Source organism: Alkalibacillus almallahensis, assembly GCF_011761495.1.
GTDB lineage: Bacteria > Bacillota > Bacilli > Bacillales > Alkalibacillaceae > Alkalibacillus > Alkalibacillus almallahensis.
Genome location: NZ_JAASRU010000002.1, coordinates 57,672 through 115,342 on the forward strand (window position 1 = coordinate 57,672; position 57,671 = coordinate 115,342).

Here is a 57,671-nt window from a genome sequence, read left to right on the forward strand (position 1 = left end):
ATATATGGGTGATACACGTATGGTTGATGTTCATATCAGCCACCTACGCGAAAAGTTAGAAGATAATCCCAAGAAACCGAGCTTAATTAAAACGGTTCGGGGTGTTGGGTATAAAATTGAGGGATGAATGTGAAAACGATCATCGAAAAAAGAACCATTTTTCTCTATATTATTTTCAGTATCGTTATGATTGTCGTGATTGGTTTATTATTTGATCAAATCGCTCGTTTCTACGTAAATGCTGCATATGAAGATCAGCTGATCAATGAGGGGCAATATATAGCAGAACAGCTCGAAGAAACTTCAACTGATCAAATACAAAGCACAATAGATGAATACAGTGAACAGTTTAATTTAGATTTATTTTATAACAATCAAAATGAAGGTCGTATTTTACATACTTTTAGTAATCGCGACTTAAGCGTGCTTCAAACGGTTCGATCCAATACTGGAAATACAGGAGAATTTGTTTTAATTGAAAATCGCTTATTAACCAACTACTCACTTGGCGAAAATGAGTCATTATCCGTTATGACGGAATCATTACCACTTTCTGCATTGACGAGAACAGTGTGGTGGACTGTGTTATTTGTCTCATTATTTACAATTATTTTGTTATGGCGCTTTGGTGCACGTATTCATGATAGTTATGTGAAACCTGTCATTCGCGCAACAGAAACATCAAAAGAATTAGCAAATGGGAATTATGATGCGCGAGTTGAAGAATTACCGTATGGGGTCGCCTCACAATTAGGACAATTGGTGAACCGTTTAGGACGTCATTTGCAGTATATAACTAATAAATATGAGAACCAAAACAGTCGTCTCAAAACAGTTGTTAATAATATGGAAAGTGGCGTGTTGTTAATTAACGAAAAAGGAATGACACGATTAGTTAACGAGGCGTTTCTAAGTCAATTCACGACGCATGATATTCCAGTGATTGGCGAGGTCTATTATGATGTTATAAACCAAGAAGAGATTAATCAATTAATTCAACGGGCTATTTTTATGGAATCAAGATGGCAGGAGACTATAGAGCTAGCAGATGGTCGTTTTTTTGAAATTTATATAGCTCCTATTAAAAGCCAAGAAGACGAATGGCGTGGCGTTGTTATAGTGACGCATGAAATAACGGAATTAAAACGATTAGAACGAGTTCGTAAAGACTTCGTCGCGAACGTATCACATGAATTAAAAACACCTGTTACATCTATTCATGGTTTCGCGGAAACATTGTTGGACAATTCGCAAATGGACCGGGCCAAGCAGGAACAATTCTTAACGATTATAAAGAAAGAAAGTAACCGATTAAATATACTTGTCCAAGATTTATTGGATTTATCAGTGTTAGAAAAGGATAGCTATACATTAACGATTTCACAGTTTCCTGTTCACGATATAGTTGAAGATGTTCATGCGGTGGTCAAAGAATCCATTCAAAGCAATGAATTAAAATTCAATAGTCATTATGATCGTCAATTAATGGTTAAAGCTGATTATTATCGACTCTATCAGTTGTTGCTCAATTTAATTCATAATTCTATTCAATATACGTCTGAAGGTGGGGCAATTGACCTTCGTTTATTTGAAGAAGAGGAACAGGTTGTAATCGAAGTTGAAGATACGGGGATTGGCATTCCAGAATCTGCACATGATCGTATTTTTGAACGCTTTTACCGTGTTGATAAGGCACGGAGTCGTCATTCTGGCGGTACAGGGTTAGGCTTGTCTATTGTTAAACATATCGTTGAAGTACATGAAGGATCAATCGAAATTGACAGTGAAGAAGATGAAGGAACGACCATCAGAATTAAGATTCCGCAATAAATGGATGAAGTTTGTTATAATTTAAGTACGAATGATTAAACGGAATGTAATAGAAGTAAGAGGTGTTTTCATGGCAAAAGAATTAGTGTTAATCGATGGTAATAGTATTCTGTATCGCTCATTTTTTGCATTACCTTTATTAAGTAATGACCAAGGTGTTCATACGAATGCAGTATTTGGCTTTACAAAGATGTTGCTGAAAGTATTTGAAGATCATGATCCTTCCCATCTATTAGTGGCATTTGATGCGGGGAAGACGACATTTAGACACGAAACGTATCAAGATTATAAAGGTGGACGACAGAAGACGCCACCTGAACTTTCGGAACAATTTCCTATCGTTCGTGAAATTCTTGATGCATTTGGTGTGAAATATTATGAACTGGATCAATATGAAGCAGATGACATCATTGGAACGATCGTCAAGGAAGCTGACCAAGCAGAACAAGAAACCATTGTTTATTCAGGTGATAAAGATTTATTACAGTTGGCATCTAATCATACAACAGTTTCTCTGACGCGTAAGGGAATTAGTGAAATTGAAGCATTCTCACCTGAAACAATTCAGGAGAAGATGGGGATCACAAAAGAACAAATTATCGATTTAAAAGCTTTGATGGGTGACGCATCGGATAACATCCCTGGTGTTCCAGGTGTCGGTGAAAAGACAGCTGTAAAGTTACTACAACAATTTGATACCGTAGAAGAGCTTTATGACCATTTAGATGACGTTTCTGGGAAAAAATTAAAAGAAAAATTAGAAGCTAATAAAGATGAAGCTTTAATGAGTAAACAACTGGTAACGATTAAACAAGATTCACCGATTGAGATTTCGTTAACAGATTTACAGTATGACGGTTATGATACACGTGATGTCATGCAAGTATTTAAAACATATGGTTTTCAATCATTAATCGGTGATGTTGAGGGCGAAAGTGATGAGACATATGAAGCGATTGATTATCATGTGATTGAAGATTTTTCAGCAGTTGATACAGATGGTGAAATGAACGTCCTTTATATGGAAATGTTAGATGATAATTACCACGAAGGTGACATTATTGGATTTGGTCTTGTTAATCAGCATGGCCATTTCTTACTGAAGTCTTCTATTTTGGATGACACTAATTTTCAAGCGTTTTTAGAGGATCCTAAGCAACCTAAAACTGTATTTAATCAAAAAGCATTGCTAGTCGCACTAAATTGGCGTGATATAGAATTGCAAGGTGTGACATTTGATTTACAATTAGCTGCTTATATTGCCAATCCTTCAAGCCATGACGGAGACATTACATCGATTGCTCATCATTATCAAGTGAATGATGTCTCTTATGATGAAGAAATCTACGGTAAAGGAGCTAAGCAACACCTGCCAGACACAGAGACCTACTATGGCCATATCGTTAGAAAAGCAGATGCAGGCTATCGATTACACCAACGTTTAAACGAAGAGTTAGTTCAAAACGAACAAGAAGCCCTTTATTACCAGTTAGAAATGCCTCTATCTAGAATTTTAGGCAATATGGAATATACAGGGGTTAAAATTGATGTTGAACGTCTAAAGGATATGAACGAGAATCTAACAACGCGTTTAGATGAAATAGAAAGTCGGATTCACGAGCTGGCTGGGTCTGAATTTAATATAAACTCGCCGAAACAGTTAGGTAAGGTTTTATTTGAGGACTTAGAATTACCTGTGATTAAAAAGACTAAAACAGGTTACTCAACATCTGCTGATGTCTTAGAGAAACTTCAGCATGAGCATGAAATTGTTGATCAAATTTTACATTACCGTCAATTATCGAAGCTTCAATCAACTTTTATAGAAGGTTTAATTAAAGTTGTTCATGAAGATAATCACAAGATCCATACACGATTTAATCAAGTATTAACTCAGACAGGGCGCTTAAGCTCAGTGGAACCTAACTTGCAAAACATTCCGATTCGATTGGAAGAGGGACGTAAAATTAGACAAGCTTTTATTCCATCACAACAAGACTCTGTACTGTTTGCAGCTGATTACTCCCAAATTGAATTACGAGTGTTAGCTCATATCGCTGGAGATGAGAAATTAATCGAAGCTTTCAATAATGGTAAGGATATTCATACTCAAACAGCTATGGATGTATTTGATGTTAAAGAGGATGACATAGATGACTTAATGCGTCGTCAAGCGAAGGCAGTTAATTTTGGAATTGTTTATGGGATTAGTGATTATGGCTTAAGTCAGAACTTAGGAATTTCACGTAAAGAAGCGGGACAGTTCATCCAGAAGTATTTCGAAAGTTATCCAGGTGTAAAAGAATACATGGATGATATCGTGACCAAAGCGAAACGGGATGGTTATGTTGAAACCATCATGAAGCGTCGACGTTATTTACCAGATATTAATAGTCGTAATTTTAATAAGCGGAGTTTTGCAGAACGTACCGCAATGAATTCACCGATCCAGGGAAGTGCAGCAGATATTATCAAACAAGCAATGATTGACGTTACGAATCAGTTAAATGAATCAGATATTGAAGCTACCATGTTATTACAAGTTCATGATGAGTTAATTTTTGAAGTTAAAAAAGATGATATTGAACAATTACAATCAATCGTGAAAGAAGCGATGGAACAGACGATTGATTTATCTGTGCCATTAACTGTAGATTATGCTTATGGCGAAACATGGTATGATGCGAAGTAGAAAAGGGGAAGAAGCATGCCAGAACTACCTGAAGTAGAAACCATTCGACGAACATTAGAACAATTAGTTGTGGGTAGAACGATTACAGATTTAACAGTTTATTATCCAGGAATTATTAAAGAGCCAGATGATCAAAATCAATTCAAGACCGTTTTAACGGGTCAAAAAATCGAATCAATCGACCGTTTAGGCAAGTTTTTATTATTTCAACTAACGGATGATGCATTAGTCTCACATTTAAGAATGGAAGGTAAATATGGTGTTTATCATAAGAATGATCCGCTAGAACCCCATACCCATATTGCCTTTCATTTGGACGGCGACAAGGAATTACGCTATAAGGATGTTCGTAAGTTTGGCACCATGCATGTGAAGCCCAAAGGAACGGAACTAACGACACCGCCTATTAGTAAATTAGGAGTTGAACCTTTTAGCGAAGCATTTACAGTGGAATATCTATACGACCGATTACAAAAAACCACACGTTTGATAAAACCAACTTTATTAGATCAATCAATTGTGACAGGTCTAGGTAATATTTATGTTGATGAGGTATTGTTTTATAGCCGATTGCATCCAGAACGAGTAGCCCATACTATCACGTATCAAGAATGCGAAGCGTTACATCAAGCTATTGTAACGGTTTTAACACGTGCCATTGAAAAAGGAGGCACATCGATAAGAACTTATTTAAATTCGATTGGAGAAATTGGGCTGTTTCAGTTAGAGTTAGCTGTCTATGACCAGACGGATCAGCCTTGTGTTTCCTGTCATCAACCTATTGTTAAAACAAAAATTGGTGGTCGTGGTACACACTTCTGCCCGAACTGTCAGCCGATGACTGAATAACAGGCGATAAGCTCTTTTCATAAGATATGGTGACGCCCTATTATGAAAGGAGCTTTTTCAGTTGGTTGATTGGATCGTATTGGTGATATTAATAAGCTTCGCTGTTAGTTTTGATAGCTTTTTTTTCGGGTTAACTTATCAATTGCGCCGTATTAAGCTACCAGTTACGAGCATTGTTATGATTGGATTAGTAACAGCGATTAGCTTTCTAATTGGTCACATATTAGGTCAAGGTGTATTTGTTACGATACCGAGTTTATCAGAAGTACTAGGTGGTATCATTTTTGTTGCGATTGGAACATGGGTAATCTGGCAATGGGTAAGAGAACAAAAGGAAAAAGTAGCTAATCATACGCATTCATTTCAATCATTTAATTGGAAGACGATTTGGGAGATTATGAAACAACCGCAAATAGCAGACCGTGACCAATCTGGTGCGATAACAGGGTTAGAAGCTATTATGGTAGCCGTTGCCTTATCATTGGATTCATTCGCAAGTGGAATAGGATCGGCTTTTGTTTCCATTCCAATCATTTTGGCAGCTATCATGATCGGTCTATTTTCAGTCTTGTTTTTGCTTAGCGGGTTAATATGTGGTAGGTGGTTTCAAAAGTTCGACTGGATCCATGCTCTCTCATTTTTACCTGGCCTGATTTTAATTAGCTTAGGATTTTGGAATTTTTTAAGATAGGAGTTTTACGATGAGTTTAGTAGTAGGATTAACTGGTAGTATTGCAACAGGGAAGTCGACAATTTCTAATATGTTTGAAGATTGGCATATCCCCGTTATTGACGCAGACTTAATTTCCAGACAAGTAGTAGAAATCGGGGAGCCAGCCTATCAACAAATCGTTGAAACATTTGGTGAGGATATATTACATGAAGACCGAACATTAAATCGCCAAGCGCTAGGGGCTATTGTGTTTAAAGATGAGGCAGAACGAAAGAAATTAAATCAAATTATTCATCCACAGATAAGGAAAACAATGCTTGAACAACGTGATCAATTGAAAGAAGCGGGCTATGAGTTGATTGTAATGGATATACCACTTCTATTTGAAAGTGAGCTTTTCGATTATGTTGATAAAGTCCTTGTTGTCTATATTGATCCTGAAATTCAATTAAATCGTCTAACTGAACGTGACCAAATTTCAGCTGAACAAGCTCTTGAGAAGATTAATGCTCAAATACCAATCACAGAAAAACGAAAACGAGCCGACGCGATCATCAATAACGGAGGCAATGTCGAAGAAAGTAAACAACAGTTAATTAACGTATTAGACCAATGGGGCATTTCAATTCATTAATAGTATGACTATGTTAAGGTTAAATTTTGACTTAATAATTACACGTTCTAAACTTATAGTTGTTGAATTGAGAGAAGCGAAGGTGGCGACTCCTGGTCGACTAAGTTCGGTCACGTCCTGCGCCTGCGAGTACTCGGCGCAGAATAGTCGAAGAAGCTTATGAAATTAGCTTTTGTGACCAACGTCGACATTAGGCCGTCCGGGCCGTCACGGGAATAGCACGTGTCTCGAGACCCCCAGAGGCCCACAGGGTGTGGGTCACTTCGGCGTTTGTGATTGACGTCCGGCACTTAGCCGAAGTTCCTTTAGTTGCCGAGGGATGCACCTGCGTCTTCTCGTAACGCTTCGAAGTAGGCTTCCTCGGTGCAAGTTGCAAGGTAGCTTATTCGATGATGTAGCCTGGCTCGAGCCGTGCCCGTGGAAAGCGTCCACCGAAAGCGGATCGCAATTCAACAACTTACTTTAACAAAATGAATGACAGAAAAATTTTTCGTGAATTTTAAAATATTCTCTCACAACATAGTCATGAATGTGTTATACTTTTGTTGTTAAAACGTTATACAGTATATCATGATATGCTTGGCGAGGAGGACTTTAAATGAGTGCAACAAAAGTAGCAATTAATGGATTTGGACGAATTGGACGAATGGTATTTCGTCGCGCAATGAAAGATGAACACTTAGATGTCGTAGCAATTAATGCAAGTTATCCAGTTGAGACACTTGCTCATTTGATTAAATATGATTCGGTGCACGGTCAATATGACGGTACTGTAGAAGCTAAAGATGAACAACTAGTTGTTGATGGTGATGTTATTCAGACAGTGGGACATCGTGATCCTGCACAACTTCCTTGGGATTCTTTAGATATTGATATAGTAATTGAGGCAACAGGGAAATTTAATTCTACTGATAAAGCACAGCCTCATATTGATGCGGGTGCTAAAAAAGTGGTTTTAACAGCCCCTGGGAAACCAGCAGATCATACGATTGTTATGGGCGTTAACGAATCCGATTACAATCCAGATGAACATCATATTATTTCAAACGCTTCTTGTACAACGAACTGTTTAGCGCCAGTTGCGAAAGTTTTACATGAAAACTTCGGAATTGAAAGCGGTTTAATGACAACGGTGCATGCGTTCACAAATGATCAACAAAATTTAGATAATCCACATAAGGATTTAAGAAGAGCACGTGGATGTACGCAATCAATTATCCCGACTTCAACAGGAGCTGCCAAAGCAATTAATGACGTTTTACCTGACTTGAAAGGTAAATTACATGGGATGGCATTACGCGTACCGACGCCGAATGTCTCATTAGTTGATTTAGTCGTTGATCTTGAGAAGGATGTTACTGAAGAACAAGTCAATGAAGCATTTGTGGAGGCAATGAACGGTGAATTAGCGGATTATTTAGCCATTAATCAGGATCCGCTCGTTTCAGTTGATTATACGACGTCACCTTATTCATCAATTATAGATGGCCTATCGACTATGGTAATGGATGACCGCAAAGTTAAAGTGCTTGCTTGGTATGATAACGAATGGGGTTATTCATGTCGTGTTGTTGATCTAGTTCGATATGTCGGTGACAAATTATACGTACACCAATAATAGCTCGTTACGATCTCAGAGAAATCTGGGATCGTTTTTTTATTGTAATGGAAGTATTTCTTCATACGGTTGTTTTCTTGATTATGATAAACTAGTGTTAGGAAATAATGAGAAGGTGACTAGATATGAGTCGAGCCATGTTATTGTTTACAAGTTTATTCGTGCTAATAGGTGCAGTAGTTTACTTTATGACAAATGAAGAGATTGAATATGTTTCTGGAGATGTTTTATTAGAAGACGTTGATTTTGATTCGTTAGAAAACGTGCGTATAGAACGTCACAATATCGATACTGATTATCGAACTGAAACAGCTGAGATTGAAAATGAAGAATTGACGAAGACATTATTTCAATCGATTAATGAGTCAACTCTCCAACCGCTTAAAGGGGATATCTACGGTCTGAGTTATGTTCTTAATTTTGAAGTTAATCATCGACAGATGTCGATACGTTTCTCAGAGAATTATATTGCGTCCACCTCAAATCAACAGGCTTATCAATTCAAAGAAAACCATGCATTGATTGATACGCTTGAATCATTTGATTTAACATGGGAGTCACCGCAAGATACACAGAATTAGATGATGATTTTATGAATGATTTAAGATTTTGTTATACTTAATATAATAGATTTTAATAAAGGTATGAGGTGCAAATCATGAGATGCCCAAATTGTGATGCGAAAACGACAAGAGTTCTTGATTCTCGTCCGATCGATGAAGGGAAATCGATTCGTAGACGGCGTGAATGTGATGGTTGTCAGTATCGTTTTACGACATTTGAACGTGTAGAAGAAATTCCACTCATTGTGGTTAAAAAAGAAGGTACGCGTGAAGAATTTAATCGCGAGAAATTAAAGCGAGGCTTAATTAAGGCGTGTGAAAAGCGTCCTGTTTCACTTGAACAAATAGAACAAGTGGCCTTTGAAGTTGAGAAAGATTTGCGAGATGCTGGTCATTCTGAAATTATGAGCCACGATATCGGTGAACTTATTATGGACCGACTCGCCTTAGTAGACGAGGTGGCATATGTTCGGTTTGCGTCTGTTTATCGACAATTTAAAGATATTAACGTTTTCATGAATGAATTAAATGATATGATCAAGAAAACGAAGAATGAATCATAAAACAGAGGGGAGTGAAGAATGTGAACCAACGAATGAAACATCTCTTGCCGAATGACCAGTGTATCATTATGAAACGCACAGCTTTTTTTGAAGATGCCAACACGGTTTTAACATTGTTGTATCAGCCGTTGATTGGGATGAAAAGTGTTGCATTATATCAGGCACTTTGGCGTGAACATGGCGCACGTTCTTCACAAACCGCATTTTCACATCACCATTTGATGGGTATATTAAATATGTCATTAGATGAAATTTATGAAGCTAGGCAAAAACTCGAAGGAATTGGTTTGCTGAAAACTTTTAAGCAAGATGAGACTTATCGCACTTATTATTATGTATTGCGTAAGCCTTTATCGTCTTATCAGTTTTTTGATAATCCAACCCTTACAATCCTGCTCGAACATCATATAGGGAAGGAAGCTCATCAGGCATTAAAGCAACAGCTTGCCCCTTCCCAGCAATTAGATCAAGCAATTGATGAGGTCACAGCTCATTTTGATGATGTCTTTACCACAGTGAAACATCTGCGACAGCCTGCAAAGAAAACAACTGAAGAGTCTATCGTGATGACTTCCGATCTTCCATTAGAATGGTTATATAAAATGTTGACCCAGCAACAAATCGAACCTAAACAGATCTTAACGAAATCGAATCTGAATTACATGGAAAGAGTAAGTAAAATTTACGATGTTGACTATTTAGAGCTAGAAAAAGCTTTGTTATGGGCCATCAATGAAGAAATGGCATTTGATCGACAAGAATTTCTAGATATGTGCAAAGACATTTATTACAATAAACACGGTTCGGTTCCGCCAAGATTGTATGCCAAACAAGATGTTGAAACAGATCATAATGAAGCGCAACAAGATACAGATCAACAGTCTGAACAACCATCTGACGCTGAATCAAAGCAAGCTAAACTGATCCAGCATTTTAATACGATTACGCATCGTGAGTTATTAGAAGATCATGCTTCTTCTGGTCTGGCTTCGATGAAAGAAGTTGACATGCTAACAAGTGTGATGGAAGAACACGGCTTAAATCAACCTGTTATGAATGTCCTTGTTCATTATGTTTTGAATAAGAATGGTAATAAATTAAATCGTAATTATATTGAAACGATTGCGGCTCACTGGAGTCGTGAAGGCATCGAAACAGCTCAACAAGCGATTGAACTTGCGAAACAAGAACACAAATTATATCAAACATGGCAACAGAAGAAACAACGCCAAGGGTCCAAGCAGTCTAATTCGAAGAAATCGAGTGAAGTTATTCCGAAATGGTTCAAAGAACAAAAGCAAAAGAAACAATCTGAGGATCAATCTAATGATCAACAAGAAGCTGAAACTCAAGATGAAGATTTAGCTGCGTTTTTCAAAAGCTTTTCCCAGCCGAAACAATAAGTTGAAGGATGATGAAAAATGGAACCGATCCAATCGGCCTTAAATAATTGGCTAAAAAACAACGAAAACTTTCAATCATCAATGAATGACATGCGCGAAAAAATACTTAAATCAGATCGTGTACAAGCCTTGTTAGCTGATCATCCTGAATTAACCCAACAGCAAATCGACCAGCAATTAATGAAGTTGTACGAATATGATTATCAGTCGCTTAATTGTGAGAAGTGCTCATCACTAGAATCATGTATTAATGTGATTCCAGGTTATGTGCCAGAAGCTCAAGTTCAAAATGGACGAATCAAATTAATCTACCATGAGTGCCAACGTAAGCAAAAAGAGATTCAAATGGAAAAACAACGTTCATTTGTACAAAGCTTGCATATGCCGAAAGACATCCATGAAGCGAGTTTTTCACAAATCAAATTGGATGTGAATGGACGGTCAGAAGCACTTAAACAGATACAGCAATTTTTTAAGGAAAGCCAAACACAATTACCGCAAAAAGGCCTTTATTTACATGGTAGTTTCGGTGTAGGCAAGACCTATTTATTAGGGGCTCTTGCGCAAGAATTAGCAACGGAACAAATCGATACGATGTTTATTTATATGCCTGAATTTGTACGCGAAATGAAAGCGTCGATTAGTGATTCAACGATTAATGAAAAGATTGAACGTTTTAAACGCGCATCAGTATTGGTGTTCGACGATATTGGTGCAGAGTATTCATCAGCGTGGTTCCGAGATGAAGTGCTAGGAGCTATTTTGCAATTTCGAATGATGGAGCGACTGCCTGTCTTCTTCACATCGAACTATGATTTAAAAGAATTGGAATTAATGTTTTCCAAAGTAGGCAAGTCTGATCTTGAAGAAGTTAAGGCAGCACGTATTATGGAGCGAATCCGTCAAGTCAGTGAACCTGTAGAAGTAACAGGAGATAATCATCGCGACCTATAAACAATTAGGTCGCTTTTTCATGTTTTGCCCTTTCATTTCATAAGCTTTAATATCGAATTGTTTATGAAAGAGGGATGTGTAATGAAAGAATGGACATTAATGTTTAACTCTTCATCAGATGTTAATGCTTGGCTCGAACGATCTGAGAAGCGGTCGGAATTTTTTAGTCATGAGACCCATCAACCATTTCTTGTTCGGGTGATTGCCACAGAAAGTGTGAATTGGACAAGCTGGCTCGAATTCATCTTCACTTTTGTGCAAGAGGTTTATGTTCCGAGGTATTCAAAACGCGTATTAGAAGATGTGTATTGTTTATCAGAAGAAGAAGCTGAGCAAGTGTTACCCTTTGTAGGCCCATTAGCTGAAAATGTTAAAGGCCTTCATAGTCAACTATCAGAATCTCTTTATGAACGTCTCGTACGCTATGTTGGTTGTCATTCACCACGGAATCTCGATATGGCTTTGTTATATGAGCATTTATTTATCGATTTTTCAGATTGGGATGAAGTGGTTGGTTATGCGATTGATGAATGGCAATATGAGTTGTTTTTCCAAGAAAGAATGCATCAGCTCAGACAGTTTATACAATTTAAAGAGCCACAAATTAAGCGAGTGGATGTTTATGATGGAAAAGAATTAATGTTTTATGATCAGGCTGGACATTCGTTAACACCACCTACTCAACCTAAAATGATGGATGGAATGATGGTGTCACCACTTACTCAAGCTTTATTAAATTTAGTTCCCGAAAAGGCGAACATTTACACAGACAGTGGTGGAACGCACGAACTTTTTCAAGTTATGAACGTATTTGAAGAACGCGTTGAGTTATGTCCTTTGGATGATTTTCCTCACAAAATGAATTTAACGAGTTAAGTTGTGTTAGCTAAGTATTGATTTTTGTCCTAATCATCGTTATAATACGTACATAATAATAAACGTTATGCTTAGATGAGGATCATAATAATTTAACACAGCTTTACAGAGAAGAAAGTCGAGGCTGAAAACTTTCCAGTATGCTAAATTATTTACCACCTCGGAGCATTCGTTGTGAACAGATTCGTATTCTTATTAGCAATGAACGTCTCACCAGCGATAATGGTGTCTTGAGCGCTGTTAAAGCAGAATCAGGGTGGAACCACGGGTATACACACTCGTCCCTTTTATGGTATAGGGACGAGTGTTTTTTTATGGATTCAAACATGCTAGATATTATGGTGAAAGGTGGATGATGACATGAGTGACATGATTCAGATTACATTCCCAGATGGTAATACAAAGGAATTTCCGAAAGGCACAACAACTGAAGACATAGCAGGATCAATTAGTTCAGGACTGAAAAAACAAGCATTAGCAGGCAAGTTCAACGGTACAATGGTTGATTTACGTCAGCCATTAGAAGAAGACGGCGAGCTTCAAATTGCGACTTACCGTGATGAAGATGGCTTGGAGGTATTGCGTCATTCGACTGCCCACTTAATGGCACAAGCGATCAAACGTCTATATGGCAATGTGAAATTAGGTGTTGGACCTGTAATAGAAGGTGGCTTCTATTACGATATCGATATGGATGAAACAATCTCACCAGAGGATCTTCCTAAGATTGAAAAAGAAATGAAGAAAATCGTTGATGAAGCTTTAGAAATTCGTCGTGTTGATTTATCGCGTGAAGAAGCTAAGCAACGTTATCGCGATTTAGGTGATGACTTAAAACTAGAATTAATTGATGATATTCCAGAAGGTGAACAAGTATCTGTTTATGAACAAGGTGATTTCTTTGACCTTTGTCGTGGTGTTCACGTACCGCATACGGGCAAAATCAAAGTATTTAAACTATTATCTATTTCAGGTGCTTATTGGCGTGGTGACAGTGATAATAAAATGTTACAACGTATTTATGGTACAGCGTTTGAAAAACAAGGTGAATTAGATGAACATTTACGTTTACTAGAAGAAGCAAAAGAACGTGATCACCGTAAATTAGGTAAGGAATTGGACCTTTTCACTGTCTCTCAAAAAGTTGGACAAGGCTTACCATTATGGTTACCAAAAGGTGCAACGATTCGTCGTACTATTGAACGTTATATTGTTGATTTAGAAGAACGTTTAGGTTATGACCATGTGTATACACCCGTGTTAGGAAGTGTAGACTTATATAAAACAAGTGGTCATTGGGATCACTATCAGGATGACATGTTCCCAACGATGGAAATGGACAATGAAGACCTAGTCCTTAGACCAATGAACTGTCCGCACCATATGATGGTTTATAAGAATCAACTTTATAGTTACCGTCATTTACCTGTTCGGATAGCTGAACTTGGAACGATGCACCGTCATGAAATGTCAGGCGCTTTAGCTGGCCTACAACGCGTTCGTGCGATGACATTGAATGATGCGCATATTTTTGCACGTCCAGACCAACTAAAAGAAGAATTTATACGGGTCGTTCATATGATTCAAAATGTTTATCAAGATTTTGGTTTAAATGATTATTACTTCCGTTTGTCTTATCGTGACCCAGAAGATAAAGAAAAATATGTCGATAATGATGAAATGTGGAATAGTGCAGAAGCATTATTAAAAGAAACAATGGAAGAAATGGATGTTGAGTATGTAGAAGCTATTGGTGAAGCGGCATTCTACGGACCGAAATTAGACGTCCAAGTTAAAACAGCACTTGGTAAAGATGAAACGTTATCTACAGTACAACTCGACTTCCATTTACCGAACCGTTTTGATTTAACGTACATTGGTGAAGATGGTAAAGAACATCGCCCAGTGGTGATCCACCGTGGTGTGGTATCAACAATGGAACGTTTTGTTGCTTTCTTAATTGAAGAGTATAAAGGTGCATTCCCTACTTGGTTGGCGCCAGAACAAGTTCGATTAATTCCAGTATCACTTGATGCCCATGAGGATTATGTAAAGAAGGTAGAAGAGAAGCTACAGTATGCTGGTATTCGCGTTGATAAGGACCTTCGGGATGAAAAATTAGGCTATAAGATTCGCGAATCACAGACACAAAAGATTCCGTATTCACTTGTCTTAGGTGATCAAGAAATGAATGATGAAGCGGTTAATATTCGTAAATACGGTGAACAAGATAGTGAAACACTTCCATTAGATGAATTCATTAATCGCATTGTTGACGAAGTTCAAAACCGCAAACTATAATAAGCTAGGTAGTCTCTTTAAAAGGGACTACCTTTTATTTGAGGTTCTATTAAAGTTTAGTGCTGATTTTAATTAAACCTTTAAAAAACAGTTGACAGTTTCTATTCAACTCGTTATACTTGATAAAGTAATTGAATAAGGCGAACGAATGACAAGTAGAAGCACCCGCTTCTCACCTGATCGACGCAATAAAGCAGTTGGCAGGTAACTAATTTTCGCATTTAATACGTCCAAAGCGTATCAAACGACGAAATATGGTAGTGTGGGTGCAGTATGTGTACCGACACTTTTTTTATGTGCAAAAGCAAACTTTGATACCCATCACTTGTCGATTGACGCCTTAATTTTTTTCAGAATTATTTGGAGGTGGCTCACTATTAGCAAAGATATGAATGTTAATGAGGGAATCCGTGCCAAGGAGGTACGTCTCATTGATGTCAATGGTGAACAATTAGGAGTTAAATCACGTCAAGAAGCATTAGACATTGCGGAAAACGCAAACTTAGACCTCGTCTTAGTTGCGCCAACTGCGAAACCACCTGTTGCTCGTATTATGGACTACGGAAAATACCGTTTTGAACAGCAAAAGAAAGAAAAAGAGCAACGTAAGAATCAAAAAACAGTTCAAGTTAAAGAAGTCCGTCTAACACCACAAATCGAAGAGCATGACTTTAATACAAAAGCGCGTAATGCGCAGAAGTTCTTAAATAAAGGCGATAAAGTTAAAGTTAGTGTTCGATTCCGTGGCCGTGCGATTACGCACAAAGAGTTAGGACAACAAGTACTTGAACGTTTCGCAGAGGCTTGTAACGAATACAGCACAATTGAGACGAAGCCTAAGATGGAAGGCCGTAATATGTTCTTAATGCTCGCTCCGATTAACGAAAAATAAAGTGAGCAAACAAGACAATATTGATTCAAGGAGGATTTTATTATGCCAAAAATGAAAACGCATAAAAGTTCACAAAAGCGTTTCAAGAAAACAGGTACTGGTAAATTCAAACGCTCTCACGCGTTTACAAGTCACTTATTCCGTAACAAATCTAAAGACCAAAAGCGTCGTTTAGCGAAGCAAACAACGGTAGATAAGAGTGACGAAGCACGTTTAAACAAATTAATGCCTTATAAATAATATAAGGATCGTGTAAATAGAAAGATTTTATAGGAGGGATTTCTTATGCCACGCGTAAAAGGTGGAAACGTAACACGCCAACGTCGTAAGCGTACGTTGAAATTAGCTAAAGGTTACTATGGTTCGAAACGAACGTTATTTAAAACAGCAAAACAACAAGTCATGAAGTCAGGTCAGTATGCATACCGTGACCGTCGTCAGAAAAAACGTGATTTCCGTAAATTATGGATTGCACGTATTAATGCTGCGGCTCGTATGAATGATCTTTCATATAGTCGTCTTATGCATGGACTAAAACTTGCTGGTATTGAAGTTAACCGTAAGATGCTAGCAGAATTAGCTGTTAATGATGAGCAAGGTTTTTCTGAATTAGCTGAACAAGCAAAAGCAGCCTTAAAATAATAGGTTCATAAGAGTTGTCCTAATAAGGGCAGCTCTTTTTGTATATGAAAGAGGCGATTGATCGTGGTTATATTTTTAATAATTTTAGTTGTATTAGCAAGTATCATCGGTTTTATCATGATGGGACTCGATAAATATTATGCTAAGCAAAATCACTGGCGAATTTCGGAACGTGCCTTATGGATAGTAGCGTTAATTGGTGGTGCTCCTGGTTCATGGTTCGGTATGATTACATTTCGTCATAAAACCCAGCACACCTTATTCCAATACGGCATGCCTGTGTTAACGATTATATGGATGGTTCTATTGTTAGTTGTATAGCATGTCATAACAGCTCGTCTTATGTCATAGACTGAAATAAAGGTGTGTGACAAGGAGCGGGTTGGAGATGGAACAACTTTTATCGTGGTTTAATCATTTGGAAGAAAATATTCCATACGTAACACCCGTTTTGTTCATTCTATTCCATATTATCCGACCGATTTTATTTATTCCAGTTACGGTCATTTGCATTACTGGTGGTTTATTGTTTGGTTTAACACATGGCGTGTTATATTCATGGGTTGGGATTACTTTATCAAGTGTGATGTTTTATGCCATGATGCACCATTCGCAGAAAGACCAACACTATTTAAATCGTTTAAGAGAATTGATGCAATATAAATTACAAGCCTTATCGACGTCTCAAATCGTATTATTACGATTAACGCCATTTGTTCATTTTCATTTAATTTCATTGATCATGATTGAGTTAACTCGGAATTTTAAAGAGTATGTTAAATTGTCGGTTTTTACCAATATGCCATTAGCGCTTATTTATACGACTTTGGGTCAGTGGTTACATTCTTTACAATGGACTTATTTGATTGGGTTTATACTGTTTTTAGGCTTGATGTTTTTTCTATTAAGACGGCGAGAATTGATTTGGTCATGGGATGAGTACTTTGCTTTTAAAAACTAACTTTGTTGAAGACCGTTGTTGACATTGTGATCCGCTATCGGTGGACGCTTTCCGCAGGCACGGCTCAAGCCTCCTCGGCCGAAAAGCTTGCCCTGCGGGGTCTCGAGGCACGTGCTGTTCCCGTGACGGCCCGGACGGCCTAATGTCGACGTTGGTCACAGGACGTGACCGCTTTTAGTCGACCAGGAGTCGCCACCTTCGCTACTCACAATTCAACAACTATGAGCTAAACTTGTATACCAAATCAAACTTTAATAATGACTAAAACTAAACAAATAATCGACTTATTTAGGAGGAGAAATAATGGATTGGAAACGATTATACCAATTACAAGCAGAGTTAGATCAGCATATAATGGATTCCATACCGCAAACGCGTGAGGAAGTTTATCATGATAAATTGTTAGCTTTAGTAGTTGAAGTAAGCGAATTAGCTAATGAAACGCGATGTTTTAAATATTGGAGTCAAAAAGGCCCAAGTGATCAAGAGGTTATTTTAGAAGAATATGTTGATGGAGTTCATTTCATACTGTCATTAGGTTTGGATTTAGGAATTGAATTTGATCAAAATGCATTTCAATCGGTTGAAGTTGATTCGTTAACTGATAGTTTCCATACCATTTATAGTCAGGTTGAACGATTAAAAACTGAACCCACACAGACGAATTATAACCAGTTAATGAATGAGTATCTTGCGTTGGGTCGCGCATTGTCTTTCTCGACTCAAGATGTTGTACAAGCATATTTAGCCAAAAATGAAAAAAATCACGAACGACAAGATCTCGGATATTAATTTTTTTGAGAAATATTACGAATTCCGTTATAATGAAAAAGGTGTCAAAAAATTTTAAAAAAAGAGGAGGGCTCACATTGACCCAATTAGATGATCAACTTAAAATGTTAAAAGATTTAACGGACGCAAAAGGGGTTCCCGGAAATGAACGGGAAGCGCGTGAAGTCATGCAAAAGTACATATCACCTTATAGTGATGAGGTTTCGACTGACCATCTAGGTAGCTTGATTGCGAAAAAGGTAGGCCAAGCTGGTGGACCGAAAGTTATGGTAGCAGGTCACTTAGATGAAGTCGGGTTTATGGTGACGCGCATTGATGATAATGGTTTCTTATATTTTCAAACGCTAGGTGGCTGGTGGAACCAAGTCATGCTCGCACAACGTGTAAGCGTTGTCACTCGCCATGGTGATGTAACAGGTGTCATTGGATCAAAACCACCGCATATCTTAACGGCTGAACAGCGTAAGAAACCGGTTGAGATCAAAGATATGTTTATTGACATTGGAGCGTCTAGTAAAGAAGAAGCCGAGGAATTTGGCGTACGACCAGGAGACTCAATCGTACCTTATTTCGATTTTACAGTGATGAATAATGAAAAGATGCTCCTGGCTAAAGCTTGGGATAACCGAATTGGCTGTGCGATCGCCATTGATGTATTGAAAGAATTAAAAGGTGAAGATCATCCGAACGAAGTTTATGGTGTCGGTACAGTGCAAGAAGAGACAGGTCTTCGAGGTGCACGTACATCAGCTCATGCCATTAAACCAGACATTGGCTTTGGTGTGGATGTTGGTATTGCCGGTGATATGCCAGGTGTTTCTGATAAAGAAGCTGCTGCGCAATTAGGCGATGGCCCACAAATCATTTTGTATGATGCATCGATGATTTCTCATAAAGGTGTTCGTGATCTAGTTGTTGATACAGCTGAATCACTAGATATTCCATTCCAATATGATTCTCTAGCTGGTGGAGGAACAGATTCAGGCTCTATTCACCTAACGGCTGACGGGGTACCTTCATTATCAATCACAGTGCCAACACGCTACATTCATTCACATGCTGCTATGTTACACCGTGATGATTATGAGAATGCGGTTAAATTAATCGTAGAGGTTATTAAGAAACTTGACCAAGATACTGTTGAAAAAATTACTTTTGGCCAATAAATATTAAGATCAGTTACTATACTCCTGATTGAGCAGTAGACATTCTGCTTAATCAGGAGTATTTTTATGAAATTCTTTAAACATTTTCACACTTTATTGACACATTTATGTTCCCCCTTATATAATATATTATTGTAAGCTAAATTCCGATTAAGTTTATAGGGATTATAAGAAATAGGTGATAAATGTGTTTTTAGAGCTTAAGGATGTTGCAAAGACATTCACAGGAGAAAAACAAGGAGCGTTTGAAGTATTTTCTGATATTGACTTATCTATTGAAGAAAATCAGTTTGTTTCAATATTAGGGCCTTCTGGCTGTGGTAAGTCAACGTTATTGGCGATGGTTGCTGGGTTAGAAAGTTTGACTGAAGGCGAGATGAAATTAGAGGGAGAACAGATTAATGCACCTGGTCCTGACCGGGGTATGGTTTTCCAAGAGCCTTCCTTATTTCCATGGCTGAATGTTCAAGAAAATGTGACTTTTCCTTTGAAACATATGTATTCCAAGGCTGATGCTCAGAAGAGAGCTAATGATTTTTTGAAAATGGTTCATCTTAGTCGTTTTAAGGAGCACTATACTTATGAATTGTCAGGCGGTATGCAACAGCGTGTGGCGATTGCCCGTGCTTTAGCGATGGATCCTAAAGTGTTATTGATGGATGAACCATTTGGTGCATTAGATGAACAAACACGTCACATTTTACATGATGAGTTGATGGCCATATGGCGCGAGACTCGGAAAACGATTCTCTTTGTCACACATAGCATTCAGGAAGCTGTGAAATTGTCTGATCGGGTTGTGGTTATGGGAACACGTCCAGGCAAAATAATTGCGGATTATTCGATCGACATCCCGAGACCAAGACATCGCGATCATCCAGACGTGATCCAATATGAAAAACAAATCATGAGTCTGCTTGAGGTGGAAATCAATAAAGTATTAAAGGAAGAGTTAAGCTATGAAAATCGCGATTAAACGTTTATTATTTATCATTGTCATGTTAGGTCTTTGGGAAGGGATTCATTTAGCGAACTTTTATCCTGATTATATTGTTCCTTCTCCAATTACAGTATTTGATACCTTAATAACTGGCTTTTTACAAGGTGATTTATTAACAGCCCTAGGCGCTAGTTTTAAGCATCTAATCATCGGTTTATCCTTATCCATATTAATTGGGACATTATTGGGCGTGATTCTAGGGAAGTCGAAGCAAGCTGATGAAACGGCTGGTATGTATTTGATTGCTCTTCAAAGTATCCCGAGTATTGTATGGGTTCCTCTAGCAATCCTATTATTCGGTTTTGGTGAGCTTGCTGTTATTTTCGTTGTCGTTGTTGGCGGAACATTTGTTATGGCACTTAACGTTCGTTCAGCGATTCATAGTGTTCCACCTCAATTTTTACGAGCGGCTAAAACAATGGATGCCCGAGGGTTTGAACTTTTTTACCGCGTTGAAATACCAGCTAGTATTCCTTATTTCATCCAAGGCATTCGTCTGGCATGGGCTTTTAGCTGGCGTGCTCTAATGGCGGGGGAATTTTTGAGTAATGGTCCAGGGTTAGGTTACTCACTCAGTTTCGCCCAAGACTACGCTCGTATGGACCAAGTCATTGGCATTATCATTATTATTGGCGTAATTGGGGCTGTCGTAGACCAGCTCGTCTTTTCGAAATTAGAACGAAATGTTATGAAACGATGGGGCTTATTAAATTCATAAGAAAGGTTGATTGAACGATGAAAAAAATTGTGTTTTATTCACTCATTTTATTAGTAGGGGCATTATTAACGGCATGTGGTGGTTCTTCTGCAGAAGGCAGTGAGTCAGAAGAAATAACAATTGGATATTTTCCAAATATTAACCATGTAGCTGGAATGGTTGCCGAAGAACAAGAGTTATATTCAGAGACTTTACCTGATGGTACAGAAGTTAATTATAAATATTTTCCAGATGGATCTGCTTTTATGACGGCAGTTGAAACAGGCGAAATTGAAGGTGGTTTAGTCGGACCAGGTCCAGCGATGAATCACTTTGCAAGTGGTGCTGACATCAATATTGTTGGTGCAGGATCTAAAGGTGGTACGGTTATTATGGCGAGAAATGATGCAGGTATTGAATCACCTGAAGATCTAGCTGGTAAGTCATTTATCTCGCCGAGAGTGGGTTGTACACATGACGTCCAATTCGAAACGATGATGAAAGAAGAGTACGGCTTAACATCAGATCGTGTAGGTGGCGAGATGAAGCATGTAACGGGTAAACCCGCTACTTATGCGAGCATGTTCGAAACAGAAAAAGTTGATGTCGGAACAGTCCCTGAACCATGGGCTTCTGTGATTGAAGAAGAAGGAACTGGAAAAGTGTTAGTTGATACGCCTGAGGTAGCTTATGGGGAAACATTGCCTGCAGCTGTTTTTGTGACGTCACAAGATTTAGTTGACAATGAACCGGAGAAAGTCCAGAACATTGTTGATGCACACAAACAAGCAACAGAATTTATTCAAGACAATCCTGAAGAAGCGAAGTCGATCGCGATCAAGAAGATAAAAGATATTACGGATCAAGAGTTATCGCAATCTGTCATTGATAATGCTTGGGATCGTATTGAATTCTCATACGAATTTGACCAACAAGTATTACAAGATTTCATCGATTCATCTTATGACCTAGGCTTTTTAGAGGAGCAACAAGACTTAGAAGGTTTGGTTAATAAGGAGTTTATTAATTAAATTTTATAAAAGTCGGTGTTTATTTGTTGTACAGTTATAAGCACTAAGTTGTTGAATTGTGAGGAGCGAAGGTGGCGACTCCTGCGGAAAAAGCACGAGTCTCGAGACCCCGCAGGAAGCGCTTTTCTTCCGAGGAGGCTCGAGCCGTGCCCGCGGAAAGCGTCCACCGATAGCGGATCACAATTCAACAACGGACTTTGATGGAATGATTAATTTACAAAAATTCCCCGATTACTATTTTGTAATCGGGGAATTTTATGCTTAAGCTACTTATAACTTTCCTGCTTCTTGCTCTAATGTTTGCAACATGGTTTCTCTATCGTCTTCAGAAGCTTGTTGCCAATACATTTCAAATAACACGCCTAAACCAGGCAACATTTTTTCTTCACCACTATCAACCGCTTCTGCAATTGTGGCTTCCAGTTGATCCTCGTTGTGTCCGGCGATATTATTTTTAACAGCTTGTCGTAAATTTAAATCCATTCTAACCACCTCATCGCAATGTAATCTAAAGGTAGTTTAACCAATGATTTTATAATTATGTATGATAAAATGGAAACCATAAGGAGCGTTCATGAATCATGATTGAATCAAAACAAAATCAGCGTGTTAAACGATGGAAAAAACTACATAAACGAAAATATCGTGACCAAGAAGGACAAGCCCTTGTAGAAGGCTGGCATTCAGTAGAAGAAGTCCTTAAAAGTGATTGGCATGTATATGAATTGATTATTAAAGAAACGATCGAATTGCCACAAACATGGAAAACCTATGAACATGTTGTCGTAGCTGAGGACGTATTTAGTGAATTATCCCAAACAGAAACAAATCAAGGGGTTATTGCTGTAGTTGAACAACCTCAAGAACGATCCATACCAACTGCACCACGAAAAATTCTTTGTTTAGACAGCATTCAAGACCCAGGAAATCTTGGGACCATCATTCGTAGTGGTTTAGCATTTGGAATTGATCTGATTGTTTTAGGTGAAGGTACAGTTGATGTATTTAATCACAAAGTTATTCGAGCGACACAAGGCGCATTATTTCATATACCTGTTATTCGTGGTGACAATTCGAGTTGGATTGATTATAGCAAGCAACATCAAATCCCAGTTTATGCGACAGCCTTAGACCAGCAAGCCTTGCCTTTAAAAGGTGTGAAAAAAGGCGATTCCTATACAGTCATCATGGGAAATGAAGGGAATGGCGTTCGCCCAGAATTAATTCAACAAGCTGATCATTCACTTTATATTCCGATAGCATCTCAAAGTGAGTCGCTAAACGTGGCTGTTGCTACTAGTATTGTTTTGTATCACTTTCACCAATTGACTTGAAAAATACATTGAAATTCATTATAATAATTCGTTAGAAGTAAATGAATAAAAGCAATGAATGAGTTAAGTAGTTCACCGAGGAATACGTTTATTAGGGACGGAAGTCAAAGACTGGAAACTTCCGAAATGTACGGTGTGATGAATTTCACTCAGGAGCTGGTGCTTGGACCTTACGTAATGTAAGTAATAGTAACCCGGGAGGACAACTCTCGTTAACGCAATGAAGTGGGTATACATAAGTATATCAATTAGGGTGGTAACACGGTTTATAACACGTCCCTTCGTCGAGAAGGGGCGTTTTTTTATTGTCATTAAACTGACTGAGTTAAATAAGGAGGCGTTAATCGTGAAAGAACGTTTGCAATCGATCAAAGAAGAAGCATTGCAACAAATAGAAGAAGTAAAAGATTCAAAAACGCTACAAGATCTACGCGTTAAGTACTTAGGTAAAAAAGGCCAAATCACTGAAGTATTGAAAGGTATGGGCAACTTATCAAAAGAAGAACGACCTGTGATTGGTCAATTAGCTAATGAGATTCGTGATGCTATTACTGAAGCGTTAGACACGAAACAAGAAACGCTTGAACAAGCAGCATTACAACAGCAGCTTAAAGAAGAAACAGTTGATGTTACGATGCCTGGTAAACCTTCTCAAGTAGGCGGTTCACATCTGCTGATGAATGTGATTCGTGATATTGAAGATTTATTCACAGGCATGGGGTATGAAGTAGCTGAAGGCCCAGAAGTCGAAACAGATTACTATAACTTTGAAGCCCTTAATTTACCGAAAGGCCATCCAGCGCGTGATATGCAAGATTCATTTTATATTACTGAAGAATTGTTGATGCGTACCCATACATCTCCAGTCCAAGCGAGAACCATGAACAAACATGAAGGCCGTGGTCCAGTCAAAATTATTTGCCCTGGGAAGGTTTATCGTCGTGACACGGATGATGCCACACACTCTCATCAATTTACACAAATTGAAGGGCTTTATGTTGATGAAAATATCCGCATGAGTGATTTAAAAGGGACCCTTAATACTTTGGCGAAACACCTATTCGGAGAAGATCGCCATATTCGCTTGAGACCAAGTTATTTTCCATTCACAGAACCATCAGTAGAGATGGATATTTCGTGTAAAATGTGTAATGGACATGGTTGTTCTGTGTGTAAACATACAGGTTGGATTGAAATGTTAGGTGCCGGCTTAGTTCATCCAAATGTTTTAGAGATGGCTGGATTCGATTCAGAAAAATATTCTGGCTTTGCTTTTGGTATGGGACCAGAGCGAATTGCCATGTTAAAACACGGTATTGAAGATATCCGTCATTTCTACACGAATGACGTCCGCTTTTTAAAGCAATTCCATCAAGTATAAGAGGAGGAATGAATTGATGTTAGTTTCAACAAATTGGTTAAAACAGTATGTCGATATAGATCATGTTTCAACAGAACAATTAGCTGAAGATATTACGAAAACAGGTGTAGAAGTCGAACAAGTTTTTGAACCTACATTAGTAAGTGATTATTTAGTCGTTGGTTATGTCACAGCATGTGACCAACACCCTAATGCTGATAAGTTAAATCTTTGCCAAGTCGATGTAGGTAATGGTGAGATTGCACAGATTGTTTGTGGTGCTGACAATGTCGCAAGTGGACAACATGTTGTCGTAGCAAAACCAGGTGCTGTCTTACCTGGAGGCTTCAAGATTAAGAAAACAAAACTGCGCGATGAATCATCAGAAGGGATGATTTGTTCATTACAAGAATTAGGAATTGATGAAAAATATATTGCTGATGATTATAAAGACGGGATTTATGTCTTTAATGAAAGTGTTGAAGCAGGCCAATTAGCTGCTCCATTGCTTAATTTAGATGACGCAATCATTGAATTTGATGTGACTCCAAACCGCTCAGATTGTCTCAGTATTTTAGGTATGGCTTATGAAGTCGCAGCTATGTATGATCACGAGATTGAATTACCCAATAGTGAAGTGGATCAAGCTCAAGAACAATCCAGTGATTATGTGGATGTCACGATTGCGAATGAAGAAGCTAATCCATATTACGGCGCTTGGGTCATTAAAGATTTAACCGTTACAACATCACCACTTTGGTTACAAAATCGTTTGATCAGTGCTGGTATTCGTCCGATTAATAATGTTGTTGACGTCACGAACTTTATTTTACTTGAATATGGTCAACCGCTTCATGCGTTTGATTATGATCGTTTCGGTTCTAATCAAGTTCTTACACGGATGGCTGAAGAAGGCGAAACCATTCAAACATTAGACGGAGAAGAGCGGACATTATCAAGTCATCATCTTGTGATTACAAACGGTGAAGAACCGCATGCCATTGCGGGAGTCATGGGTGGCGAAGAGTCTGAAGTACAAGATGGCACAACGACCATTTTACTTGAAGCGGCTTATTTTGATCCCCAAACGATTCGTCAAAGTTCAAAAGATCATGGAATCCGTAGTGAAGCAAGTGTCCGTTACGAAAAAGGATTAGATATTACACGCGTGAAAGAAGCTGCAAGCCGTGCAGCACAGCTATTAGCATCATTAGGCGGAGGTCAGGTTTTAGGCGATATCGTAGAAGCTGGATCAACTAGCTGGACGCCTTATGTCATTTCCTTTACAAAAACTGAAATGGTCAAGCGAATTGGTGCTGACATTTCCTTAGAAGAAATGACTCAAATCATGGAGAGATTGCGGTTTGATTATGAGGTGGATGGTGAAACAATTACAGTTACAGCTCCTCCTCGTCGTCAAGATATTGTCATTAAAGAAGATATGTTAGAGGAAATTGCTCGACTATACGGCTACGACAATATTCCGTTTACATTACCAATTGGCGAAATGGACCAAGGTGGTTTAACGGTCAAACAGAAACGGTTACGAGCTGTTCATGACTATCTACAAGCAAGTGGTTTATACGAATCGATCACGTACTCATTAACAACAGAAGCAAAAGCTCAACGCTTTATAAGTCCCGATGTACGTGAATTAAATGTTTCACCTGTTAAATTGGCAATGCCTATGAGTGATCTGCACAGTCATTTGCGTTTGAGTGCTGTGCCTGAATTGTTATCGAGTTTACAGTATAACGTTGCTCGTAACCAATACAATGTAGGTCTATATGAATTAGGATCTGTTTACACGCAAACAGAAGGCGAAGGAACACAACCAGATGAGAGGGTACGATTGGCAGCCGCTGTAACTGGTCTGTGGGAAAATCATCCATGGCAAGGTGTTCAAAAATCAGTTGATTTCTTTGTCTTGAAAGGCATATTAGAAGGGTTATTCGATTATTTAGCGATTGACGGTATTGAATTCAAACAAGGTGAAATCGATGACTTGCATCCAGGACGTACTGCGCTGATTGAATTAAACGGAACAGTGATTGGTTACGTCGGTCAAGTTCACCCAACTGTCCAAAAAGAACATGACTTACAAGAAACGTATGTTTTTGATGTGAATTTAGATGCCTTATTAGCTGTTACGAATACACAAGCTGGTTACAAGCCAATCACGAAATACCCAGCGATTGCACAGGACTTAGCATTTGTCGTTGATCAATCAACTCCTGCTGCAGAACTTGCAGAAGCTATTAAAGAAAAAGGTCAACCACATTTAGAATCAGTGCGTGTCTTCGATGTTTACGAAGGTGAACACATGGAAGCTGGTAAGAAATCTGTTGCATTCAACTTAATATTCCAACATCAAGAAAGAACGTTGACAGATGAAGAAATTGACCAAGCACGAACAGCCATTGTTGAATACTTACAAACACAATACGATGCTGTATTACGTGGTTAGAGTTCACCAATTTGACTAGGGCGATGGTATTCTAAGCTAACTCGCTGATATTTGACGCGATCTTGATGGTAAATCGTCATCACTTGATGATATAGTGACCGCACTCAATGGAAAATCGTCATCACTCGATGATATAGCGACCGCACTCGATGATAAATCATTTATCGCGCTGGTATTAAAAACTGAGTCACTGATTAATCAGTAAGCCTATTAAACGAAAAACGGACGGCTTCGTTCATTGAAGCCGCCCGTTTTTTTATAGTTTTTTCGCTTTTTGTGTATTACCAAAATGGACTTTACCAATTTGATTTAAAAATGCTTCACCTTTCGTATCGATTAATCGTTTAATTTGCTGATCGACTTTTTGTGAAGCCCCTTTTTGTAAAGTGAAACCAGCCTTTTTAGAAAGTCGATCCATTTCCTGAACAAAACGATATCGAGCTAGCATAGAGGCTGCTGCTACACATGTCGATTGACTTTCTGCTTTTGTTAAAAAAGTGATGTCGCTATGTGGTGTTGCATCCGACGCTTTAATCTTATTGTAGTAAACGCCAGGTTCACAAAATTGGTCAATCACAATACCGCTTGGTGTGACGTGGTCTAATTTATTCATCACATTCTCAATCGCATTATGATGCATCCAAGCTTTCATCCTCGTTTGTGACCAGCTTTGTTTCTTAAGTTGATTATACTTTTCATTGTTTAACGTCACGATACTATAGACAATGTCCGTTTCAAGGATGTTTTTCACGATAGATGCAATCGTGCTGTCATTCATGGACTTAGAATCTTTAACACCTAATTCTTTTAATAGAGCTTGTTGCTTTTCATCTGCATAAACGGCGGCTACTGTAATAGGACCAAAATAATCACCCGTCCCTGCTTCATCAGAACCAATATGATCCTGGTTTAAAATGGCCTTTGAATGACTTTCAACGTTATGCTGCTTCTTTTGCGTTTGGGGGTTTGCGTCCCACTTAGAAGCTTCTTCAGCGTGATCACTACCCTGAAACAACACTTTGCCTGATTGATAGGCTGTGATAGTTACATTAGTTTGTTTTGCAACAAAAACGGTGTGTGGAGGCTGTTTATTAACTTTGGTGTTTTCGTAGTATTTTTCCATTTTATCGAGCGTTTGTTGATCGGCTTTAATAACGGTTTGTCCCATGGTTTAACTCCTTTATGATTCAATGGCTTTAGTATATCATGTGATTAATAGGTATTCACATCTTTTGAGTACTTTCCTAAATAGATTAAATCGTGTTACGATATGGTTTAGAATAACGGTGAGGAGGCCTTCCTGATGTCGGATTATGAAAAGAATAGAATTACAGTTGATATTCATAATCGTAAATATACAGTTGTTGGTGAGGAATCACCATCACAAATTAAAATGGTCGCAAGCTTAGTTGATCAGAAAATGGATGAGATACAATTCGCTCAACCATCCTATGATACGACACAGCTCGCCGTTTTGACAGCACTAAATACAATGAATGATTATCTTAAATTAAAACAAGATTATGATGCACTTATACAAAACCATAGGAATGAGGATCGCAAGAAATGATTGATTTAATTTTAATTATTATTTTTATATTAGGTTTTTTAATTGGACTAAAACGAGGTTTTGTCTTACAAATACTACACTTAACAGGTTTCATGGTCGCCTTTATTGTCGCTTATCTTTATTACCGCGATCTAGCTGGCATGCTTGAATTATGGGTTCCGAATCCTGAGGCGGATGAAGGCCACTTCTGGGCTGAAGCATTGTCTGTAAATGGTATTTCTGATGCCTTTTATAATAGTGTTGCTTTCATACTTATCTTTATTATTGTTAAGATCTTGATGCAAATTCTAGCTAATATGCTTGATTTCGTAGCTAATATGCCTATATTAAATAGTGTGAATAATTTATTAGGAGCGATTTTAGGATTTATTGAAACGTATATTATTATTTTCATCCTACTATTTGGTATTTCCTTGTTATCAGTAGGTTTCGTGCAAAGTATTATTCAAGATTCAATAATAGCGTCGTTTATGATTGAACATACACCTGTCTTAACTGAAGCGCTTAAGAATGCGTGGTTTGAACAAGACGCTTAAAAGAGGTTCGTCATGAGTGACAACCTCTTTTCTTTGTGAGATTGTTTATAAAGGTGGTAAATGAAATGGATAAAAAACAAGTGATTAAACATCTAGAAACAATTGCCGTACATTTGGAACTAAAAGGTGAGAATGCATTTAAAATTTCTGCTTATCGCAAAGCAGCACAAACGCTGGAACGTGATGAACGGTCGCTAGATGAGATCGATGATATTGGATCTTTATCAGGTGTCGGTAAAGGGACGAAGGCGGTTATTGAGGAATATATTACCCATGGTGAAACAGAAACACTTAATCAACTACAAAAAGAAGTGCCTGAAGGATTAATCCCTTTATTAAATGTGCAAGGTCTAGGGGGCAAAAAGCTCTCAAGACTCTATCATGAATTAGGCGTGGAAGATGAAACATCTTTAAGAGAAGCGGCTGATCGTGGTGATATTGAAGCTTTAAGTGGTTTTGGTAAGAAGTCCGTTGAGAAAATCCTTAAAGCGCTAGATGAACAGGGAACTCGACCAGAGCGACTACCACTTTCAAGTGTAATTCCAACGTATGAAGCGCTTGTGGTTGAATTAGATCAGATTGATTCGATTGAACGCTATGCTATTGCAGGTAGTTTTAGAAGATTACGTGAAGATGTAAAAGATTTAGATTTTATTATTGCGACGAATCAACCAGAAAATGTAGCTGAGCAGTTAGTTCAGCTATCAATTGTAAAAGCTGTTGAAGCTAAGGGTTCCACTAAAGTCACGGTAGTAGTTGAAAGTGAATGGGATTTATCGGTAGACTTCCGTTTGGTAGAGCCTGAAGCATTTATTACGACATTGCATCACTTTACAGGTTCAAAAGACCATAATGTTGAAATGCGCCGTTTAGCGAAAGAACAAGGCTATAAAATCAGCGAATACGGAATTGAAAACGTCGAAACAGGAGACGTGAAAACATTTAATGATGAAGCATCATTTTTCAACTATCTTGGAATCGATTATATCCCACCTGAAATTCGTGAAACGGGTGAGGAAGTAGACAGTTCGATACCTGACCTTGTTTCGATTGATGATATCCAGGGTGATTTGCACATGCACACGACTTGGAGCGATGGAGCACAATCACTTGATGAAATGGTTAATCGTGCAAGAAGTTATGGTTATCAATTTATTTCGATCACTGATCACTCTAAGTACTTACAGGTAGCTAACGGATTAAATGAGGATCGATTGCGGCAACAACGTCAATTAATTGACGAAACCAATCAAAAGTATGACGATATTCATGTGTTTGCCGGAGTTGAAATGGATATTTTACCAGATGGCACACTTGATTTTGATGATGATTTTCTAACAGAACTTGATTTTGTCATTGCATCGATTCATTCGAATTTCAATCAAGATGAAGAAACGATTATGAAGCGATTAGAACAAGCAATCAAAAATCCATATGTTCATATGATTGCGCATCCAACTGGGCGATTAATTGGCAAGCGAAACGGTTATCCCGTTGATATAGAACGATTTATTGATTTAGCAGTTGAACATAATACCATTATTGAACTTAATGCGAATCCAAATCGCTTGGATTTAGCATGGTCTTATTTGCAGATTGCTCAAGACCGTGGCGCAACTATTGCGATTAATACTGACGCGCACAATTATCGTATGTTAGAGGATATGAGTACAGGTGTACAGGCAGCCCGAAAAGGTTGGATTAAACCAGAAACGGTCATCAATACATGGTCGCTTGAACATGTCCAACGCTTTTTGATGAAGAAAAAAGGTGAGTCAAGTGAACAATAAAATTTTGAAACAATTAGAGTATCCCAAGATTATAGAACAATTAAGTGCCCAAGCTGAAACCAGCTTAGGACATGAACAAGTTAATCAAATGAAACCCTCAACAGAATTGTCTGAGATTCAATATTGGCAACGTGAAACGGATGAAGCGGTACAAATTCTACGGTTAAAGGGTCATATTCCATTAGGCGGAATTCGAGATATTCGACCACAGGTTAAACGTGCTGAAATTGGTGGTCTATTATCTGCTCAAGAAGTATTAGGTGTTGCTAGCACCATTTATGGTGGACAACAGCTTAAACAATTTGTGGCTAATTTTGATGAGGAAGAAGAACTTGAGATCCCGATCTTAACTGAACGAACAGAATCAATCTCGAATCTCCATCAATTAGAACGATCAATCAGAAGTTGTATTGATGATTATGGCCATGTGATGGACGGGGCTTCAAGTCAGCTTCGTACGATCCGTAGTCAGATAAGGTCGTATGAAAGTCGTGTGCGTGATCGATTAGAAGGATTTACGAAATCGAAAAGTCAGATGTTGTCTGATGCGATTGTTACCATTCGTAATAATCGTTATGTCTTACCCGTGAAGTCAGAATATCGTAGTCACTTTGGTGGGATGGTTCATGATCAGTCATCATCAGGCCAAACGTTGTTCATCGAGCCACAGTCAGTCGTTGAGATGAATAATAAATTGCAAGAAGCACGTGTAGAAGAACAACATGAAATTGAACGCATATTAAAGTCGTTATCCGAACAAATTCAAGCGGATCGTGACTTTTTACGTGAAAATGTTAATGCTTTGCAACAGATTGATTTTATGTTTGCAAAAGCAAAATTAGCACGGCATATGAAAGCAGCAAAACCGACTATGAACGAAAATGGCTTTATTCGCATGCGCCAAGCACGTCACCCATTATTAGAAGACGAAAATGTTGTGAGTAATGATATTGAGATAGGTGATACCTACACGGCCATTGTTATTACAGGCCCCAATACAGGTGGTAAAACAGTAGCATTAAAAATGGTCGGCCTTTGTACCTTGATGGCACAAACAGGTCTACAGATTCCAGCATTAGACGGCTGTGAATTAGCTGTTTTTGACCATGTTTTTGCTGATATTGGTGATGAACAATCGATCGAACAGAGCTTAAGTACATTTTCATCACATATGACAAATATTGTTGATATACTCAATCAGGTCACAGAGAGTAGTTTAGTCTTGTTTGATGAGTTAGGCGCTGGTACTGACCCACAGGAAGGCGCGGGTCTTGCGATGTCTATTCTTGATTATGTCATTGAGCAAAAAGCGCGCGTCATTGCTACAACACACTATCCAGAGTTAAAAGCGTATGGCTACAATCGTGATGAAGTGACTAATGCTTCTGTTGAATTTGATGTTGAAACATTGCAACCGACTTATCGTTTACTTATTGGCGTACCAGGACGTAGTAATGCGTTTGATATTTCTCGCCGACTTGGCTTAAGTGAAACTGTTATTGAAAAAGCCCAATCGATGGTCAGTGATGATTCTCGTTCAGTCGAAAATATGATCGCTTCTCTTGAACAATCTAGACATGAAGCGGAACGTGATTATCAACAAGCAGCCGAAACTTTAGAAGAAGCTGAAAACTTTTATCGTAGTTTAAAACATGAATACAATCAATACTTGAATAAGAAAGAGCAACATGAAGAGAAAGCGAAAGAAAAAGCTGAAAAAGTATTGGATCAGGCTCGCGAAGAAGCTGAGGAAATTTTAGAGGATTTAAAACAGTTACGTGATGAGCATTCAGTGAAAGATCACCATTTCATCGAAGCACGAACGAAGCTTGATCAACAGAAAGCGGCTTTAAAAGGGTCTGATAAGCAAGAAGAAAAGACTGAGTCGACTAAACCCATACATTCATTGGAACCTGGTGATGAAGTTCATGTGAAAACGTTCAACCAAGCAGGTACGATTGTGCAACAAGTGAATGATAAGGAATATGAAGTGCAACTTGGCGTCTTGAAAATGAAAGTCGCTAAAGAACAATTAGAGTTTGTCAAAAGACCTGAGCCAGATAATACGAAACCTTCACCAGTTGTTAAAGGAAGACAAGTTCATGTTAAGCCTGAATTAGATCTTCGTGGTCAACGTTATGAAGATGCTATTCAACAACTCGAAAAGTATGTTGATGAAGCTTTATTAGCTGGTTATCATAAAGTGTCAATCATCCATGGTAAAGGGACTGGAGCCTTAATGAAAGGTGTTCAACAGTTTGCTAAAGAGCATCGTTCAATTAAAGGAAGTGAATTTGGTCACGCCAATGAAGGCGGAACAGGTGTGACGATCTTAAAATTAGCTTAATGGTTTAGAGAGGATGCGAGAATAGTATGGAAACATTAGCGAAAGTTCTATGGGTGGTTGCAGCACTTTTTGTGATTGTCGGTATTCTATTTGTCGTGATGAACTAATATACTTTATTAAATGACTATGATTGTCTTGAGGATTTTCATAGTCATTTTTTAGACTTCATTAATTCAGAAATTTCACAAAATAATAAATAATGTTTTAATTTTATGTCAACTTGTGTTTATAATAGTTATAAATAGATGTTTAAAGGAGGATGTTAATTATGGGGGTTGAATTGAAAAAGCCTTGGCTGAAACATTATCCTGAAGAAGTACCGACAACCATTGATTATGACAAACGGACATTACAAAGCTTTTTAGTTGAGAATGCAGAAAACTTTCCTGATAAAGTAGCGATTCATTTTATGGGGAAAGACGTAACTTTTTCAGAAGTGGCTGATTCAGCGAAACGATTTGCAAGTTATTTGCAAAGCTTAGGTATTCAAAAGGGTGATCGTGTTGGCATTATGTTGCCAAACACCCCGCAGTCAGTTATAGCGTATTACGGAACGTTATTAGCTGGAGGTGTTGTTGTTCAAACGAATCCTTTGTATACAGAACGCGAATTGTCTTATCAGATGAAGGATTCAGGAGCTAAAGTACTTGTTTGTTTAGATATTTTGCTTCCGCGTGTAAACGCTATCAAAGAAGAAACTGACCTCAATCATGTTGTTACAACACGTATTAAAGATTACTTGCCATTTCCGAAAAACATGATTCAACCAATGCTTCAAAAACGGGAATATGGAATGGTAGTTAAGCCAGAACATGGCGGTGATACTCATGTTTGGACCACTATGTTAGAAGAGGCTTCTGATGAGTATGTTGAACACGAGTTTGATCCTGAAGAGGATTTAGCGTTGTTACAATATACTGGAGGTACAACTGGTTACCCTAAAGGGGTTATGCTAACGCATTTTAATCTTGTTTCTAATACACAAATGAGTGAGAAGTGGATGTATAAAACAGAGTTTGGTCAAGAAACCGTATTAGGTATTCTGCCATTTTTCCATGTTTATGGCATGACAACAGTGATGAATATGTCGATTATGTTGGCTCATAAAATGATTTTAGTACCTAAATTTGATGTGGATAGTGTGTTAAAGCTGATCGATTCACAAAAACCAACGTTATTTCCCGGTGCACCTACGATTTATATTGGTCTATTGAATCATCCGAAATTAAAAAAATATGATTTATCCTCGATTGAAGCCTGTCTGAGTGGCTCTGCTCCATTACCTGTTGAAGTTCAGCAGCAATTTGAAGCAGTAACGGGTGGTCGACTTGTCGAAGGTTATGGCTTGACGGAAACATCTCCTGTCACGCATTCTAATTTTATTTGGCAAAACCGTCGCAGTGGAACAATTGGTGTCCCGTGGCCTGATACAGACGCAGCCGTTTTTGATCCCAATACTCATGAAGAATTGGAAATGCGTGAAGTTGGTGAGATTGGTGTAAAAGGCCCACAAGTTATGAAAGGTTACTGGAACCGACCGGAAGAAACAGAGCAAGTATTACAGGACGGATGGTTTTTCACAGGTGATATGGGTTATATGGATGAAGAAGGCTTTTTCTATATCGTAGATCGCAAGAAAGATATGATTATTGCCGGTGGTTTTAACATTTACCCACGTGAAGTAGAAGAAATTCTATATGAACATGAAAGTATTCAAGAGGCCGTTGTGGCTGGTATTCCAGATCCTTATCGTGGTGAGACAGTGAAAGCTTACATTGTCTTAAAAGATGGCGCTGAACTAACAGAAGATGATCTGGATCAGTTCTGTCGCAAAAATTTAGCGGCTTTTAAAGTGCCTAAGCTTTATGAATTCAGAGATGAATTACCTAAGACAGCTGTCGGTAAAATACTACGCCGTAAGTTAGTTGATGAAGAAAAAGAAAAAATGCAGGCTGAACATGCAGAATGAATCAGTAGTTGACACAATTAAAAATTGACTATATTATAATAGGTGAATGACCATTCATTCACCTATTTTTTGTTTTATTTTTATGCGTGATAGGAGCAGTTGACTATGGAAAGTAAATCAAAACCAAAATACAAGCTGATTCTTGATGCTGCTGTTGAAGTGATAGCGGAAAACGGTTATCATCATTCACAAGTATCCAAAATTGCGAAAAAAGCAGGTGTCGCAGACGGAACCATTTATCTTTATTTTAAAAACAAAGAAGATATTTTAGTTTCTTTGTTTGAAGAGAAAATGGGTCAGTTTGTATCAAAAATCAAACACGAAATCGACCAAACCGAGCAAGCTGATCAAAAATTATATAAATTAATCGAAATGCATTTTTCTCAACTGTCCGAAGATCCGAGTTTAGCAATTGTCACGCAGTTAGAATTAAGGCAATCTAACAAAGACTTACGGTTAAAAATTAACGATGTCCTTAAAGGTTATCTAGCACTAATGGATACGATTTTACAAGAAGGAATGGAAGATGGCACTTTTCAAAGTCAATTGAATGTGAAATTAGTACGACAAGTGTTGTTTGGAACTCTAGATGAGGTTGTCACCAATTGGGTGATGAAGGAGCAACGCTATTCGTTAGTAGATCAAGCTGAAGAAGTGCATTATTTAATTTATAATGGACTAAGAGATCATTGTTAAAGGGAGCTGATAGGATGGAGCATTTATCGTGGGAACAACGAGGACAAAAAGCTTATGTTACGATTCAAAGTCCTCCTGCTAACGCTTTATCATCAGGTATTTTAAAAGACTTAGAACAAGTCTTAAATGATGTGGAAGCGGATTCATCAATCAAACTAATTGTTTTACAAGGTGAAGGGAAATTCTTCTCAGCAGGAGCCGATATTAAAGAGTTCACTTCTTTTCAAAAACAAGATGATTACCAAAGCTTAGCTGAGAAAGGCCAAGCACTCTTTAATCGTATTGAACAATTTCATATTCCTGTCTTAGCCTCAATCCATGGCGCTGCTTTAGGTGGTGGTTTAGAGTTAGCGATGGCGTGTCACATGCGCATTGCTACTAAAGAAACGAAACTAGGGCTACCTGAATTGAATTTAGGGATTATCCCAGGTTTCGCAGGTTCACAACGCTTACCAAGATATGTTGGGACACCTAAAGCATATGAAATGATCTTAACAGGTGAACCGATATCCGCAGACGAAGCAGCTCATTATGGCCTAGTTAATCGTGTTGTTGAAGACTCGGAGTTAGAAGAAGCGACTACAAAACTTGCAGACAAAATTGTAGCTAAGAGTGGCCCTTCGATTCATGCGGTTATGAAACTATTACCTTATACTCATACATCTCAATTTAATAGAGGTGTTGATCAAGAAGCAAAAGAATTTGGTAATGTGTTTGGTAATGAAGATGCTCAAGAGGGCGTAGAAGCCTTTATTAACAAGCGTCAACCAAACTTTAAAGATCAATAGATTAAGGGAGGTCATTGTATGAACATTTATGTTCTGATGAAAAAAACATTTGATACAGAGGAAAAAATTCAAATTAGTGGCGGTGCTATTGAAGAAGAGGGTGCGGAATTTATTATTAACCCTTATGATGAATATGCGATTGAAGAAGCTATTAATCTACGAGACGAACACGGCGGTGAAGTAACAGTCGTAACTGTCGGTGATGAAGATTCAGAGCAACAATTACGTACTGCTCTTGCTATGGGTGCAGACCAAGCTGTATTAATTAATACTGAAGATGACGTAGAAGACGGTGATCAATATACAACGTCAACAGTTATCTCAACATATTTGAAAGATAAAGAGGTCGACTTAATTCTAGCTGGTAATGTTGCGATTGACCAAGCAAGTGGCCAAGTAGGTCCGCGTGTGGCTGATCAACTAGATATGCCTTATGTAACAACTATTACGGAGATCTCCGTTGATGGTGAAGAGGTCAATATTGTACGTGATGTTGAAGGTGATGAGGAGAAAGTACAAACTTCACTTCCATTACTTGTTACATGTCAACAAGGTTTAAATGAACCGCGTTACCCATCACTACCAGGGATCATGAAAGCCAAGAAAAAACCTCTTGAAGAGTTAGAGTTAGACGATTTAGATCTTGATGAAGATGACGTTGAAGCGAAAACTGAAACAACGGACGTTTTCCTTCCACCTGAAAAAGAAGCAGGCAAAGTGTTAGAAGGTGAAACAGACGAACAAGTAAAAGAACTCGTGTCGTTATTACGTTCAGAAGCAAAAGTACTTTAATCAAACAGGTGTTGAAAGGAGACTATAATTATGACTACATTTTTAGCGTTTGGTGAAGCAAGAGATGGAGAACTACGTAATCTTTCATTTGAAACGATTGCAGCAGCAAAACAAATTGATGAGAATGCAGAAGTCGTCGGTGTTGTATTAGCCGATCAAAATACAGAGAATTTAGCGAATGACATGATTCAATATGGGGCAGATCGAGCAGTTGTCGTTGAACACGACGATTTAAAAGAATACACATCTGATGCCTATACACAAGCAGCAATGGCTGTAATTGAAGAGGAAGATCCAGATGGCATTGTTATGGGTCATACCTCAGCAGGGAAAGACCTATCTCCTCGTTTAGCGAATAAATTAGACTCTGGACTTGTCTCAGATATCACAAATGTTGATGGTGGAGAGTTTGTTCGACCAATTTATTCAGGTAAGGCATTTGAGAAGAAAACAGTAAAAGACGGCTTAACATTTGTTACGATTCGTCCAAACAATATTCCGCCATTTGAAAAAGATGAAAATCGCTCTGGTGACGTTAATACGCTAGAAGTTGATATCAAAGATATACGTACGATCATTAAAGATGTGGTACGTAAAGCATCTGAAGGTGTCGACTTATCAGAAGCGAATATCATTGTTGCAGGTGGACGTGGTGTGAAGAGTGAAGAAGGTTTCGAACCACTTTATGAACTAGCTGATGAGCTTGGTGCAGCAGTTGGTGCATCACGTGGTGCTTGTGATGCTGGTTACTGTGACTATTCACTACAAATTGGACAAACTGGTAAAGTTGTAACACCTGATCTTTATATTGCTGTAGGTATTTCAGGTGCTATCCAGCACTTAGCAGGTATGTCCAACTCTAAAGTTATTGTAGCCATTAACAAAGATGCTGAAGCTAACATTTTTAACGTAGCTGACTATGGTATTGTGGGTGACTTATTTGATGTCGTCCCTAAATTAACTGAAGAAATTAAAGCGCTATAAATACAGATTGATTAAGATAAATGCCCCCCCTTATTGCTTGAAGCAGAATATTTTTTGCATGGGGGGTTTTTATGTTGTAATAGTAATTAAAGATCCATGATCTTTGAACAAACAAAGTATTGGCAACAGTCAATCAGAACATGCTATACTGTGTTTGAAATTGATAGTTTATAGGAGGAATTATATATGGCAATTGTAAACGCTACGGATCAAACGTTTTCAGAAGAAACTTCAGAAGGCTTAGTATTGGTTGACTTTTGGGCAGCTTGGTGTGGCCCTTGTAAGATGATCGCACCAGTACTAGAAGAACTTGATTCAGAGAAAAATGATGAAGTGAAAATCGTTAAATTAGATGTTGATGAAAACCAAGAAACAGCTCAAAAATATGGTGTTATGAGTATTCCAACACTAATTATGTTTAAAGATGGCGAACAAGTCGACCAAGCTCACGGCTTCCAACCAAAAGAAGCACTTGAAGAGCTAGTAGAGAAAAACGCATAACTATTAAATAAAGAAAGGGCTGACTCCGTGTGAGTTAGCTCTTTATTTTCACCATAACGATCACTAAAGCGCTCATTATTTCAAATTAAAACGAACCTTTGAGAATCAACCTTGAGGTGTAACGATGAATGAACAAATTAAAGAAAAATTAAAAATCTTGCCTGACAAACCAGGTTGTTATCTAATGAAGAACCATAAGGATGAAGTTATTTATGTAGGCAAATCCAAAATTTTAAAAAACCGAGTTAGGTCTTATTTTACGAGCGCAAATGATCTTAAAACGCAACGTTTAGTCAATGAGATTGATGATTTTGAGTATATTGTAACGGGTTCAGAAATGGAAGCCTTAATTCTTGAAATGAATTTAGTGAAGAAGCATGACCCTAAATACAACATTATGCTAAAAGATGACAAGAGTTATCCATTTCTAAAAATCACTAACGAACGTCATCCACGCCTGATCGTTACAAGAAATGTTAAGAAGGACCAAGGTCGATATTTCGGTCCGTATACGAATGTTTCGGCGGCGCGTGAAACGAAGAAGTTATTAGATCGCCTGTATCCACTCAGAAAATGTAACGTGATGCCAAAACGTGTCTGCCTATATTATCATATTGGTCAGTGTTTAGGCCCTTGTGAACATCCTGTTAGTAAGGAAACGAATCAAGAATTAGTCCAGGAAATCGCGAGTTTTCTTAATGGCGGACATAAAGAAATTAAAAATGATATTAAGCAGAAAATGGAAACAGCCTCAGAACAATTAGACTTTGAGAAGGCCAAAGAATATCGTGATTTAATCGAGCATATTGAAGCCGTTATGGAAAAGCAAACGATGGACCTAACTGATTTAACCGATCGCGATATATTCGGTTATACGTATGACAAAGGCTTTATGTGTGTCCAGGTTTTCTTTGTAAGACAAGGGAAACTAATTGAACGCGATGTATCGATTTTTCCTTTTTATAACGAACCTTCAGAAGCTTTTATTAGCTTTATGGCGAGTTTCTATACGCATTCTAATCATATTAAACCGAAGGAAGTTAATGTGCCAGTCGGTACTGATTATGAGCTGATTCAAGAGTACTTAGATATTAAAGTCAAGACACCGTATCGCGGTCAAAAGAAAAAATTAATTGACTTAGCCCAAGAAAATGCTCAGATTGCGCTTAATGAGAAGTTTTCTTTAATCGAAAAAAATGAAGAACGAACCATTCAAGCGATTGAGTATTTGGGTGAAATATTAGATATTGAAACACCTCATCGTATTGAAGCCATTGATAACTCTAATATTCAAGGAGCTTATCCAGTTTCAGCTTTAGTTGTTTTTGAAGATGGCAAACCGAAAAAGAACGATTATCGGAAATTCAAAATCAAAACAGTTGATCAACCAGATGACTATGAAATGATGCGTGAAGTGATTCGACGTCGTTATAAGCGAGTATTAAAAGAAAATTTACCTTTACCTGATTTATTATTAGTTGATGGAGCAAAAGGACAAATGTCAGCAGCCAAAGATGTCTTGGAAAATGAATTGGGTCTAGATATTCCGCTGTGTGGCCTTGCTAAAAATGACAAACACAAAACAAGTGAATTATTATATGGCGAACCACCTGAACCAGTTTTACTTGATCGTCAAAGTCAGCCATTTTACCTAATTCAACGCATTCAAGAAGAAGTTCATCGATTTGCAATTACATTCCATAGACAAATACGAGGCAAAGGGGCCATTCAATCAACTTTGGATGAGATTGAAGGAATTGGACCAAAACGTAAGCAATTGTTAATGGAGCATTTTAGGTCTATTGAAGCCATAAAAGAAGCGAGTGAAGAAGACTTTCGCAAACTAGGAATACCCCAAACTGTAAGAGAAAGTATTCAACAATACTTTTATCATAATTCTGACGAACCTAGTACACATTAGGAATATGAGTATTAGTTCTATTCGCAAAACGTGGCAAAATCAGCCATAACTTTCTTGACGCTTTTGCGCGATAGAAGTACAATGAACATGTCATGTATACTAAATTTTGCATAAAGTATTTGAATGCATTTACAGTCACATTTTACAACAAATGAGGGGGGTCACACATGGCGGATAACAAGGAGTTCTTTAATCGCAGGCTTCATTCTTTTTTAGGTGTATTTCCAATTGGTCTATTCTTGATGCAGCACTTAGTTGTTAACCACTTTGCTACATATAGTCCAGAAGCGTTTAACAATGCTGCTCATTTTATGGAAAACTTGCCACTGAGAATACTACTTGAGTTTGCTTTGATCTATATACCACTATTATTCCACGCTGTCTATGGTATATATATTGCCTTTACTGCTAAAAGCAATTTGAAGCGTTATGGTTATTTCCGTAACTGGATGTTCATGTTGCAACGTGTAACAGGTGTACTCACGTTAATCTTCGTGGTATGGCACGTATGGGAAACACGATTAGCTTATGCGATTTATGGAACTGAGATCAACTTTGATTTAATGGCCGATATTCTAAGTTCACCATTTATGTTCTGGTTCTATATTATTGGTGTTATTTCAGCCGTTTTCCACTTTGCAAACGGTTTATGGTCATTCTGTGTTACTTGGGGTCTAACGGTAACACCGAAATCACAGAAGTTTGTCACATACGTCACATTAGGCGTGTTCGTTATTTTCACTTACATGGGAATCGCATCACTTATTTCTTTCGCTTTTTAAGTAACAGATCTAGTTTAATTTAGTTAACGGTAGAAAAGGGAGTGAAACTTCAATATGAGTAATAAAAATATCGTAGTAGTTGGCGGCGGTTTAGCTGGTCTAATGGCTACCATTAAAGCAGCTGAAGCAGGCGTTCACGTCGACTTGATTTCACTTGTTCCTGTTAAACGCTCCCACTCAGTTTGTGCGCAAGGTGGTATTAACGGTGCTGTTAATACGAAAGGTGAGGGTGACTCACCTTGGGAACACTTTGATGACACAGTTTATGGTGGTGACTTCTTAGCTAATCAACCACCTGTTCGAGATATGTGTGAGGCAGCTCCAAGTATAATTCATATGTTAGACCGTATGGGTGTTATGTTTAACCGTACAGCTGAAGGTCTATTGGATTTCCGTCGTTTCGGCGGTACGCAACATCACCGTACGGCTTTCGCTGGAGCAACAACAGGACAACAATTATTATACGCACTTGATGAACAAGTTCGTCGTCATGAAACAAATGGACTTGTGACGAAATATGAAGGTTGGGACTTTTTAGAAGCCATTATTGATGAAGATGGTGTGGCTCGTGGTGTCATTTCACAAAACATCCAATCACATGAAATTCGTGCATTTAAAGCAGATGCTACCATTATGGCGACTGGTGGTCCTGGTATCATCTTTGGTAAATCAACGAACTCAGTTATTAACACGGGTTCTGCAGCGGCTAACTTATATCGCCAAGGTGCTGTTTATGCAAATGGTGAATTTATTCAAATCCATCCGACAGCAATTCCGGGTGATGATAAATTACGTCTGATGTCAGAATCAGCACGTGGTGAAGGTGGACGTGTTTGGACTTATAAAGACGGTAAACCATGGTATTTCTTAGAAGAGAAATATCCTGCTTATGGTAACCTTGTCCCACGTGACATCGCAACGCGTGAAATTTTCGACGTTTGTGTAAACCAAAAACTTGGTATTAACGGCGAAAACATGGTCTATTTAGATTTATCACATAAAGATCCAGAAGAATTAGATGTTAAGCTAGGCGGTATTATGGAAATTTACGAGAAATTCGTAGGTGATGATCCACGTAAAGTACCAATGAAAATATTCCCGGCTGTTCACTATTCAATGGGTGGATTATGGGTCGATTATGACCAAATGACTAATATCCCAGGTCTATTCGCAGCTGGTGAATGTGACTATACGATTCACGGTGGTAACCGTCTGGGTGCTAACTCATTATTATCTTGTATTCATGGTGGAATGGTCGCAGGCCCTAACGCTGTGAAGTATATTGATGGTTTAGATGAATTAGCTGAAGATCAATCACAAGAATTGTTCGATGAGAAAGTAAAAGCTGAAGAAGAAAACTTTGAGCGTATTTTAGGTATGACATCTGGTTCTGAAAATGCTTACCAAATTCATCGTGAGCTAGGTGAGTGGATGACGGATAACGTAACCGTTGTTCGTGAGAATGAAAGTTTACTCAAGACAGATGAGAAAATTGGCGAGCTAATGGAACGCGCGAAAGATATTAACATTCATGATACATCAAGATGGGCTAACCAAACGGCTATGTTCGTTCGCCAATTAGAAGGTATGCTGAACTTAGCACGTGTGATTACACAAGGTGCTTATAACCGAAATGAAAGTCGTGGAGCTCATTACAAACCAGAATATCCGGATCGTAATGATGAAGATTGGTTAGTAACAACGAAAGCAACATTTAATCCAGATAAAAATGGACCGAATTTTGATTATGTAGATGTGGATACATCTTTAATCCCACCGCGTAAACGTGACTATTCAAAATCAAAATAAGCTTAGGGGGTAAAATGTATGGCGGAAGAAACAATGATTAAGATGATCATTCAGCGTCAGGATGAACCTGAAGCACAACCGTATGAAGAGGAATTTGATATTCCTTATCGTGATAATATGAACGTTATTTCCGCACTAATGGAAATCCGCCGTAACCCAGTAAATGCTAAAGGAGAAGAAACAACTCCAGTTTATTGGGATATGGGTTGTTTAGAAGAAGTGTGTGGTGCTTGTTCCATGGTGATTAATGGAAAGGCAATGCAGTCTTGTACAGCTTTAATTGATCAATTAGAGCAACCTGTACGTTTAGAACCAATGAGAACATTCCCGGTTATGCGTGACTTAGCAGTAGACCGTACTCAAATGTTTGATTCACTTAAGCAAGTGAAAGCATGGGTTCCAATTGACGGTACTTATGATTTAGGCGAAGGTCAACGTATGCCTGAAAGTAAACGTCAATGGGCTTATGAATTATCAAAATGCATGACATGTGGTGTTTGTTTAGAGGCTTGTCCAAATGTGAATGATAACTCAGACTTCATTGGACCTGCAGCACTCTCACAGGTTCGTTTGTTTAATACACATCCAACAGGTGAGTATCATAAAGCTGAACGGATGGAAGCAGTTTTAGATGAAGGTGGCTTACAAGCTTGTGGTAATGCACAAAACTGTGTGGAAGCTTGTCCAAAAGGTATTCCTTTGACAACTTCAATTGCTGCATTAAATCGCGAAGCTACTTTACACTCATTCAAGAGCTTCTTTGGTAGTGACCATCACGTCTAAGACTTCATAAAGGGCTGACACAAGTCAGCCCTTTTTTAAAACCAATATTGTCAGAATTTTAAAGTAAATATGGAGGATATTATGAAAACACCTAATTATATTGAGGATTTTAAGCAATGGAAAGAAAACTTCTCATTTTACATACCAATTGATATTCGTTTTTCAGAAACTGATATGTTTGGGCATGTCAATAATGTGTCTCCGTTTATATATTTTGAACAAGCCCGTATTGAGTATATGAATAAAATCGGACTGTTTGGCAATTTAGACGAAAATACAACAAAAATACCTGTCGTAAGTGATCTGCAATGCGACTATCTTAGCCAAATTTACTTCGGAGAACAGATTAAAGTTTTTGTTAAAACAGCACATATTGGTAATACGTCAATTGATATTCATTATATGGGGATCAATGAAAAAGGAGACATCTGTTTAGCAGGTCGAGGTCGTGTTGTGCAAATTCATGCGGAGAAACAAAAGCCAGAACCTTTTTCAGAGGATCAGTTGGATCGCTTACAAAATGCCGATCAAGTAACAAATTAATAAAACCAAGACAAATGTTGCGAACGCGTCGCTTTAATCTGTCATAAACTATGGTGACTAAACATTTCCTCATGCTAGAAGTAGCTCACTTCTGTATGGAGGAGGGGTTACCACTTGGACACTAGACCATATCAACCTAGTAATTTATTAACAAAACGAGAAAGAGAAGTGTTCGAATTACTTGTAGAAGACAAAACGACAAGGGACATTGCAAATGAATTGTTTATTTCTGAAAAAACAGTCAGAAATCATATTTCCAATACCATTCAAAAATTACAAGTGAAGGGGCGTTCCCAAGCTGTTGTTGAGTTAATTCGGCTTGGTGAAATACAGTTGTAATTGGCCGGCTATTTATTAGCCGGTTTTTTATTTATAAGTTGATTTGTGTTGGTAAAAAAACACTTCTAGACTTTTAGCACCATTGAAAGCAGATTTTTTGTTATACTATGATGAGAAGATTAAATAGTTTATTAATAGAAATGATTGATGAAGCTTATATTTAAATTTTTAAGGAGGAAATCCATTGCATTCAACGAATGATTCGAAAGTGATTGCAGAACTCGAAAAAGACGTTCGTTACATATCTAATATGGTTAAACAACGAGGACGTGAAATTTTAAATCATTATCCAATCACACCTCCTCAATTTATTGCCTTACAGTGGCTTTTAGATTCTGGTGACCTGACAATAGGTGAACTATCGAAAAAAATGTATTTAGCCTTTAGTACAACAACGGACTTGGTCGACCGAATGGAGAAAAACGAACTTATCGAAAGAATTCGTGATCCCAAAGATCGACGTGTTGTGCGAATTCATTTATTAAGTAAAGGAAAAGACATCATTGATGAAGTTATTGATAAGCGACAAGAGTATTTAAAAGATGTCTTAAGCAGTTACTCAGTCGAAGAAGTGGAAACGTTACGCCGCTCGATGACTCAATTGTTTGAGGAAATGAAACAACAAGAAGAAAATCAGAAAGAAGACAAGGAGTCGTAAAAGTGAATAGACCAATCGCTGTGATTGATTCGGGCATTGGGGGATTAACTGTTTTGTATGAACTGAACAGACAGTTACCTAAAGAACGATTCATCTATCTAGGTGACACATTGAGATGCCCCTATGGATCTAAATCAGAAGAAGAAGTACGCCATTTCACTTGGGAGATGGTCAATTATTTATTAACATATGATATTAAAATGTTAGTCGTTGCTTGTAATACCGCGACTGCCATTGTACTTGATGAACTGAAAGAACAATTACCCATTCCAGTTATTGGTGTCATTGAACCAGGTTCGCGTGCTGCGATTAAATCGACAGAAACTGAACGTGTAGCTATTATTGGAACGGAAAATACCATTTCAAGTCAGGCATATGACCATGCACTAATGACTATTAATCCTTCTATTCAAACATTAGGAGTGGCGTGTCCACTTTTTGTTCCATTAATTGAATCAGGTGATTTAACAAGTGATGAAGCCTATGCAGTCGTTGAAGAAAGTTTATCCCCAATCTTAAATGACCCAACGATTGATACCTTAATATTAGGCTGCACCCATTATCCGATGCTTCAGCCGTTGATCGAAACAGTCTTAAATAATCACATAACGGTACTATCATCCGCTTTAGAAACAGGAGCTGAAGTTAGTGCGAGTCTAGCATTCTATGAGTTGTTAAATACTGATATGGAAGTTGAAGAACAAATTCCGATGATTTTAACAACTGGTCACTTGTCAGTGTTGAAACGCATTAAGGATGAATTATTCCAATTTAATAATAGTCAAGTGTATCGAGTGAGTTTATGATGAGGCACATACGAATGATTTGTATGGCCTTATTTTTATGAATACCTAGTTTTCGTTGTAAGATGATGCAATTAACGGTAAAATAATTTTGGATAAGGAATATATTTAAACATAAAGTATGGTATTACTTGTTTTGCCATTCAGTAATAAATATTAAGGAGGACAATCATGCGAGAAGACGGACGTCAATTAGATCAACTACGAGAGACAACGATCGAGACCAATTTCACGAAGCATCCAGAAGGTTCAGTATTAATTACTGTTGGCGATACGAAAGTGATTTGTAATGCAAGTGTCGAGAAGAAAGTCCCGCCATTTTTAAAAGGTGAGGGAAAAGGGTGGATCACAGCTGAATATGCTATGTTACCACGTGCGACAGTTCAACGTAACATTCGTGAATCTTCAAAAGGAAAAGTAGCAGGTCGCACAATGGAAATTCAACGATTAATCGGTCGTGCCCTAAGAGCAGTGATTGACTTAGAAAAATTAGGTGAGCGTACCATTTGGGTCGATTGTGATGTCATTCAAGCAGATGGTGGCACACGCACAGCTGCTATCACAGGAGCATTCGTCGCAACCACAATGGCCTGTGCTCGTCTAATTGATGAGAACTTAATTGATGAGATGCCTATTACCAACATGCTTGCAGCCACATCAGTTGGTATTGATGATGAAGATCAAGTTCTATTAGATTTATGTTACGAAGAAGATTCCCAAGCTGATGTTGATCTAAATATGGTCATGACTGACGAAGGAAAATTTGTTGAAATCCAAGGAACAGGGGAAGAAGCAACATTTTCACACGACCAGTTAAATGACATGTTAAAACTCGGAACAGACGGCATTACTTCACTCTTTGAATTACAACGAAATGCCTTAGGTGATGACGCTAATTTAATTAAAGGGTAGGATTGAGATGACTCGGACTATTTATGTTGCAACAACAAACGAAGGTAAAATTAATGAATTTAATGAGATGTTTGCTGAATTAAATTTGAAAGTTAAAAGCTTAAAAGATGAAGTTCCTGAGATGGATGATGTCGAAGAGACAGGTACAACATTTGAGGAAAATGCAGTATTGAAAGCTAAGACTTATGCTGAACGCCATCAAGTACCTGTTTTAGCTGATGACTCAGGGTTAGAAGTGAAAGCATTAAACGGGGAACCGGGCGTATATTCTGCTCGCTATGCTGGGGAAGCAAAGAATGATGAAGCTAATATTGATAAGGTCCTAACGCGCTTGAATGAGACTACAAACGATACACGTGAAGCATCATTCGTATGTGTCATAGCTTACGCAGAACCTGGTGAAGACACGTTAACAGCTGAAGGACGATGTCATGGAGTCATCATAGATGAACGACGTGGCCAGCATGGTTTTGGTTATGATCCGATTTTTAAACCTAATGGGTACGACCAAACCCTAGCAGAGCTTGGACCAGAGGTAAAAAATCAAATAAGCCATCGACATCATGCACTTGATCAGATGTTAGATCAATTAAAAACCGTTTTGGATTAAATTGTCCAAAACGGTTTTTTATGTGAATGACGATTAAGTTGTAAGTCATTTATTGTTTAGGGATATGGTCATGATTTAAAACCTAAGGTAAACTTTCGCAAGCCGCACCATTTCCGTCGCGATCTAACCCATGTGGATCGGATTCAGGTCCGCCTGCAGCTTCAAAAAACGCCTGGGCATTATCATGCGTATCAAAGTCTCCACAGTTTTTGTCTTCACCATTCGGATCATAAGGACCAGTATAACCAGAACTATCATTATTTGAGGTATCACCTTCAGAGCTATCATTTTGTTCAGTTTGCTGACTATCATCATCTTGTTGTTCATTCTCAATAGTTTGCTCATCATGATTAAAACCATCGGACTGTACGTAATCACTTATACTCCAAATACCTCGACCTGCATTTCTAGCATTAGCCTCGGCTTGTTCAAACGCACTCATATGTGTATATGGAGGGTTATAGACATATGCCAAGCGAGCAAGCCCTCTTTGTAATAACATTTGATTAAAATTCTTACCATCTACCCAAAGATAAGCTAATAATCGATCGTAATGATCACGTCTTGGACCATCAAATTCTACTTGAACTTGTTTACCAGAAAGTTGATTTTTCGCAAATTCAGATGCTTCAGGGCCATAGGGTTGAACAGGTTTTGATGGATGTTTAGTTTCTGGTGTGTCGACTAGTAATAGTCTTACATCTTCAGTCTTGCCATTTAATTCTATTTCAATTGTGTCGCCATCAACAACTCTTGTTACAGTTGCCGTCTCCATGTTTGGATTATTGTTTTGATCTGATTGGTCATCGTCATTTGATGAATTTGTCTCATGATCTGAGTTTGATGTTGATGACTCCTCAGATGAGCTACTATCATTTTCTTCTTTATCATTATTGCTGGAATCATTTGTTGGTTTGTCGTTTTGGCTTTCTTCATCATTATTTTGCTTGTTTTCACTCTGATCTTGCTCGTCATGATCTGCTTGTTGATCGTTGTTATTATTCTGTTCATCAGATTGTTCACTTTCTTTTTCAGGATTGTCACCATCGGTTTGGTTTGCGGTATCTTTATTAGTATTTTCATTATTCTGGTCTTCATTGTCTTCTTCTGTATCTGAATTTTCCTCATCATCAGTTTCTTCATCTTGTATTTTTTCTTCTTCATTAGCGTTTGATTGATTATTTGCTAAAGTACTGGAATCATCCTCGACATCTGGTACGGCTACAACAAATAAAATGAAGAACGTTAATGTTAATATAGTTGCAGATTTACGATTAGCTATAGGTCTGATTTTAAACAAATTTAAATGTCCCCTAAAAAGGGCGACAAGAGACCCTATAAAAAAAGTGAAGAAAATAAATGCTACAAATTCCATTCTTAATACTCCTTATTAATCTAGTAATTTCTGTCTTTAATAAAGCCCTCTAGTTAAGACTATGTAATGATCTTAAATCTCATAAATAAAAGACACACTGTATGTAACGTTAGTGTGTCTTACTTATTATGCTATATAGTTAGAAAACGAGTTTAACGCCCTCAATATAGCATAATTATTTGAAAATGAAAACGAAAAATGAATTAAATATGAATGTGTGTTAGTAAACAGGCAAGCTGTTAAGAGTGGGAATCAAAGAATCAAAATTTGGTTTTATAATATAATCCTTAGCACCACAATTTAAAGCAAGATTTATATCATCCTCTTGTCCCATAGAACTACAAATAATAATATTTGCTTTCGGATCCTCTTGTAATATTTCTTTAAGTACATCAAGGCCATTGAGGTCATCTATAACAAGATCTAATATAACGAAATCAGGTAGGTATTGTAGATATTGATTTAAAGCACTGGCTCCACAAGAAGCCTCTGCCACGACTTTATATTGGTTTGATTGATTTAAAATTGAAGCAATCCATCTTCTCATAAACTTTGAATCATCTGCTATTAAGACGGTATTCATTTTTAATCTCTCCTTTAGCATCATTGGCAATTTAGGAAAGGCAGCCCGGCCATCATAGCTTATGCCTTAGATCCGTGGCTTTGCGTCTTTTACTTTCGTAAAGTTTGCCATAATTAGAATACTACCACACTTAAACAAAATGTTACACATTTCGACAAAAGTTTATCCAGAGAGGTTGAACAATAAAAAAGCTCAACTCTTTTGAAGTAAAAGAGTTGAGCTTTTATGTTTGAAGTGTCCCGAGCAGGAATTGAACCTGCGACCGACAGCTTCCGTTATTAGCATCACGCACTATTATAGCGGTGTTTGATATCGTTCAATGAAACGGTCAATTTTCGGTTTTGACCAGTTAAGAAATATTTTACTTAAAATAACGCGATCAGTCAAGTTGAAATAAGGACAAAAAAACGCAGGGCAACGATTGCCCTACGCCTGTATCATGGCGTGAGTTGCGACAACAACCCGGTGCGCCTTAGACCATTCTTGTAAAATAAGCTTTTTTCTTTGGTCGCTTTGTCGGTCTGCTAAAACCGACTAGCCCTTCGCCAACGGTTATCATCGTATCATATAAACGCCTGACACTTCTTACAAGTCAATGGCGGTGAGCGCTTGTGTGACGGTTTTGAACGAAAAATATTACGATTATGTTACAATTTTAAAACGTTTGGCAGCCGTCAAACCTTTTATGTACAGAATTTTGTAAGAAATTTTCGGACTTCCGACAGCGCGCGAAATATCGCAACGCCCCCGGGGCTGTCAACGTCAACTAAACACGACAAGCCGAACAACCAAAGGCAAGCATTCGGCAAGGTCGTACAATGACTTACTTACTTTGATCGTGTTTTATCAGCTATACATTCCTTGCATATCCGTTTAACCACCGTCTAAAAGTGTTAACTTTTAAACAACGTTATTAGAGTTATAATAATCGTTTAATATTAAGGGTTTACACCGTTTATAAGTTAGTCTATAATGATAAGTGTAGAAGTTATAAAACTTTTAGACAAAAATAAAACGGAGGTATTACATATGAAAATAGGGTATGCTCGAGTATCAACGGCAGGACAAGACCTCGATAGTCAACGTCAACTATTGGTAGAACAAGGCTGCGAAAAGGTTTACGTTGAAAAAGTGACGGGTACGTCAACCGCACCTCGCGAGGCGTTGACGGATATGACCGAGAACGTCCGAACAGGTGACACGATTTATATAACGAAAATAGACCGTTTAGCACGATCAATCATTGACTTAAATAATCTAGTATCGGACTTAATCGAAAAAGGCGTATCAGTCGTTTTTATAAAGGACAATATGACGTTTGAGGCTGGCAACGCTAATAGCAGTATGAATACGTTAATGTTTAATATTCTCGCATCATTTGCACAATTTGAACGTGACTTGATTGTTGAACGCACAACAGAAGGAAGAGAAAAAGCGAAAGCAAACGGCAAGCACATGGGGCGTCCTGCAAGTAGTAGCAAGAAGGATATGCAGAAGGCAATCGACTTGTACTACGAAAAAGACGAAAAAGGCTTATCAGTAGCCGATATATGCCGAATGACAGGCGTCAAAAAGGCGACATTCTACACCAAATTAAAACAGGTACAAGGCGACAGTTAATAAGACTGTCGCTTTTTTACGCTCACAATCGCCAACTGTGGCTTGCTGTAAGTCTACATAACCGCCATAAAAGGCGTACAAGGCCAAAGCAATCTCACGCTTTACAACGTCCACACACACCGCCTACACAAAGCCCACAGCCGCCACACAACCACTTCAAAAGTTTTTCTGGTCTCTTATATTTAACGCTTGTAAATCGCCACACACCGCCGCACAGTCGCTTTGTTGTACGTTTCCACTTTGATATAGCGGTTCTTAGTTGTTATGAACGGTCAGCCTGCCAACACAACGCTATTCAGCGCCTTACATATCGCCAACGCACACCGCACAACCGCCGCCCACATATAGCCTCGTAGCTCCAACTCAACGCCCTGCATACAGCCATATATGTCAAATGACGTAAAGTAAAAATGCTTGACAGAAAATCTGATATACGCGATTTAACGGTATATAAGCGCTATTAATCGCTTACAATCGCCCTTATCGCTAAATTTTTTGATTTTACAACGTAGAATTTGGCGTTAAACGTTAGGGGAATTAATAAATTTTTTAGCTATCGTGTTACACAATCGCCTTTATTTTTGGTATTAGGAATTAGGACGGTGTAATAGCGATGATGATCGGTTGAGTACGTTGGTGATGTTGTATGACGGTTTAAAACGTAACCAATCACCCTGGCGTACCTTACAAAACGATATAAGACGGTATTAATAACCATTCCGTTAGCTTTAGCTAACATGAAATCTAAAAAGTTTTGTAAACACGATTATATAACGTCATATACCGTTTTTAATCCTCTACTAATTAGGTTACATGTTTTTCTAACGAAAAACGGAATGGCCTTGATAACTCGAACTAACGTATTAAAAAAGTGTACGTTTTCCTTTTAAGAGTTAACCATCACAAACCCCGTCATGACAGGATTTTGAATAAATTTTATGACGATAACTTCATAAAAGGCTTATCTAGTAGCAAAAAATAAATGAAAAGTAGGAGTGTTCGGAATGGGCGAAATTACAGTAATCGATAGCATTATGGGAAGTGGCAAAACGCAGTGGGCGATACAACAGATGAGCGAGGCAACAGAATTACAACGTTTTATCTACATTACACCGTTCTTGAATGAGGTTCAACGGATAAAAGACAACGTCAAAGGTCGTGAGTTTGTCGAGCCAAATAATGCGAATGGTGAAGGCAGAAAGTTACGCAGCCTAAAAGACTTGATCGTCAAAGGCGAGGATATTGTTTCGACACATTCGCTATTCAAAACGGCAGATGATGAACTAATCGAGTTATTAAAGGATAGTGGCTACACGTTGATCTTAGACGAGGTTATGGAATGTGTATCGCCGTTAGATGTTAAGAAAGCAGATATTACAAAGTTAGAAAAAGCAGGCGACATCGAAATACAAGACGGTCAAGTCATTTGGATAGGCGATCATACTGATGATAGCCGATATAGAGATATACGACTTATCGCTCAGGCTGGCAATCTATTCTACTACCGTGGCCAGTTTTTAGTTTGGTCGTTCCCACCGAGCGTGTTTAAGGCTGTGGACGAGGTGAAGGTTATGACATACCTATTTGACGGTCAAACACAACGCTATTATTTCGAAATGCATGGTTTTAATTACACGTATAAGTCAGTCGCAAAAGTCGGTGATCGTTACGAATTGACCGAATATGATCGCAACAACGAAAATCGACAAGCTTTGTACAACCTTATAAACATCTATGAAGGCAAGATGAACCACATAGGCGAGCGAACAAATGCTTTGAGTGTTTCGTTTTTAAAACGTTGCAATAAAGCAGGTAATGTTGAGTTTTTAAAGCAGATACAAAATAACTTGTTGAATTTCTTTCAAAATGTCGTTGGCGCAAAACGTGATGAAGTCTACTACTCAACGCTAAAAGAAATTGAAACCGACATACAGCCTAAAGGTTACAAAGAGCCCAACAAGACGGCTGAAAACCCGAAAAGAACACCGCAGGTTGTCATTCCGCACAACACACGCGCAACCAATAACTACGCGCATAAATGGGCGTTGGCGTATATCTTTAATCGCTATATGCAGCAAGATATCAAAGTGTTTTTCCAAGACAACGGCGTTGATGTTAATGAAGACTTACTAGCGGTCAGTGACTTATTGCAGTGGATATACCGATCAAGAATACGCAACGGCGAGTCAATCGAACTATACCTACCGTCAAGCCGTATGCGCGGGCTTTTAAAGGCGTGGGCGAATTACGAGATATAGATTTTAAAAACGTACAAATAGAAAGGGGGGGTAATAAGTAGCGATTGAATAGCGCTAGGCGGACGCTATAATATCCGTCTAAATATTCTACTTTAAGGAAGTGATTGAATGACTAATACAGTAATCAGCCATATCGTTTATTCAACGGAAGAACTAACGCAGTTAATCGGATATGTTAATCAAGAAGGTAGACGAATAGTTAAAACGTGTGTTTTACGAAATGGTGGCGGTATTAAAGTTGAGATAGAGTTAAAGGGGTAATGATAAATGTTATAATTGTCAAAATATTGTATTCTGTTTAATGTATTTGTGATAAACTAAAAGTATTAAAAAGAAGATTATAGATAGTTAATTTTTGCAAACGGAATATTCGTCACTATATAAGCACTAAATAATTGAAGAATTTATTATAAACTTGAGGTGTATAAGTATGATACAGGAAAGGTTAAATGAATTAGGTAGTGCGATTGTTGAGTATGAGGGTGAAAAAGTACAGCTTTGGGGGTTTACCAGAGAAGAAACATTGCTTTTAAACCTGAATAAAGGTATAAAATGTTAGAGTTCTCAGGGTGTGTATGACTCTGAGAATTTACAATACCATAATATCAAAAATAATGCTTTAATTATTGAGAAAAAAGACGGTGAGGAAATTCGAAGGCATCAATATAACCCTATATATAAAGATACAGTAAAAACAAAAGATGAAAATGGAAAGATAATTTCTATCACATTCACGATAAGAAAAAGTGTTTATAGCGAACATTATCACCTTATAACTGAAAAAATTTCTCTTTTGTTTGAGAATGAAGGAGACCTAAAGCGGTATCTTTCTAATGAACTTAGTTTTGACTGGGGGAATTGACCGTGAAAAACATGATTTTATTAGACATTGAAACTCTTGATTTTGATGTAGAATCGGGTATCTATGAAGTAGCACTATTAGTTGTAGAAAATAATAAAATTATTGAAAGCATACATATTGCGGAAGTAGAAGATGAATCATTAATCCATTTAGGAATGGGTAATGGTTACTCAGACATATCGGAAGATCCAAAGAAAATAGAGCAATTCAGAAGTGTTATTGACACATATAATTATCCGGTTATTGCACACAACGTTGCTTTTGACCGTAAGTTTTTAGTGCATTATGGCTGGTTAAATGAAGATTATGAATGCTATGACTCGATAAGAGCTATTAAGTATTCTAATCCATATTTATTTTCATACTCATTAGGTTACCTTGCTAACTTCTTCAACGTTGAAACCGAATTATCACATATTGCGCTAGATGATGTGAAAGTTCTTTATGAAGTGATAATGAAAGCTAATCCAACTAATTGGGTGCCTTTGTACAAAATTTCACCTCGGAAGTTTAAACAGCTTGTAGAAACAACAGTTAGTGTGGAAGGACAAAGCAGTATTTTTGAAAATAAAACAATTGTTTTTACTGGTGCAAGTCAGTTCCCAAGAGCATTAATGAAAGAAATTGTGTCTAAATGTAGCGCTAAAGTAACGAGTAGTGTTTCACCTAAAACTGATTTATTGATTTGTGGCGAAAACCCCGGCAGTAAACTAGTGAAAGCAAGAGAATTGGGTGTTGAAGTTGAAACTGATGAATGGTTTATTGACGCCGTATCTAAAGAATTGGATTTGGACACAGCAACCATGACTCATCATAAGACTGGTTTTAAGGAAGAAACTAAACCTCAATTTACGATAGTTCCAGAACTTAATGGTAAAAGTGTTAATATAGCGTTACTGCCTATAAAAATACAGAGTAAGCTAGAAGATATACTTATTAATAATATGAATGTATCAAAAGTTAACAAAAGCTCAAATGGATATAAAGTTGATTTGATTATTCATGCGGATAATGGTGAGTATGTTTTGTTGGAAAAAGCTAAAGAACTTGAAGTTGATACAATGCCATTATCAAAGTTTAATCAGATGATTTTAAATTAAGTTGGATAAAATATACTTAACGCAAATAGTAGTTAGGAAAGAACGTTATAAACAACCGTTAAGTAAGCGAGTTAAACGGCGGTCAGGTCTAACGACTTGGCCGCTATTTTTTAATGTAGGAAATTTATGTTAAACTACTCATAAAATTTGTGAACTATTGTACTTAAACTAACGGGTGCAAGACTGGAACAAGAAATTGTCACAATGAGTTCCTATCGATTGATATGTAAAGAGGTTTAAAGCTAAACCAATGGTACGAGGAGGGAGAAAATGCAAACGAAAAGTAATTACAACCTAATAATTCAAATTATACCAATAGTGTTTTTATTATTCCTACCTATGTTTTTAGAATTTTATTATTTAACAATTTATTATATAGCGGTTATCATACTAATTCCCATTGTGATTTTTCGGTTAATTAGAGAAGAAAAAATGGGCCAAAGATTTTATAAGAGATGGCATAAAGCGAGAGAAAAGGGATTTTGGAGAAATGTTATTCTTGAAGGGGGGCGTTCATTATTCATAATGACAGTTATTTTAAGTTTTTCGCAGTTAGTTGTGAATGGTCTTACTCCGTTTGGGATTGTGTCTGAGTTGTCAAGTAGTGAATTTACTTGGATTTTATTATTCCTAATAGTTTTTAGTTTTTTAAACGGAATAGTAATGTGGTATGAGAATGAAAAAAGGTATTATCGAATTCAAAATAATAATAGATAGTGTTAGAGCTTATGGACCGTTAATTGTTCGTATAATAGCATTATGAAGTTCTTCAACTATCAGGGGCGTTAGTTTAACAAGCGAATACATAAGCTGGGCGGGTCTAACGACTTGGCCGCTATTTTTTTATGCAGGAAACTTATGCTAAATTATTTAGAAAGTTTACGAATAGTTGTAGTTAATCTAACACCTTTAGTTGAAGAAGAAACCCTAAGACTTATAATTAAATACTTTTTTATAATCCGTTAGTGAATTAAATATTTTTTCTAATTCCTCTTTTCTCTCTTTGTGTGATTTCTCTTTATTAACATAATCAATTCTGTAATATATATCTTGATCTACAAAATAAATAGTGGAATAATTTTCTGACTCTTTAAAGTACCCCTTGGTTTTTTTATCAATATTTTTGTTTTTACTTAAATTGTAATCTTTATGAGGAAAGTTCCCAAAAATTATTTCTATACGTTCATTTAGATTACTTCTATTGTCTAATTTTAAATCAGATTCTATCTTGCTTTCACTTTCATAATAATTAATCCCACTTGTTTTAAACGCATCAGGGTTTTCATTAAAAGGATAATATTCAGGTATTTTGACTGTGAATGGAAGAGCATCTAAAGTTAATTTTGTCTTAGGTACAATGTATTTTACCTCCCCATATTTCACTAAATAGTCCATGTTTATCTCGTTTTTATTTTCGGCAGTAGAATGCCAATTTGTAATTA

At 37.7% G+C, this 57,671-nt stretch carries 57 protein-coding genes, 1 riboswitch and 3 other annotated features (2 of these 61 cut by a window edge); of the genes, 51 read left to right on the plus strand and 6 right to left on the minus strand.

The annotated features are described in order from the left end of the window. From FHR85_RS02230 to FHR85_RS02340, 23 genes are all read left to right on the plus strand, one after another. Positions 1-127 carry the final stretch of a response regulator transcription factor gene (locus FHR85_RS02230; protein WP_167260636.1) on the plus strand. 560 nt of this gene lie to the left of the window's left edge, so only the last 127 of its 687 coding nucleotides appear in the window; its start codon lies beyond the left edge, outside the window; its stop codon occupies positions 125-127. A gap of 2 nt (positions 128-129) precedes the next feature. Further along, on the plus strand, positions 130-1,830 hold the full coding sequence (gene pnpS / locus FHR85_RS14325; RefSeq protein WP_167260638.1) for a two-component system histidine kinase PnpS: 1,701 nt from the start codon (positions 130-132) through the stop codon (positions 1,828-1,830). A gap of 70 nt (positions 1,831-1,900) precedes the next feature. Further along, positions 1,901-4,522 carry a DNA polymerase I gene (gene polA, locus FHR85_RS02240; protein ID WP_167260640.1) on the plus strand — a complete coding sequence of 874 codons (2,622 nt, stop codon included), beginning with the start codon at positions 1,901-1,903 and terminating at the stop codon, positions 4,520-4,522. Between the two features lie 15 nt (positions 4,523-4,537). Beyond that, complete coding sequence (gene mutM, locus FHR85_RS02245) at positions 4,538-5,371, plus strand: DNA-formamidopyrimidine glycosylase (protein WP_167260642.1); 834 nt, start codon at positions 4,538-4,540, stop codon at positions 5,369-5,371. A gap of 61 nt (positions 5,372-5,432) precedes the next feature. Further along, entirely contained in the window at positions 5,433-6,062 is a 630-nt protein-coding gene (gene ytaF, locus FHR85_RS02250) for a sporulation membrane protein YtaF (protein WP_167260644.1), read from the plus strand. 10 nt (positions 6,063-6,072) lie between these two features. After that, positions 6,073-6,678, plus strand: a complete 606-nt coding sequence (coaE, locus tag FHR85_RS02255; RefSeq protein WP_167260646.1) for a dephospho-CoA kinase — start codon at positions 6,073-6,075, stop codon at positions 6,676-6,678. A 598-nt stretch (positions 6,679-7,276) separates the two neighbouring features. Then, positions 7,277-8,296 carry a glyceraldehyde-3-phosphate dehydrogenase gene (locus FHR85_RS02260; RefSeq protein WP_167260648.1) on the plus strand — a complete coding sequence of 340 codons (1,020 nt, stop codon included), beginning with the start codon at positions 7,277-7,279 and terminating at the stop codon, positions 8,294-8,296. A 125-nt stretch (positions 8,297-8,421) separates the two neighbouring features. After that, on the plus strand, positions 8,422-8,877 hold the full coding sequence (locus FHR85_RS02265) for a hypothetical protein (protein WP_167260650.1): 456 nt from the start codon (positions 8,422-8,424) through the stop codon (positions 8,875-8,877). Positions 8,878-8,954: 77 nt separating this feature from the next. After that, a complete protein-coding gene (nrdR, locus tag FHR85_RS02270; RefSeq protein WP_167260652.1) occupies positions 8,955-9,422 on the plus strand; it encodes a transcriptional regulator NrdR in 468 nt (155 codons plus the stop codon). Positions 9,423-9,442: 20 nt separating this feature from the next. Next, the gene (locus FHR85_RS14540) at positions 9,443-10,825 is read left to right on the plus strand and encodes a DnaD domain protein (RefSeq protein ID WP_167260654.1); all 1,383 of its coding nucleotides are present in this window, start codon (positions 9,443-9,445) and stop codon (positions 10,823-10,825) included. A gap of 18 nt (positions 10,826-10,843) precedes the next feature. Then, a complete protein-coding gene (gene dnaI / locus FHR85_RS02280) occupies positions 10,844-11,779 on the plus strand; it encodes a primosomal protein DnaI (RefSeq protein ID WP_167260656.1) in 936 nt (311 codons plus the stop codon). Between the two features lie 81 nt (positions 11,780-11,860). Continuing rightward, entirely contained in the window at positions 11,861-12,655 is a 795-nt protein-coding gene (gene ytxC, locus FHR85_RS02285) for a sporulation protein YtxC (RefSeq protein ID WP_167260658.1), read from the plus strand. 63 nt (positions 12,656-12,718) lie between these two features. Beyond that, positions 12,719-12,944 (plus strand) — a binding site (T-box leader). A gap of 71 nt (positions 12,945-13,015) precedes the next feature. Continuing rightward, positions 13,016-14,956 (plus strand): threonine--tRNA ligase, encoded by a 1,941-nt coding sequence (gene thrS, locus FHR85_RS02290; RefSeq protein WP_167260660.1) that lies wholly within the window; start codon positions 13,016-13,018, stop codon positions 14,954-14,956. A 147-nt stretch (positions 14,957-15,103) separates the two neighbouring features. Then, positions 15,104-15,255 (plus strand) — a sequence feature (ribosomal protein L20 leader region). Positions 15,256-15,344: 89 nt separating this feature from the next. After that, positions 15,345-15,848, plus strand: a complete 504-nt coding sequence (infC, locus tag FHR85_RS02295; protein ID WP_167260662.1) for a translation initiation factor IF-3 — start codon at positions 15,345-15,347, stop codon at positions 15,846-15,848. Positions 15,849-15,890: 42 nt separating this feature from the next. Beyond that, on the plus strand, positions 15,891-16,088 hold the full coding sequence (rpmI, locus tag FHR85_RS02300; protein WP_167260664.1) for a 50S ribosomal protein L35: 198 nt from the start codon (positions 15,891-15,893) through the stop codon (positions 16,086-16,088). A gap of 45 nt (positions 16,089-16,133) precedes the next feature. Continuing rightward, on the plus strand, positions 16,134-16,490 hold the full coding sequence (rplT, locus tag FHR85_RS02305; protein ID WP_167260666.1) for a 50S ribosomal protein L20: 357 nt from the start codon (positions 16,134-16,136) through the stop codon (positions 16,488-16,490). Between the two features lie 63 nt (positions 16,491-16,553). Further along, on the plus strand, positions 16,554-16,811 hold the full coding sequence (locus FHR85_RS02310) for a DUF1294 domain-containing protein (protein WP_167260668.1): 258 nt from the start codon (positions 16,554-16,556) through the stop codon (positions 16,809-16,811). 67 nt (positions 16,812-16,878) lie between these two features. Beyond that, the gene (locus tag FHR85_RS02315) at positions 16,879-17,451 is read left to right on the plus strand and encodes a TVP38/TMEM64 family protein (protein WP_167260670.1); all 573 of its coding nucleotides are present in this window, start codon (positions 16,879-16,881) and stop codon (positions 17,449-17,451) included. 303 nt (positions 17,452-17,754) lie between these two features. Further along, positions 17,755-18,243 carry a dUTP diphosphatase gene (locus FHR85_RS02320; protein ID WP_167260672.1) on the plus strand — a complete coding sequence of 163 codons (489 nt, stop codon included), beginning with the start codon at positions 17,755-17,757 and terminating at the stop codon, positions 18,241-18,243. Between the two features lie 104 nt (positions 18,244-18,347). Further along, positions 18,348-19,409 carry a M42 family metallopeptidase gene (locus tag FHR85_RS02325; protein WP_411955579.1) on the plus strand — a complete coding sequence of 354 codons (1,062 nt, stop codon included), beginning with the start codon at positions 18,348-18,350 and terminating at the stop codon, positions 19,407-19,409. A gap of 187 nt (positions 19,410-19,596) precedes the next feature. Further along, the gene (locus FHR85_RS02330; protein WP_167260676.1) at positions 19,597-20,385 is read left to right on the plus strand and encodes an ATP-binding cassette domain-containing protein; all 789 of its coding nucleotides are present in this window, start codon (positions 19,597-19,599) and stop codon (positions 20,383-20,385) included. Continuing rightward, a complete protein-coding gene (locus FHR85_RS02335; protein ID WP_167260678.1) occupies positions 20,369-21,127 on the plus strand; it encodes an ABC transporter permease in 759 nt (252 codons plus the stop codon). Before FHR85_RS02330 ends, FHR85_RS02335 begins: the two co-directional genes overlap by 17 nt. A gap of 17 nt (positions 21,128-21,144) precedes the next feature. After that, positions 21,145-22,137 (plus strand): ABC transporter substrate-binding protein, encoded by a 993-nt coding sequence (locus FHR85_RS02340; RefSeq protein WP_167260680.1) that lies wholly within the window; start codon positions 21,145-21,147, stop codon positions 22,135-22,137. A gap of 270 nt (positions 22,138-22,407) precedes the next feature. On the opposite strand, the gene sspI is transcribed toward FHR85_RS02340, so the two are convergent. Further along, a complete protein-coding gene (gene sspI / locus FHR85_RS02345; RefSeq protein WP_167260682.1) occupies positions 22,408-22,620 on the minus strand; it encodes a small acid-soluble spore protein SspI in 213 nt (70 codons plus the stop codon). Positions 22,621-22,718: 98 nt separating this feature from the next. Between sspI and FHR85_RS02350 the strand changes: the two genes are divergently transcribed. From FHR85_RS02350 to pheT, 3 genes are all read left to right on the plus strand, one after another. Continuing rightward, on the plus strand, positions 22,719-23,471 hold the full coding sequence (locus tag FHR85_RS02350) for a TrmH family RNA methyltransferase (RefSeq protein ID WP_167260684.1): 753 nt from the start codon (positions 22,719-22,721) through the stop codon (positions 23,469-23,471). 45 nt (positions 23,472-23,516) lie between these two features. Further along, positions 23,517-23,755: a binding site (T-box leader), on the plus strand. Between the two features lie 62 nt (positions 23,756-23,817). Beyond that, positions 23,818-24,852: a phenylalanine--tRNA ligase subunit alpha gene (pheS, locus tag FHR85_RS02355; RefSeq protein ID WP_167260686.1), complete on the plus strand. Its 1,035-nt coding sequence runs from the start codon at positions 23,818-23,820 to the stop codon at positions 24,850-24,852. 16 nt (positions 24,853-24,868) lie between these two features. Further along, positions 24,869-27,298, plus strand: a complete 2,430-nt coding sequence (gene pheT / locus FHR85_RS02360) for a phenylalanine--tRNA ligase subunit beta (RefSeq protein ID WP_167260688.1) — start codon at positions 24,869-24,871, stop codon at positions 27,296-27,298. Between the two features lie 256 nt (positions 27,299-27,554). On the opposite strand, the gene rnhC is transcribed toward pheT, so the two are convergent. Next, a complete protein-coding gene (rnhC, locus tag FHR85_RS02365) occupies positions 27,555-28,466 on the minus strand; it encodes a ribonuclease HIII (protein WP_167260690.1) in 912 nt (303 codons plus the stop codon). Positions 28,467-28,601: 135 nt separating this feature from the next. On the opposite strand from rnhC, the gene zapA reads away from it, so the two are divergent. The 20 genes from zapA (at position 28,602) to FHR85_RS02465 (ending at position 48,431) form a co-directional block, all read left to right on the plus strand. Next, positions 28,602-28,868: a cell division protein ZapA gene (gene zapA, locus FHR85_RS02370; protein WP_167260692.1), complete on the plus strand. Its 267-nt coding sequence runs from the start codon at positions 28,602-28,604 to the stop codon at positions 28,866-28,868. Beyond that, the gene (locus FHR85_RS02375) at positions 28,865-29,404 is read left to right on the plus strand and encodes a CvpA family protein (protein WP_167260694.1); all 540 of its coding nucleotides are present in this window, start codon (positions 28,865-28,867) and stop codon (positions 29,402-29,404) included. The genes zapA and FHR85_RS02375 overlap by 4 nt, the downstream gene beginning before the upstream one ends. Before the next feature lie 65 nt (positions 29,405-29,469). Continuing rightward, on the plus strand, positions 29,470-31,194 hold the full coding sequence (gene polX, locus FHR85_RS02380; protein WP_167260696.1) for a DNA polymerase/3'-5' exonuclease PolX: 1,725 nt from the start codon (positions 29,470-29,472) through the stop codon (positions 31,192-31,194). Continuing rightward, positions 31,184-33,541: an endonuclease MutS2 gene (locus FHR85_RS02385; protein WP_167260698.1), complete on the plus strand. Its 2,358-nt coding sequence runs from the start codon at positions 31,184-31,186 to the stop codon at positions 33,539-33,541. Before polX ends, FHR85_RS02385 begins: the two co-directional genes overlap by 11 nt. Positions 33,542-33,809: 268 nt before the next feature. After that, entirely contained in the window at positions 33,810-35,510 is a 1,701-nt protein-coding gene (locus FHR85_RS02390) for a long-chain-fatty-acid--CoA ligase (RefSeq protein ID WP_167260700.1), read from the plus strand. Between the two features lie 105 nt (positions 35,511-35,615). After that, positions 35,616-36,206, plus strand: a complete 591-nt coding sequence (locus FHR85_RS02395; protein ID WP_167260702.1) for a TetR/AcrR family transcriptional regulator — start codon at positions 35,616-35,618, stop codon at positions 36,204-36,206. A gap of 14 nt (positions 36,207-36,220) precedes the next feature. Next, entirely contained in the window at positions 36,221-36,994 is a 774-nt protein-coding gene (locus tag FHR85_RS02400; RefSeq protein ID WP_167260704.1) for an enoyl-CoA hydratase, read from the plus strand. An 18-nt stretch (positions 36,995-37,012) separates the two neighbouring features. Continuing rightward, the gene (locus tag FHR85_RS02405) at positions 37,013-37,786 is read left to right on the plus strand and encodes an electron transfer flavoprotein subunit beta/FixA family protein (RefSeq protein ID WP_167260706.1); all 774 of its coding nucleotides are present in this window, start codon (positions 37,013-37,015) and stop codon (positions 37,784-37,786) included. 30 nt (positions 37,787-37,816) lie between these two features. Next, complete coding sequence (locus tag FHR85_RS02410; protein ID WP_167260708.1) at positions 37,817-38,770, plus strand: electron transfer flavoprotein subunit alpha/FixB family protein; 954 nt, start codon at positions 37,817-37,819, stop codon at positions 38,768-38,770. Positions 38,771-38,956: 186 nt separating this feature from the next. Further along, positions 38,957-39,271 carry a thioredoxin gene (trxA, locus tag FHR85_RS02415; protein ID WP_167260711.1) on the plus strand — a complete coding sequence of 105 codons (315 nt, stop codon included), beginning with the start codon at positions 38,957-38,959 and terminating at the stop codon, positions 39,269-39,271. Positions 39,272-39,395: 124 nt separating this feature from the next. Continuing rightward, entirely contained in the window at positions 39,396-41,192 is a 1,797-nt protein-coding gene (gene uvrC, locus FHR85_RS02420; RefSeq protein ID WP_167260713.1) for an excinuclease ABC subunit UvrC, read from the plus strand. 167 nt (positions 41,193-41,359) lie between these two features. After that, positions 41,360-41,974, plus strand: a complete 615-nt coding sequence (locus FHR85_RS02425; protein WP_167260715.1) for a succinate dehydrogenase cytochrome b558 subunit — start codon at positions 41,360-41,362, stop codon at positions 41,972-41,974. Positions 41,975-42,028: 54 nt separating this feature from the next. After that, a complete protein-coding gene (gene sdhA / locus FHR85_RS02430) occupies positions 42,029-43,783 on the plus strand; it encodes a succinate dehydrogenase flavoprotein subunit (protein ID WP_167260717.1) in 1,755 nt (584 codons plus the stop codon). An 18-nt stretch (positions 43,784-43,801) separates the two neighbouring features. Next, positions 43,802-44,566: a succinate dehydrogenase iron-sulfur subunit gene (gene sdhB / locus FHR85_RS02435; protein WP_167260719.1), complete on the plus strand. Its 765-nt coding sequence runs from the start codon at positions 43,802-43,804 to the stop codon at positions 44,564-44,566. Between the two features lie 81 nt (positions 44,567-44,647). Continuing rightward, positions 44,648-45,109: an acyl-CoA thioesterase gene (locus FHR85_RS02440; RefSeq protein ID WP_208379582.1), complete on the plus strand. Its 462-nt coding sequence runs from the start codon at positions 44,648-44,650 to the stop codon at positions 45,107-45,109. Positions 45,110-45,223: 114 nt separating this feature from the next. After that, positions 45,224-45,448 carry a helix-turn-helix domain-containing protein gene (locus FHR85_RS02445; protein ID WP_167260721.1) on the plus strand — a complete coding sequence of 75 codons (225 nt, stop codon included), beginning with the start codon at positions 45,224-45,226 and terminating at the stop codon, positions 45,446-45,448. Positions 45,449-45,632: 184 nt separating this feature from the next. Beyond that, positions 45,633-46,106 (plus strand): MarR family winged helix-turn-helix transcriptional regulator, encoded by a 474-nt coding sequence (locus tag FHR85_RS02450; RefSeq protein ID WP_167260723.1) that lies wholly within the window; start codon positions 45,633-45,635, stop codon positions 46,104-46,106. Positions 46,107-46,108: 2 nt separating this feature from the next. Beyond that, on the plus strand, positions 46,109-46,912 hold the full coding sequence (gene racE, locus FHR85_RS02455) for a glutamate racemase (protein WP_167260725.1): 804 nt from the start codon (positions 46,109-46,111) through the stop codon (positions 46,910-46,912). Between the two features lie 168 nt (positions 46,913-47,080). Next, a complete protein-coding gene (rph, locus tag FHR85_RS02460) occupies positions 47,081-47,821 on the plus strand; it encodes a ribonuclease PH (protein ID WP_167260727.1) in 741 nt (246 codons plus the stop codon). A 7-nt stretch (positions 47,822-47,828) separates the two neighbouring features. Then, entirely contained in the window at positions 47,829-48,431 is a 603-nt protein-coding gene (locus FHR85_RS02465) for an XTP/dITP diphosphatase (RefSeq protein ID WP_167260729.1), read from the plus strand. A gap of 82 nt (positions 48,432-48,513) precedes the next feature. Here FHR85_RS02465 and FHR85_RS14335 read toward each other — a convergent pair whose 3' ends face one another. Then, positions 48,514-49,731: a thermonuclease family protein gene (locus tag FHR85_RS14335; RefSeq protein WP_243864131.1), complete on the minus strand. Its 1,218-nt coding sequence runs from the start codon at positions 49,729-49,731 to the stop codon at positions 48,514-48,516. A 295-nt stretch (positions 49,732-50,026) separates the two neighbouring features. After that, the gene (locus tag FHR85_RS02475) at positions 50,027-50,389 is read right to left on the minus strand and encodes a response regulator (protein WP_167260731.1); all 363 of its coding nucleotides are present in this window, start codon (positions 50,387-50,389) and stop codon (positions 50,027-50,029) included. Between the two features lie 36 nt (positions 50,390-50,425). Next, positions 50,426-50,508: riboswitch (cyclic di-GMP riboswitch) on the minus strand. 910 nt (positions 50,509-51,418) lie between these two features. On the opposite strand from FHR85_RS02475, the gene FHR85_RS02480 reads away from it, so the two are divergent. Then, positions 51,419-52,009 carry a recombinase family protein gene (locus FHR85_RS02480; RefSeq protein WP_167260733.1) on the plus strand — a complete coding sequence of 197 codons (591 nt, stop codon included), beginning with the start codon at positions 51,419-51,421 and terminating at the stop codon, positions 52,007-52,009. On the opposite strand, the gene FHR85_RS02485 is transcribed toward FHR85_RS02480, so the two are convergent. Next, positions 51,983-52,123 (minus strand): hypothetical protein, encoded by a 141-nt coding sequence (locus FHR85_RS02485; protein ID WP_167260735.1) that lies wholly within the window; start codon positions 52,121-52,123, stop codon positions 51,983-51,985. The two genes, FHR85_RS02480 and FHR85_RS02485, sit on opposite strands and share 27 nt — an antisense overlap. A gap of 890 nt (positions 52,124-53,013) precedes the next feature. Here FHR85_RS02485 and FHR85_RS02490 point away from each other — a divergent pair. From FHR85_RS02490 to FHR85_RS02505, 4 genes are all read left to right on the plus strand, one after another. Next, complete coding sequence (locus tag FHR85_RS02490; RefSeq protein WP_167260737.1) at positions 53,014-54,267, plus strand: hypothetical protein; 1,254 nt, start codon at positions 53,014-53,016, stop codon at positions 54,265-54,267. Between the two features lie 108 nt (positions 54,268-54,375). Then, complete coding sequence (locus tag FHR85_RS02495; protein WP_167260739.1) at positions 54,376-54,528, plus strand: hypothetical protein; 153 nt, start codon at positions 54,376-54,378, stop codon at positions 54,526-54,528. 612 nt (positions 54,529-55,140) lie between these two features. Next, complete coding sequence (locus FHR85_RS02500) at positions 55,141-56,229, plus strand: 3'-5' exonuclease (RefSeq protein ID WP_243864140.1); 1,089 nt, start codon at positions 55,141-55,143, stop codon at positions 56,227-56,229. Positions 56,230-56,499: 270 nt separating this feature from the next. Next, on the plus strand, positions 56,500-56,946 hold the full coding sequence (locus FHR85_RS02505) for a hypothetical protein (RefSeq protein ID WP_167260743.1): 447 nt from the start codon (positions 56,500-56,502) through the stop codon (positions 56,944-56,946). A 210-nt stretch (positions 56,947-57,156) separates the two neighbouring features. Here the strand turns inward: FHR85_RS02505 and FHR85_RS02510 are convergent, their stop codons facing one another. After that, positions 57,157-57,671 carry the 3' portion of a hypothetical protein gene (locus FHR85_RS02510; protein WP_167260745.1) on the minus strand. 46 nt of this gene lie beyond the right edge of the window, so only the last 515 of its 561 coding nucleotides appear in the window; its start codon lies off the right edge, out of view; it ends in the stop codon at positions 57,157-57,159.

Coding starts and splice junctions, on each gene's coding strand:
- polA (WP_167260640.1), top strand. CDS start 1,901: ATGGCAAAAGAATTAGTGTTAATCGATGGTAATAGTATTCTGTATCGC.
- mutM (WP_167260642.1), top strand. CDS start 4,538: ATGCCAGAACTACCTGAAGTAGAAACCATTCGACGAACATTAGAACAA.
- coaE (WP_167260646.1), top strand. CDS start 6,073: ATGAGTTTAGTAGTAGGATTAACTGGTAGTATTGCAACAGGGAAGTCG.
- FHR85_RS02260 (WP_167260648.1), top strand. CDS start 7,277: ATGAGTGCAACAAAAGTAGCAATTAATGGATTTGGACGAATTGGACGA.
- FHR85_RS02265 (WP_167260650.1), top strand. CDS start 8,422: ATGAGTCGAGCCATGTTATTGTTTACAAGTTTATTCGTGCTAATAGGT.
- nrdR (WP_167260652.1), top strand. CDS start 8,955: ATGAGATGCCCAAATTGTGATGCGAAAACGACAAGAGTTCTTGATTCT.
- dnaI (WP_167260656.1), top strand. CDS start 10,844: ATGGAACCGATCCAATCGGCCTTAAATAATTGGCTAAAAAACAACGAA.
- ytxC (WP_167260658.1), top strand. CDS start 11,861: ATGAAAGAATGGACATTAATGTTTAACTCTTCATCAGATGTTAATGCT.
- thrS (WP_167260660.1), top strand. CDS start 13,016: ATGAGTGACATGATTCAGATTACATTCCCAGATGGTAATACAAAGGAA.
- infC (WP_167260662.1), top strand. CDS start 15,345: ATGAATGTTAATGAGGGAATCCGTGCCAAGGAGGTACGTCTCATTGAT.
- rpmI (WP_167260664.1), top strand. CDS start 15,891: ATGCCAAAAATGAAAACGCATAAAAGTTCACAAAAGCGTTTCAAGAAA.
- rplT (WP_167260666.1), top strand. CDS start 16,134: ATGCCACGCGTAAAAGGTGGAAACGTAACACGCCAACGTCGTAAGCGT.
- FHR85_RS02315 (WP_167260670.1), top strand. CDS start 16,879: ATGGAACAACTTTTATCGTGGTTTAATCATTTGGAAGAAAATATTCCA.
- FHR85_RS02320 (WP_167260672.1), top strand. CDS start 17,755: ATGGATTGGAAACGATTATACCAATTACAAGCAGAGTTAGATCAGCAT.
- FHR85_RS02325 (WP_411955579.1), top strand. CDS start 18,348: ATGTTAAAAGATTTAACGGACGCAAAAGGGGTTCCCGGAAATGAACGG.
- FHR85_RS02335 (WP_167260678.1), top strand. CDS start 20,369: ATGAAAATCGCGATTAAACGTTTATTATTTATCATTGTCATGTTAGGT.
- FHR85_RS02340 (WP_167260680.1), top strand. CDS start 21,145: ATGAAAAAAATTGTGTTTTATTCACTCATTTTATTAGTAGGGGCATTA.
- sspI (WP_167260682.1), bottom strand. CDS start 22,620: ATGGATTTAAATTTACGACAAGCTGTTAAAAATAATATCGCCGGACAC.
- FHR85_RS02350 (WP_167260684.1), top strand. CDS start 22,719: ATGATTGAATCAAAACAAAATCAGCGTGTTAAACGATGGAAAAAACTA.
- pheT (WP_167260688.1), top strand. CDS start 24,869: ATGTTAGTTTCAACAAATTGGTTAAAACAGTATGTCGATATAGATCAT.
- rnhC (WP_167260690.1), bottom strand. CDS start 28,466: ATGGGACAAACCGTTATTAAAGCCGATCAACAAACGCTCGATAAAATG.
- zapA (WP_167260692.1), top strand. CDS start 28,602: ATGTCGGATTATGAAAAGAATAGAATTACAGTTGATATTCATAATCGT.
- FHR85_RS02375 (WP_167260694.1), top strand. CDS start 28,865: ATGATTGATTTAATTTTAATTATTATTTTTATATTAGGTTTTTTAATT.
- polX (WP_167260696.1), top strand. CDS start 29,470: ATGGATAAAAAACAAGTGATTAAACATCTAGAAACAATTGCCGTACAT.
- FHR85_RS02390 (WP_167260700.1), top strand. CDS start 33,810: ATGGGGGTTGAATTGAAAAAGCCTTGGCTGAAACATTATCCTGAAGAA.
- FHR85_RS02395 (WP_167260702.1), top strand. CDS start 35,616: ATGGAAAGTAAATCAAAACCAAAATACAAGCTGATTCTTGATGCTGCT.
- FHR85_RS02400 (WP_167260704.1), top strand. CDS start 36,221: ATGGAGCATTTATCGTGGGAACAACGAGGACAAAAAGCTTATGTTACG.
- FHR85_RS02405 (WP_167260706.1), top strand. CDS start 37,013: ATGAACATTTATGTTCTGATGAAAAAAACATTTGATACAGAGGAAAAA.
- FHR85_RS02410 (WP_167260708.1), top strand. CDS start 37,817: ATGACTACATTTTTAGCGTTTGGTGAAGCAAGAGATGGAGAACTACGT.
- trxA (WP_167260711.1), top strand. CDS start 38,957: ATGGCAATTGTAAACGCTACGGATCAAACGTTTTCAGAAGAAACTTCA.
- uvrC (WP_167260713.1), top strand. CDS start 39,396: ATGAATGAACAAATTAAAGAAAAATTAAAAATCTTGCCTGACAAACCA.
- FHR85_RS02425 (WP_167260715.1), top strand. CDS start 41,360: ATGGCGGATAACAAGGAGTTCTTTAATCGCAGGCTTCATTCTTTTTTA.
- sdhA (WP_167260717.1), top strand. CDS start 42,029: ATGAGTAATAAAAATATCGTAGTAGTTGGCGGCGGTTTAGCTGGTCTA.
- sdhB (WP_167260719.1), top strand. CDS start 43,802: ATGGCGGAAGAAACAATGATTAAGATGATCATTCAGCGTCAGGATGAA.
- FHR85_RS02440 (WP_208379582.1), top strand. CDS start 44,648: ATGAAAACACCTAATTATATTGAGGATTTTAAGCAATGGAAAGAAAAC.
- rph (WP_167260727.1), top strand. CDS start 47,081: ATGCGAGAAGACGGACGTCAATTAGATCAACTACGAGAGACAACGATC.
- FHR85_RS02465 (WP_167260729.1), top strand. CDS start 47,829: ATGACTCGGACTATTTATGTTGCAACAACAAACGAAGGTAAAATTAAT.
- FHR85_RS02475 (WP_167260731.1), bottom strand. CDS start 50,389: ATGAATACCGTCTTAATAGCAGATGATTCAAAGTTTATGAGAAGATGG.
- FHR85_RS02480 (WP_167260733.1), top strand. CDS start 51,419: ATGAAAATAGGGTATGCTCGAGTATCAACGGCAGGACAAGACCTCGAT.
- FHR85_RS02490 (WP_167260737.1), top strand. CDS start 53,014: ATGGGCGAAATTACAGTAATCGATAGCATTATGGGAAGTGGCAAAACG.
- FHR85_RS02495 (WP_167260739.1), top strand. CDS start 54,376: ATGACTAATACAGTAATCAGCCATATCGTTTATTCAACGGAAGAACTA.
- FHR85_RS02500 (WP_243864140.1), top strand. CDS start 55,141: ATGATTTTATTAGACATTGAAACTCTTGATTTTGATGTAGAATCGGGT.
- FHR85_RS02505 (WP_167260743.1), top strand. CDS start 56,500: ATGCAAACGAAAAGTAATTACAACCTAATAATTCAAATTATACCAATA.